This window comes from Nocardia altamirensis NBRC 108246, from assembly GCF_001612685.1.
Taxonomy (GTDB): domain Bacteria; phylum Actinomycetota; class Actinomycetes; order Mycobacteriales; family Mycobacteriaceae; genus Nocardia; species Nocardia altamirensis.
In genome coordinates, this window is the sequence record NZ_BDAY01000082.1 from 1 (window position 1) to 55567 (window position 55567).

General features: G+C 67.9%; 46 protein-coding genes. 26 read left to right on the top strand and 20 right to left on the bottom strand.

From position 1 onward, the window contains the following. The first annotated feature begins 478 nt into the window (after nucleotides 1-478). The 3 genes from NA11_RS34545 to NA11_RS34550 all read left to right on the top strand — a co-directional run bounded on the left by NA11_RS34545 (nucleotide 479) and on the right by NA11_RS34550 (nucleotide 2493). Nucleotides 479-1228, top strand: a complete 750-nt coding sequence (locus NA11_RS34545) for a L,D-transpeptidase (protein WP_069166273.1) — start codon at nucleotides 479-481, stop codon at nucleotides 1226-1228. 120 nt (nucleotides 1229-1348) lie between these two features. Then, nucleotides 1349-1531: a hypothetical protein gene (locus NA11_RS45165; protein WP_141718013.1), complete on the top strand. Its 183-nt coding sequence runs from the start codon at nucleotides 1349-1351 to the stop codon at nucleotides 1529-1531. Between the two features lie 53 nt (nucleotides 1532-1584). Next, nucleotides 1585-2493 carry an alpha/beta hydrolase gene (locus NA11_RS34550; RefSeq protein ID WP_245746398.1) on the top strand — a complete coding sequence of 303 codons (909 nt, stop codon included), beginning with the start codon at nucleotides 1585-1587 and terminating at the stop codon, nucleotides 2491-2493. A gap of 7 nt (nucleotides 2494-2500) precedes the next feature. On the opposite strand, the gene NA11_RS34555 is transcribed toward NA11_RS34550, so the two are convergent. After that, nucleotides 2501-4255 (bottom strand): ABC transporter ATP-binding protein, encoded by a 1755-nt coding sequence (locus NA11_RS34555; RefSeq protein WP_069166274.1) that lies wholly within the window; start codon nucleotides 4253-4255, stop codon nucleotides 2501-2503. A gap of 84 nt (nucleotides 4256-4339) precedes the next feature. Between NA11_RS34555 and NA11_RS34560 the strand changes: the two genes are divergently transcribed. Beyond that, nucleotides 4340-4765: a MarR family winged helix-turn-helix transcriptional regulator gene (locus NA11_RS34560; protein WP_069166309.1), complete on the top strand. Its 426-nt coding sequence runs from the start codon at nucleotides 4340-4342 to the stop codon at nucleotides 4763-4765. Between the two features lie 288 nt (nucleotides 4766-5053). Continuing rightward, nucleotides 5054-5740 (top strand): DUF8176 domain-containing protein, encoded by a 687-nt coding sequence (locus NA11_RS34565; protein WP_069166275.1) that lies wholly within the window; start codon nucleotides 5054-5056, stop codon nucleotides 5738-5740. A gap of 126 nt (nucleotides 5741-5866) precedes the next feature. Here the strand turns inward: NA11_RS34565 and NA11_RS34570 are convergent, their stop codons facing one another. Then, nucleotides 5867-6718, bottom strand: coding sequence for a bifunctional 5,10-methylenetetrahydrofolate dehydrogenase/5,10-methenyltetrahydrofolate cyclohydrolase (locus NA11_RS34570; RefSeq protein WP_069166276.1), 852 nt, complete (start codon nucleotides 6716-6718; stop codon nucleotides 5867-5869). Between the two features lie 226 nt (nucleotides 6719-6944). On the opposite strand from NA11_RS34570, the gene NA11_RS34575 reads away from it, so the two are divergent. Then, nucleotides 6945-7814, top strand: a complete 870-nt coding sequence (locus NA11_RS34575; RefSeq protein WP_069166277.1) for a YdcF family protein — start codon at nucleotides 6945-6947, stop codon at nucleotides 7812-7814. A 120-nt stretch (nucleotides 7815-7934) separates the two neighbouring features. After that, a complete protein-coding gene (locus NA11_RS34580; RefSeq protein ID WP_069166310.1) occupies nucleotides 7935-8768 on the top strand; it encodes a putative protein N(5)-glutamine methyltransferase in 834 nt (277 codons plus the stop codon). A 4-nt stretch (nucleotides 8769-8772) separates the two neighbouring features. Here NA11_RS34580 and NA11_RS34585 read toward each other — a convergent pair whose 3' ends face one another. Further along, complete coding sequence (locus NA11_RS34585) at nucleotides 8773-9603, bottom strand: SDR family NAD(P)-dependent oxidoreductase (RefSeq protein WP_069166278.1); 831 nt, start codon at nucleotides 9601-9603, stop codon at nucleotides 8773-8775. A gap of 30 nt (nucleotides 9604-9633) precedes the next feature. Continuing rightward, nucleotides 9634-11205, bottom strand: a complete 1572-nt coding sequence (locus NA11_RS34590) for a succinic semialdehyde dehydrogenase (protein WP_069166279.1) — start codon at nucleotides 11203-11205, stop codon at nucleotides 9634-9636. 254 nt (nucleotides 11206-11459) lie between these two features. Here NA11_RS34590 and NA11_RS34595 point away from each other — a divergent pair, with 254 nt between their 5' ends. After that, the gene (locus NA11_RS34595; protein ID WP_069166280.1) at nucleotides 11460-12134 is read left to right on the top strand and encodes a TetR/AcrR family transcriptional regulator; all 675 of its coding nucleotides are present in this window, start codon (nucleotides 11460-11462) and stop codon (nucleotides 12132-12134) included. A 42-nt stretch (nucleotides 12135-12176) separates the two neighbouring features. On the opposite strand, the gene NA11_RS34600 is transcribed toward NA11_RS34595, so the two are convergent. Further along, a complete protein-coding gene (locus tag NA11_RS34600) occupies nucleotides 12177-13670 on the bottom strand; it encodes a flavin-containing monooxygenase (protein WP_069166281.1) in 1494 nt (497 codons plus the stop codon). A 560-nt stretch (nucleotides 13671-14230) separates the two neighbouring features. On the opposite strand from NA11_RS34600, the gene NA11_RS34605 reads away from it, so the two are divergent. Genes NA11_RS34605 through NA11_RS34635 form a run of 7 tightly spaced genes read left to right on the top strand, consistent with a single transcriptional unit; the run spans nucleotide 14231 to nucleotide 22521 of the window. Then, nucleotides 14231-15280: a 3-oxoacyl-ACP synthase III family protein gene (locus NA11_RS34605; RefSeq protein WP_069166282.1), complete on the top strand. Its 1050-nt coding sequence runs from the start codon at nucleotides 14231-14233 to the stop codon at nucleotides 15278-15280. A gap of 8 nt (nucleotides 15281-15288) precedes the next feature. Then, the gene (locus tag NA11_RS34610; protein ID WP_069166283.1) at nucleotides 15289-16188 is read left to right on the top strand and encodes a beta-ketoacyl-[acyl-carrier-protein] synthase family protein; all 900 of its coding nucleotides are present in this window, start codon (nucleotides 15289-15291) and stop codon (nucleotides 16186-16188) included. Beyond that, the gene (locus NA11_RS34615; RefSeq protein ID WP_069166284.1) at nucleotides 16185-17864 is read left to right on the top strand and encodes a fatty acid CoA ligase family protein; all 1680 of its coding nucleotides are present in this window, start codon (nucleotides 16185-16187) and stop codon (nucleotides 17862-17864) included. The genes NA11_RS34610 and NA11_RS34615 overlap by 4 nt, the downstream gene beginning before the upstream one ends. After that, the gene (locus NA11_RS34620; RefSeq protein WP_069166311.1) at nucleotides 17861-18142 is read left to right on the top strand and encodes a hypothetical protein; all 282 of its coding nucleotides are present in this window, start codon (nucleotides 17861-17863) and stop codon (nucleotides 18140-18142) included. Before NA11_RS34615 ends, NA11_RS34620 begins: the two co-directional genes overlap by 4 nt. After that, the gene (locus NA11_RS34625) at nucleotides 18139-19185 is read left to right on the top strand and encodes an NAD-dependent epimerase/dehydratase family protein (RefSeq protein ID WP_141718014.1); all 1047 of its coding nucleotides are present in this window, start codon (nucleotides 18139-18141) and stop codon (nucleotides 19183-19185) included. The genes NA11_RS34620 and NA11_RS34625 overlap by 4 nt, the downstream gene beginning before the upstream one ends. A gap of 25 nt (nucleotides 19186-19210) precedes the next feature. Continuing rightward, nucleotides 19211-20410 carry a peptide synthetase gene (locus tag NA11_RS34630; RefSeq protein ID WP_069166286.1) on the top strand — a complete coding sequence of 400 codons (1200 nt, stop codon included), beginning with the start codon at nucleotides 19211-19213 and terminating at the stop codon, nucleotides 20408-20410. Further along, entirely contained in the window at nucleotides 20407-22521 is a 2115-nt protein-coding gene (locus NA11_RS34635; protein ID WP_069166287.1) for an MMPL family transporter, read from the top strand. Before NA11_RS34630 ends, NA11_RS34635 begins: the two co-directional genes overlap by 4 nt. A 420-nt stretch (nucleotides 22522-22941) precedes the next feature. Here the strand turns inward: NA11_RS34635 and NA11_RS34645 are convergent, their stop codons facing one another. After that, nucleotides 22942-23964, bottom strand: coding sequence for an NAD(P)/FAD-dependent oxidoreductase (locus tag NA11_RS34645; RefSeq protein ID WP_245746399.1), 1023 nt, complete (start codon nucleotides 23962-23964; stop codon nucleotides 22942-22944). Nucleotides 23965-24261: 297 nt separating this feature from the next. Here NA11_RS34645 and NA11_RS34650 point away from each other — a divergent pair, with 297 nt between their 5' ends. Then, a complete protein-coding gene (locus tag NA11_RS34650) occupies nucleotides 24262-25005 on the top strand; it encodes a nucleotidyltransferase domain-containing protein (RefSeq protein WP_069166289.1) in 744 nt (247 codons plus the stop codon). 17 nt (nucleotides 25006-25022) lie between these two features. On the opposite strand, the gene NA11_RS34655 is transcribed toward NA11_RS34650, so the two are convergent. The 4 genes from NA11_RS34655 to NA11_RS34670 all read right to left on the bottom strand — a co-directional run bounded on the left by NA11_RS34655 (nucleotide 25023) and on the right by NA11_RS34670 (nucleotide 28347). Beyond that, entirely contained in the window at nucleotides 25023-25250 is a 228-nt protein-coding gene (locus NA11_RS34655) for a ferredoxin (RefSeq protein ID WP_069166290.1), read from the bottom strand. After that, nucleotides 25243-26460, bottom strand: a complete 1218-nt coding sequence (locus NA11_RS34660; protein ID WP_069166291.1) for a cytochrome P450 — start codon at nucleotides 26458-26460, stop codon at nucleotides 25243-25245. The genes NA11_RS34655 and NA11_RS34660 overlap by 8 nt, the downstream gene beginning before the upstream one ends. Nucleotides 26461-26567: 107 nt before the next feature. After that, nucleotides 26568-27164, bottom strand: a complete 597-nt coding sequence (locus NA11_RS34665) for a TetR/AcrR family transcriptional regulator (RefSeq protein WP_069166292.1) — start codon at nucleotides 27162-27164, stop codon at nucleotides 26568-26570. A gap of 259 nt (nucleotides 27165-27423) precedes the next feature. Further along, nucleotides 27424-28347 carry an alpha/beta hydrolase gene (locus NA11_RS34670; protein ID WP_245746400.1) on the bottom strand — a complete coding sequence of 308 codons (924 nt, stop codon included), beginning with the start codon at nucleotides 28345-28347 and terminating at the stop codon, nucleotides 27424-27426. Nucleotides 28348-29045: 698 nt separating this feature from the next. Between NA11_RS34670 and NA11_RS34675 the strand changes: the two genes are divergently transcribed. Beyond that, nucleotides 29046-29249: a cold-shock protein gene (locus NA11_RS34675; RefSeq protein ID WP_069166293.1), complete on the top strand. Its 204-nt coding sequence runs from the start codon at nucleotides 29046-29048 to the stop codon at nucleotides 29247-29249. On the opposite strand, the gene NA11_RS34680 is transcribed toward NA11_RS34675, so the two are convergent. The 7 genes from NA11_RS34680 to recC form a co-directional block, all read right to left on the bottom strand. Then, on the bottom strand, nucleotides 29250-29510 hold the full coding sequence (locus NA11_RS34680; protein WP_084655306.1) for an Ada metal-binding domain-containing protein: 261 nt from the start codon (nucleotides 29508-29510) through the stop codon (nucleotides 29250-29252). A gap of 4 nt (nucleotides 29511-29514) precedes the next feature. Then, entirely contained in the window at nucleotides 29515-30234 is a 720-nt protein-coding gene (locus NA11_RS34685; RefSeq protein WP_069166295.1) for a 2OG-Fe(II) oxygenase, read from the bottom strand. Then, complete coding sequence (locus NA11_RS34690) at nucleotides 30231-30848, bottom strand: methylated-DNA--[protein]-cysteine S-methyltransferase (RefSeq protein ID WP_069166296.1); 618 nt, start codon at nucleotides 30846-30848, stop codon at nucleotides 30231-30233. The genes NA11_RS34685 and NA11_RS34690 overlap by 4 nt, the downstream gene beginning before the upstream one ends. Then, a complete protein-coding gene (locus NA11_RS34695) occupies nucleotides 30848-31321 on the bottom strand; it encodes an RNA polymerase sigma factor (RefSeq protein WP_069166314.1) in 474 nt (157 codons plus the stop codon). The genes NA11_RS34690 and NA11_RS34695 overlap by 1 nt, the downstream gene beginning before the upstream one ends. Nucleotides 31322-31370: 49 nt before the next feature. Further along, entirely contained in the window at nucleotides 31371-33284 is a 1914-nt protein-coding gene (recD, locus tag NA11_RS34700) for an exodeoxyribonuclease V subunit alpha (RefSeq protein WP_069166297.1), read from the bottom strand. After that, entirely contained in the window at nucleotides 33281-36709 is a 3429-nt protein-coding gene (locus tag NA11_RS34705) for a UvrD-helicase domain-containing protein (protein ID WP_069166315.1), read from the bottom strand. The genes recD and NA11_RS34705 overlap by 4 nt, the downstream gene beginning before the upstream one ends. A gap of 181 nt (nucleotides 36710-36890) precedes the next feature. Then, entirely contained in the window at nucleotides 36891-40283 is a 3393-nt protein-coding gene (gene recC, locus NA11_RS34710) for an exodeoxyribonuclease V subunit gamma (protein WP_069166298.1), read from the bottom strand. Nucleotides 40284-41053: 770 nt separating this feature from the next. Between recC and NA11_RS34720 the strand changes: the two genes are divergently transcribed. Beyond that, nucleotides 41054-41902 (top strand): serine hydrolase, encoded by an 849-nt coding sequence (locus NA11_RS34720; RefSeq protein WP_069166300.1) that lies wholly within the window; start codon nucleotides 41054-41056, stop codon nucleotides 41900-41902. Between the two features lie 89 nt (nucleotides 41903-41991). Here the strand turns inward: NA11_RS34720 and NA11_RS34725 are convergent, their stop codons facing one another. Beyond that, nucleotides 41992-43503, bottom strand: a complete 1512-nt coding sequence (locus NA11_RS34725) for a cytochrome P450 (RefSeq protein ID WP_069166301.1) — start codon at nucleotides 43501-43503, stop codon at nucleotides 41992-41994. A gap of 230 nt (nucleotides 43504-43733) precedes the next feature. Between NA11_RS34725 and NA11_RS34730 the strand changes: the two genes are divergently transcribed. The 6 genes from NA11_RS34730 to NA11_RS34755 all read left to right on the top strand — a co-directional run bounded on the left by NA11_RS34730 (nucleotide 43734) and on the right by NA11_RS34755 (nucleotide 49843). Continuing rightward, a complete protein-coding gene (locus NA11_RS34730) occupies nucleotides 43734-45224 on the top strand; it encodes an NAD(P)/FAD-dependent oxidoreductase (protein WP_245746401.1) in 1491 nt (496 codons plus the stop codon). Between the two features lie 302 nt (nucleotides 45225-45526). Next, nucleotides 45527-46246, top strand: coding sequence for a hypothetical protein (locus tag NA11_RS34735; RefSeq protein ID WP_069166317.1), 720 nt, complete (start codon nucleotides 45527-45529; stop codon nucleotides 46244-46246). A 456-nt stretch (nucleotides 46247-46702) separates the two neighbouring features. Further along, nucleotides 46703-47605, top strand: a complete 903-nt coding sequence (locus NA11_RS34740; RefSeq protein WP_069166302.1) for a PDDEXK-like endonuclease domain-containing protein — start codon at nucleotides 46703-46705, stop codon at nucleotides 47603-47605. 198 nt (nucleotides 47606-47803) lie between these two features. Continuing rightward, on the top strand, nucleotides 47804-48454 hold the full coding sequence (locus NA11_RS34745; protein WP_084655309.1) for an urease accessory protein UreF: 651 nt from the start codon (nucleotides 47804-47806) through the stop codon (nucleotides 48452-48454). Between the two features lie 26 nt (nucleotides 48455-48480). Then, a complete protein-coding gene (gene ureG, locus NA11_RS34750; RefSeq protein ID WP_069166303.1) occupies nucleotides 48481-49197 on the top strand; it encodes an urease accessory protein UreG in 717 nt (238 codons plus the stop codon). Continuing rightward, nucleotides 49187-49843, top strand: a complete 657-nt coding sequence (locus NA11_RS34755) for an urease accessory protein UreD (RefSeq protein WP_069166304.1) — start codon at nucleotides 49187-49189, stop codon at nucleotides 49841-49843. Before ureG ends, NA11_RS34755 begins: the two co-directional genes overlap by 11 nt. Before the next feature lie 550 nt (nucleotides 49844-50393). On the opposite strand, the gene NA11_RS34760 is transcribed toward NA11_RS34755, so the two are convergent. Both NA11_RS34760 and NA11_RS34765 read right to left on the bottom strand, forming a co-directional pair. Then, the gene (locus NA11_RS34760) at nucleotides 50394-51305 is read right to left on the bottom strand and encodes an SDR family NAD(P)-dependent oxidoreductase (protein ID WP_245746404.1); all 912 of its coding nucleotides are present in this window, start codon (nucleotides 51303-51305) and stop codon (nucleotides 50394-50396) included. Nucleotides 51306-51980: 675 nt separating this feature from the next. Continuing rightward, nucleotides 51981-53474 (bottom strand): MFS transporter, encoded by a 1494-nt coding sequence (locus NA11_RS34765; RefSeq protein ID WP_069166305.1) that lies wholly within the window; start codon nucleotides 53472-53474, stop codon nucleotides 51981-51983. 92 nt (nucleotides 53475-53566) lie between these two features. Here NA11_RS34765 and NA11_RS34770 point away from each other — a divergent pair, with 92 nt between their 5' ends. Further along, on the top strand, nucleotides 53567-54244 hold the full coding sequence (locus tag NA11_RS34770; RefSeq protein WP_069166306.1) for a TetR/AcrR family transcriptional regulator: 678 nt from the start codon (nucleotides 53567-53569) through the stop codon (nucleotides 54242-54244). Nucleotides 54245-54298: 54 nt separating this feature from the next. Continuing rightward, nucleotides 54299-55294 carry a zinc-binding dehydrogenase gene (locus tag NA11_RS34775; RefSeq protein WP_069166307.1) on the top strand — a complete coding sequence of 332 codons (996 nt, stop codon included), beginning with the start codon at nucleotides 54299-54301 and terminating at the stop codon, nucleotides 55292-55294. Nucleotides 55295-55567 lie beyond the last annotated feature (273 nt).

Here is a 55567-nt window from a genome sequence, read left to right on the forward strand (position 1 = left end):
TGCGGTGTGTTGCAACCATATGACTCCGCTCAACGGCGGTGAGCAACCATTTCTCTCCCGTCGATGGGTCAACAACCATTTCTCTCCCGTCGATTCGGGGTTGCCGTCAACTCGGGCTTCGCCGTCGGCTCGGGCTTCGCCGTCGGCTCGGGCTTCGCCGTTGATTCGGGCTTTGCCGTCGCGTTGGGATTCCTCGCACGCCTGTTGAGCACCTCGCACGCGTGTCCACTCTGTCGACACGCGTGCGAAGTCCCACGGCGCGTGGGAAGTCACGGTTCGGTGCGCTGACGGCGTCTGGAGTTCAGGGGAAAGGGCTGGTTGGGGGTTTGGGCGGGGTGGGGGCGGGTAGGCACCATAGGGAGGGGCATGGTGGTCGGTTACGACTACAGCACGGCCTTGGTCGACCCGTAGACCGAGTTGATCATGACGGCCTAGACTGAAATTCTGCCTACCCACACCATCTCGAAGGGGTGGAGCCATGAGGCGCTCAATACAGTTTCTCTTCTTTGTGATCTTGATCGGGGCGTTGGCCGCGTTCGGATCGGGAGCGGCGACCGCGACCATGATCGGGGCGCCGCCGGCCAATTCAGTGGAATCCATCGGACCGTCATCGGGTGCGCTTGTCGGCGTTGCCCATCCGGTGACCATCACGTTCGCCGCCGCGGTCACGGATCGCACGGCAGCCGAGCGGTCCGTCGACATTCGAGCAGGGCAACCGTTGCCGGGGACGTTCGCGTGGACGAATGACCGGGAGGCGGTGTGGACGCCGACCGGCTTCCTGCCCGCCAATGCGCGGATCTCCGTCGGCATCGGCCAGGTTCGCACCGAATTCAACACCAATGCAGGCGTTTTCGGTGACGGCGACATGTCGGCGCACACCTTCACGCTGACCGTCGGTGGTGAATCACGGACGATGCCCGCCTCGTACGGCAAGCCAGGCTGGGAAACCCCGTCCGGCACCTTCCCGGTGCTGGAGAAGGCCCGCAGGGTCGTGTTCGACTCGCGGACCATCGGCATCCCGCTGAGCTCCCCCGAGGGCTACGTGATCAACGGCGAGTTCGCCGAACGCCTCACTTGGGGAGGCGTTTACATCCATTCGGCCCCGTGGTCGGTGGAACAGCAGGGCAACTCGAACGTCAGCCACGGCTGCCTCAACCTCGCCCCGGACGACGCCGCCTGGGTCTACTACAACATCAACGTCGGCGACCCGGTCAGCCTGCACTGGTGAGCAGCGGTGGTGGGTACCGGACTGCACCCACCACTCGCCCTGTCCTCCACACCACCGAATGACACGAGCCGAGCGCATCCACTAGCGTGACACGCACAGACGTGCACGAGGGGATCACGAATGCCGCAGTTCCCGGTCCGAACTCCCTGCGACACAGCAGAAGTCGTTGCCGAACCGGCCAGGCCGAAGGACCGGGCCGACCTGGAACGGATCTGGCCTGCCCTTGACAACGCGCAGCGCACCGCGGTCCTGGAGTGTGTAGCCCGCCTACACCCGGGGCACGCACGGCTGCCGTTCATGTAATGATCACCTGATTGGGACATAAGTCGCTCTGATCGGATCCGGGAGTTGATGGGATGATGACCACCACACCAACGCGCGCCGACATCGAGTTCCAGTCGGCGGGCACCACGGTGCGTGGCTGGCTGTATAGGCCGTCGGCAACCGGAGCCGCCGCCCCTGTCGTGATCTTGGCGCACGGGCTCGGCGCGGTCAAAGAGATGCGACTAGACGCGTTCGCGGAACGCTTCGCCGCGGCCGGATTCGCCGCCCTGGTCTTCGACTACCGGCATTTCGGTGCGAGCGACGGCGCGCCTCGCCAACTGTTGAGCATCGGCCGTCAGCTCGACGACTGGTCGGCCGCGATCGACTACGCGACCTCACTCGACGGCATCGATCCGACTCGAATCGCCTTGTTCGGAACGTCTTTCAGCGGTGGCCACGTGTTGCGCGTTGCGGCCAACGACCGCCGCGTCGCCGCGGTCGTTTCGCAGTGCCCGTTCACCGACGGCCCCGCGTCCGCCCCAACGGTCGGCTTCCGGCCCTTGCTCGGCATCGCGGTGCGCGCGATCTTGGATGTCGCCGCTTCGATGCTGCGCAGGCCACCGGTCACCGTCCCACTGACCGGCGCCCCTGGCCAGGTCGCGCTGATGAACGCGCCGGACGCGGCACCCGGCTACAACGGGCTGGTGCCGCAGCAGTTCACCCATGTGAACGAGGTCGCCGCCCGGATCGGGCTGACCCTGCCGCTCTATCGTCCGGGCCGGAGTCTGCGGAAGATCGGCGTCCCGGTGTTCCTCGGCGTCTGCCTCGAGGACTCGGTGGCTCCGCCGCGCCGCACCCTGCGCTATGCGGCTCAGGCCGGAACCAATGTCGAGGTGCACGAATACCCAGCAGGCCACTTCGACATCTATGTTCCCCCGCACTTCGATGAGGTCGTCGGCGACGAGGCCGCCTTCCTCGTCCAGCACCTGCGACCGTTCTGACCTGTTCTCACGCCGCAAGCAGCGCATCGTCGCGGGTGACAAGCGCGGCGTAGCGGCCGTCTCTTTTCATGAGCTCGTCATGTGATCCGCGTTCCACGACGTGTCCGCGCTCGAGCACGACGATCTGATCCGCGTCCCGAATCGTGGACAACCGGTGCGCGATGGTGATCGTGGTGCGATTGACCGACAGCGCGTCGATCGCGTCCTGCACCTCCTGCTCGGTGTGCGTGTCCAGCGCACTGGTCGCCTCGTCGAGCACCAGGATCGGCGGGTTGCGCAGCACGACCCTGGCAACGGCCAGCCGCTGCTTCTCGCCGCCGGAGAAGCGATACCCACGCTCCCCGACCAGGGTGTCGTATCCGTCGGGCAGGCTCATGATGTGCTCGTGAATTTGCGCGGCACGCGCTGCGTCGTGCAGTTCCTGTTCTGTCGCATCGGGTTTCGCGAAACGCAGGTTCTCGGCAACGGTGGCATGGAACAGATATGTCTCCTGCGACACCACACCGACAGCGCTGGCGAGGTCCGCGAAAGATACGTCCCGCACGTCGATTCCGTCGATGGTGAGCGCACCTGAGCTCACGTCGTACAGCCGCGCCACCAAGTAACCGAGAGTGGTCTTACCGGAACCGGTTTCGCCGACAATCGCCAAGCTCGACCCGGCGGGCACAGTGATGTCGATGTCGCTCAACACATCCCGATTACCCGACCCGTAGGAGAACCCGACGTGGTCGAACCGCACCTCACCCGCGACATCGGCCAGCGCCACCGGCCGAGACGGTTCCTCGATATCGGGCCGCAGATCCAGATACTCGAAGATCCTGCCGAACAACGCCATCGAGGCCTGCATCTCCACTCCGGTGGACAGCAACTGCACCATCGGCCGCAGCAGTGTCGTCTGCAAGGTGGTGAACGCGACCAGTGTCCCGATCGACACCAGCGGCTGCCCGGCCGTCACGGTGAGCCCCGCCGCGAAGTAGATGACCGCGGGCATCGCCGACATGACGATCTGAATCGTCGACTGCCGCCACCGCCCCGCCATGCTCGCGCGAATCTCCAGATCGACCAGCCCGCGCGACTCCCGCGCGAAACTGTCGACCAGCGCGGGCGAGCGCCCCATCGTGCGGCCGAGCAGAATGCCGCTCACCGAGAGCGACTCCTCCACGATCGCCGACATGCCTGCCAGCTTCTGCTGGCGCTGCGCGGTGATCTTGCGGCGTTCGTCGCCGACCCGGCGGCTGATCCAGACGAAGAACGGCAGCATGATCAGCGAGACGATGGTGAGCCGCCAGTCCAGCACGATCATCGCGACCACCGCCGCGAAGACGGTGGTGAAGTTGGAGACCAGCGACGTCGCCGTCGACGTGACGGTCGACTGCATGCCGCCGATATCGTTCGCGATGCGCGACTGCACCTCGCCGGTGCGCGTCTTGGTGAAGAACGACAACGGCATTCGCTGCAGCTGGGTGTAGACCGCGGACCGCAGGTCGTGCATGACGTCCTGGCCGACGGTGGTCGAGATATAGGTCTGGAGCACGCCGAAGACGCTGGTCAGCACGGCGACGGTGACCATGCCCGCGGCGAGCATGGCGAGCAGTCCGGTGCGCCCGTGCGGGAGCGCGTCGTCGAGCACCGCGCGCAACAGGAACGGCGAGGCGAGCGCGACGATCGAGGACAGGAATACGAGTGCGGCCACGAGGGCCAGCCTGGCCCGATAGGGCCGGAACAGCCGGACGATCCGGCGCAGGTGATGTGGGGGCTGCATAGGCGCCTCCTTCCAAGGAAACTACGTCATGAAACTGAGCATGACTCATAATTGTTCCCAAAACAATGAGTTATGCTCAGAATCATGGAGTCCGCCGAGACCGACCTGCCCGAACTCTTCCTGCGCGCCGCCAAACGCATCCGGCGCAACCAGGTCGCGCGGCTCGCACCCCTCGGCCTGACTCCGGCACAGGCGCGCGCCCTGCGCATCATCGCCCATCAAGAGGAACCGCTGCGCATGACCGCGCTGGCCGAACACCTCGGCATCGTGCCGCGCTCGGCGACCACGGTCGTCGACGCCTTGGCCGCCGCCGACTTGGTGACCCGCGCGCCCGATCCGACCAACCGCCGTGTCACTCTGGTCGCGCCGACCGAATCCGGCCGCGCCGCCCTCGCCAGAATGGCGGCAGCCCGCCGCGCCGCCGCCGAGGAGCTCTTCGCCACCCTCTCCCCCGACCAGCGCGACATGCTGCGTGACCTGTTGGCAAAGCTGGATTCCGCTACCCCATAACGCAATCCGACCGATCGACCCTCGATCTCGACGATCGTCACGCTCCCGAATCACACCGAGCCGCTCCCTACGCGCCGGTACTCGCCGGGCGTGTACCTGCCGTCAGCAACCGGGCAGTATCCTCGCCCGGGGCGACGGTGGAAGTCGGCAGTACCGCCGCGTCCGCGCATGCTGCATTTCGAGATCGGTGCGGATAGCCTGGCGATATGACCTGATGAAGGTGGGGCGATGGATCGACCGGAGATGAGTGCACGACGACCTGCAAACGACTACGGGCGGGGGCTACAGATGACGAGACGCGGTGCGCAAGAACAACCCCACGCACCCGATGACCGATACCAGGGCGCCTACTCAGACTGGGTCGACGGGCCACCCGCCCGGGAACCCGAGCCGGCGCCGGAGTATTTCGAAGACCAGTTCAGCGGCCTGATCGATCGATCGCGGGGGCGACGATCGACCCGCAAGTGGCTGATACCGGTGCTCGGCGTTGTCGTAGTCGCCGCCGGTGCCGGAGCCGCGTTCGTCCTCCTCGGCGACTCGGAGCCGCCCTCGTCGGCAACCACTCCACCCCGGATCGGCGCGCCGGCCACCTCGCCCAGCGGGCAGTGCACCGCCGAGCGGGTCGGCAACCGGATCAAGGGCAACGACCCAGGCGGTTTCGACTCCGGCCCCGCCGCGATCTTCGCCTTCCAGCACGCGTACTACGTGGCCCGCTCCGGCGAAGAAGCCCGTGCCGCAACCACTCCCAATGCCGCGGTCGAGTCGGCCGACGCCATCCAGCAGGGCATCGACTCCATTCCGGCGGGCACCACCTACTGCGTCGCCATCACCCCTGGCGCGTTCGCAGGCCAGTACGTGGTCGTCGTCACCGAGAACCGCCCGGGCAAGCAGCCGATCACCTACAACCCGCAGCTGGTCACCACCGCCGAGGACGGTGGACGCACCCTCATCAGCGCCATCGGTCCAGGACAGTAGGAACAGCCCACCTAGTTCGCCACGGTTCCGGAAGGCACGAAACAACAACGGCCGGACCGGGATTCGCTAACGCACTGGCCCGGGCCGGCCGTGATCGGAAGAATCGGGCGACGGCGCCCGCGGGGCTCAGCTGTTGGCGTTCTCCGCGGCGACGACGACGTGGCGCATGAGCAGCGCGGTGGTGACCGGGCCGATGCCGCCGGGTACGGGGCTCAATGCCGCGGCCTTCCCGCGCACCGAGTCGGCGTCGACATCGCCGACGATGCTGCCGTCCGCGGCTTCGTTGGTGCCGACGTCGACGACGACCGCACCCTCGCGCACGTGTTTGCCGGTGACCAAACCGATTCGGCCCGCCGCCGCGACGACGATGTCGGCGGCCGAGGTGACTCCAGGCAGGTCGGTGGTCCGCGAATGACAGATGGTGACCGTGGCATTTTCGGCGAGCAGCAGCTGGGCGAGCGGCTTGCCGACGACATTCGAACGGCCGACCACCGCGACATGCCGACCGGACAGCGGGATCTCGTGGTGCTTCAACAGTTCGACCACCGCCTCGGAGGTGGCGGCGACGAACCCGTCGAGGCCGGAGGCGAGCAGGCCGAGCGACAGCGGGCTGACACCGTCGACGTCCTTGGTCGCCGCGATCGCGGAGCTGACATCCTCGAGGGTGATGCCAGCGGGCAGCGGCGTCTGCAGCATGATGCCGTCGGTCGCCGGGTCGGCGCTGCGCGCCGCGAGCTCGGCGCGGATCGTCTGCACCGACGCGTCGGCACCGAGATCGACCGTGTCGCAGGCGATTCCGAGACGCTCGGCGGCCTTGCGCAACGAATTCACGTACCAGGCGCTGGCCGGGTCGTCGTTCGCGACGATCAGGGCGAGCCGTGGCGCGGCACCCGCCTCGGTGCGCGCGGCGGCGCGCTGCTTGGTGTCGGCGTTGAGGGCGGCGGCGAGTTCCTTGCCGGTCAGCGAAACGGTATCCACGTTGTCACACCTTATCGGGGACGCGCCCGACCGCCACGACGCGCCCTGATCGCCGCGCCCGGTTTGTCCCACTACCGGAAAACCGGCCGCAGAATCCGTTCGGCTAATACGTGATTTCGAGATCACCCCGCCGTATCGTGAACCTGCTTGCCCACGGCTAACTGCCAGCACGTGCCCAACCCGTTGTATGCCCAACACAGCATTTCGCGGAAAGGTGTCGACTGTAGTGAAGATCTCGAGGCACTGGAAACATCTAGCCGCGACGCTGTTCGCGGCCATCACCCTGACCGGTCTAGCCGGCGTTCCCGCCCATGCCGGGGACACCGATGCCCTCTACAACTCCGCCCAGCGCAACTTCACCGACGGCAATGACGCCGCAGGCCGCGCCGACCTGCGCAACCTGATCGGCGCCGATCCCACCGACGCCGACGCCCTCTCACTGCAGGCGATCTGGTCGCATTACGCGGGCGACCTGCCCGCACTCGGCGACGCGATGGCGCGGCTCAACGCGATCGATCCCCCGATGGCGGCGGGCACAACGAACGTGCTCAATGCCATCAACTTGGCCGTCGGCACGCTGCCGAATCCGTTTCCGGCCCTCATCGGCCCGCAGACCGGCATCGTCGTGTGCGGCTACGGCCTGCTGCCCGACGGCGCGCTGCGTCCCGAGCTGGTGAACCGGCTCACCGCGGCCTGGCTGCAGTCCATCGCCGCGCCGCTGTCGCCGATCGTGGTTTCCGGCGGCAATCCGCAGAACGGCATCGCCGAGGCGGACGCCATGGCGGGCTGGCTGATCGGCCACGGCGTGCCTGCCGCCAGGATCCACGTGGAGAACCGGGCCGGATCGACGGTGCAGAACGCCCTGTTCAGCACCAGGATGCTGCGCGATATCGGCGCGACGAGCGCGGTGGTCGTCACCTCGCCCAATCACATCCGGCGCGCCGTCGCCGACTTCATCGTGGCGGGCACCCAGGTGGTCGGCGCGACGACGTCGCTGGAACAGCTGGTCTCCCAGCTGCCGCCGCCTTCGCGGCAATCGCAGCGCGGCATCTATCTGGATGCCACCCGCACCTTCGAGTTGGCCACCGCGCGCTGACGTGCTCGCCCGGAATCCGCGCGCTCGCCGAGCCTGCGGATTCCGGGCAGCGGTTGGTGCCGGACCTCACCCGAAAACCGGTGGCCCGCGCGGGGCAGGCCACGGCAGGATGTGCGGGTGATGGCAGGAAATATCGATACGGGGGGACGGCAGCCGGTGGTGCCGGCGGATGTCGTCGCGACCTTACGCGCGGCGGGCTGTGTGTTCGCCGAGGACGAGGCTCGCCTGCTGAACGCCGCGGCCGCGGAACACGGCGCCGACCTCGAAGCCCTGGTAACGCAACGGGTCGCAGGGACGCCCCTCGAATACCTGCTCGGCTGGGCCGAGTTCCACGGCATCCGGGTGACGGTCGCGCCGGGCGTTTTCGTTCCCCGCCAACGCACCGTCTTCCTCGTCGACGAGGCCGCCGCACTGGCCCGTGCCAACACCCGGCACTCGGTCGTGGTCGACATGTGTTGCGGCAGTGGAGCATTGGGCCTGGCGCTGGCGACCGTCCTGGCCGCCGAAGACCGGCCGGTCACCCTGGCCGCCGCCGATATCGATCCCGCCGCCGTCGACTGCGCTCGCCGCAACCTGACCACGCTCGGCGCACCGGTCTACGAGGGCGACCTGTTCGACCCGCTCCCCGAGGAACTACGCGGCTGCATCGACATCCTGCTCGCGAACACCCCGTACGTCCCGTCCGCGATGATCGCGCACCTGCCGCCGGAAGCCCGTGACCACGAGCCGCACAGCGCCCTCGACGGCGGTCCCGACGGCCTCGACGTCTTCCGCCGTGTCGTCACCGGCGCCAGCTCCTGGCTCGCGCCCGGCGGCCACCTGCTCGTCGAAGCCAGCGAACACCAAGCCGAGCAGGCGCTCGCGGAACTGCGCGCACACGGCCTGCGCGCCAGGCTCGCCGAATCCGACGAGCACTACGCGACGGTCGTCATCGGGACCAGATCCGCAGGCTGAGCCGCTACTTCGAGCGGCCGGTGAACTCTTCCATCGAGCGGTACACACCGACACCGTTGAGGAACATGTCGCGCAGCTTGATCGGCAGGATGCCGGACAGCGCCTTGTTGAGGCGGGAGGTCCACGGCAGGATCACCAGCGGGGTGCCGTTCTTCATCTCGCGCCACGAGGTGTCGACCACCTCGTCCTGCTCGAGAATCGGCGTGAACAGGAAACCCTTTGCGCCGTCGAACATTCCGGTGTTGATGTAGGTCGGGCAGACGGTGGTCACCCTGACGTGCTCGTGGCCTGCCTGCTCCAGTTCGATGCGCACCGAGTCGGACCAGCCGAGCGCCGCCCACTTGGAGGCCGCGTAGACGCTCATCCGCGGATTCGCGACAAGGCCTGCCGAGGAGGCGATCGTCAGCACCCGCGCCTCGGTCGCACCGGCGACCATCGCGGGCAGGAATTCGAGCGTGACGTACATCGGGGCGTGGGCGTTGATCGCCATCGTCTTCTCGATGTCGGCCTGGTTCTCGGTCTCCCAGAAGTAGCTGTTGCCCCGGACGATGCCCGCGTTGTTGACCAGGATGTCGATGTCGCCGACCTCGGCGCGCACCGACGCGGCGGCCTCGGCAATGGTCTCGGGCACCGACACATCGACCACGAAGTGGTGGATGGTGCCGCCCGCCGCGGTCAGCTCCGCGGCGGTGTCCTTCAGCGCGATCTCATTGATGTCCCACAGCACCACCGCGGCCGCGCCCTCGCGCACCGCGCGCTCGGCGAAGAGCTTGCCCAGCCCCATGGCGGCGCCCGTCACCAGCACCTTCTTGCCCGCAACCGTGTCGAGTTTCATCCGTTCCCCATCCTGTCGAGTCCGCGAAAGTTATTTCTGGCGCAGTGTTTTCATGAGACCGAAGTACAAGGTCATGGTCTTGGCCCACAGCTGCTCGGACATGCCGGGCAGCGGCGCGATCGGCAGCATCCGCTGCACCGCGATCGTCTGGGTGTCGATGTATTTCAGCAGGCCTTCGGGGCCGTGCCTGCGCCCGGTCCCCGAAATGCCGAGGCCGCCGGACGGCGCGTCGGCGCTACCCCATGCGGCGATGAAGCCCTCGTTGACGTTCACCGACCCGGCGTTGATCCGCGCCGCGACCGCGCGGCCGTGGTCGATGTCTTTCGTCCAGACGCTGGCGTTGAGGCCGTAGGCGGTGTCGTTGGCCTGTTCGACCGCCTCGTCGTCGCTGCCGACCCGGTAGATCGAGACGACCGGGCCGAAGGTCTCCTCGCGGTACACCGTCATTCCCGGCCGCACCCCGCTCAGCACCGTCGGCTCGTAGAAGTAGGGCCCGAGGTCGGGGCGGGCGCGACCGCCCGCGAGCACCGTGGCGCCCTTGGCCACCGCGTCCTCGACATGCGCTCGGACCGTGGCCAATTGGCGCGGGAAGGTCAGCGAGCCCATGTCGTTGTCGTAGGTCAGCCCGCCGCCGAGCGAGATTCCTTCGACGTGCGTGACGAATTCGGCGACGAACTGGTCATACACCTTGTCGTGCACATAGATTCGCTCCATCGCTTCGCACAGCTGCCCGGCCGAGGCGAAGCAGGCGCGGATGGCGATCTTGGCGGCCCGCGACACGTCGGCGTCGGCGAGCACCACGAGCGGGTTCTTGCCGCCGAGCTCGAGCGAGTAGCCGATGAGCCGCTCCCCCGCCTGCTGGGCAATGGTGCGTCCGGTGGCGCTCGACCCGGTGTAGTCGACGTAGTCCGCGCGCCCGATCACCTCACTGCCGATCACCGAGCCACGGCCGAGCACCGCCTGCCACAGCCCGCGCGGCAACCCGGCGCGCTCGGCGGCGTCGATCGCCCACAGCGCGGTGAGCGCGGTCTGGTTGTCCGGCCGCGCCACCACCGCGTTGCCTGCGACCAGGGCGGGCAGCGCGTCGGAGGCGGCGAGCGCGAGCGGATAGTTCCACGGCGAGATCACCGCGACGACGCCCTTCGGCCGGTGCCGCACGTCGACCTGGGTCAACACCGGAAGCACGCCGCGCGGCTTGCGGGTGGCGAGCAGTTTCGCGGCCACCTGCGCGTAATACCTGGCGTTGACCGCGACGTCGCCGACCTCGTCGAAGGCGTGCGCCCTGGACTTGCCGGTCTCGGTCTGCACGATGTCGAGGACGGTGTCCTGCTCGGCGAGCACGATGTCGTGGAACCGGCGCAGTACCGCGGCACGCTCGCGGATCGGTCGCCGCGCCCAATCCTGCTGTGCCGCACGGGCCGTCGCGAAGGCCGTCTCGATATCGGCGGTGCTCGACTGTGGCAGGTCGGCGATCTTGCGGCCGGTGGCAGGCGCGAGCACCTCGACCGAGGGCGCCCCGCCCGCGACGGCACGCGCGAGCAGCGGCTGCACCAGCGAGGTCGGCAGTGCGTCGGCAGCGGTGAGCGGGGAGGCGGTCGTCATGGTCGGCCCTCTCGATAGGACGGTCGGTCGCACAGCAGGGACGGCCGCCGGGCAGCAGTCATTAACTGAACAATAGTGTTAGATTAATGCTCGTGTCGCGGCGCGTGTCAAGCTCTTCGTCATGGAACACAGCCATGACGGGCTGCGCTCTGTGAGGCAACACCAGGTCTTGCAGGGGGCGTCGTGAGTGAGCGAGCAATGGGCACAGCCGAGCTCTCGCTCGTGACGGAGCCGAGCGCTAGCGAGGCGCAGTCATGAGTGAGGTTGCGCGGCGGGGCCGACCGCCGCAGACCCAGGAACAGGCCGACGAGGTCAGGGCGCGGATCGTGCTCGCGACCGCGGAGGTGTTCACCCGCAACGGTTCTCGCGGCATGAGCGTCGCGCAGATCATCGAACAGGCAGGCCTGGCGCGGCCGACCTTCTATCGCTACTTCGGCAATGCGCTCGAGCCGCTGCACGTCCTGCTCGACGCCTCCAACCACGGCCTGGTCGGCGGCATCCGAACCGCGCTGACCGGGACGGACGCGCCGGTCGAACTCGGCATCCGGCTGATCGACGCCTATCTCGGCTGGGCCGACGGCCACGGCGCCATGCTGCGCCCGCTCTTCGCCGAACTGCACGATCCGGCCTCGCCGGTGTCGGCCTACCGGGAACGCGCCTTCGACGATATTCGCGCGCTGGTCCGCGAGACGTTCACCGAGCTCGGCCGTCGCGTGCCGAGCGCGCTCGATCTCGATGCGGCACTGCACGTCTGCGAGTACGTCGTCTACCGCGTGTCGGCGGGCACCGCGCCCGGGGCCGAACCCGATGCGGAAACCGTTGCCGCGGCCCGGCTTACGATGATCCGGGTGCTGCTGACCACCCTCGGCACCCGCGCCGACGTCGAGTACGCGCTGGATCTGCCCGACCTCTTCCCGCCCGCGCCCTGACACGCTTCACCACCGGTGCGAGGCGCCCGAACGGCATGCGGGTCAGTCCCTGGCGCCCACCGGCTCGGTCTGCCCGGCCCGCGCGAAACTCAATGCGTCGTCGGCGATCGGCCGGTGCCGCAACGCCACCAGATCACGCAGATAGTTCATCCGCAGCCGCCACGGCGCGCGATCGCCCTGGATCGGGAACTGATTCGCGGCCCGCAGCACATACCCCGGCGTGAAGTTCAGGAACAACGATTCGGCGCCGACCGACGGATCACGGACCGGCAGGCACCGCGCATAGCCGTGCGTATCCATGTGCCGCAGCAGCCGAACCAGATACTCCGACACCAGATCTGCCTTCAACGTCCACGAGGCGTTGGTGTACCCGATGACGTAGACGAAGTTCGGCACGTCGGACAGCATCATCGCCTTGTAGGCCATGTGCTCCGCCAAGGTCACCGGCCGCCCGTCCACCTCCAGCTCGATGCCGCCGAATGCGAGCAGGTTCAAACCCGTTGCGGTGATAATGATGTCGGCGTCGAGGGTGGCGCCGGAGGCGAGTTGTACGCCGGTCTCGGCGAACGTCTCGACCTGGTCGGTCACCACGTCCAGCCTGCCCTTGCGGATGGCGCGGAAGAAGTCGCCGTTGGGCGCCAGGCACAGTCGCTGATCCCACGGGTTGTAGCTCGGCGTGAAGTGCGTGTCGATGTCGTATCCCGGCGGCAGCCAGCGTTCCTGCCAACCGCGGATCCGCTTGCGCATGTTCTCCGGATACCGTTGGCTGAGTTGATACATCACCGTGGCCAGCGCCACGTTCTTGGCGCGCGCGACCGCGTAGGCGGCGCGCGGCGACAGGAAACGGCGCACCCGCAGCGCAAGGCCGTCACGCTCGGGTGCGGAGATGATGTAGCTCGGGCTGCGCTGCAGCATGGTCACGTGTGCGCCCTGCGTGGTGAGCGCCGGGCCGAGTGTGACGGCGGTGGCGCCGCTGCCGATGAGCAGCACCTTCTTGTTCGCGTAATCCAGGTCCGCTGGCCAGAACTGCGGGTGCACAACGGGTCCGGTGAACCGGTCGACGCCGGGAAAGTCCGGGGTGTACGGCTCGTCGTAGCGGTAGTAGCCGCAGCAGGACAGCAGGAATCCGGCGCTGAAGGTGACGGCCGCGCCGGTGTCGGTGCGTTCGGCGTGCACGGTCCAGCGGTTCTGCGCCGAGGACCATTCGGCCCGAACCACCCGGTGCTGGAAGCGGATATGCCGGTCGATGCCGCTCTCGGTGGCGGTGTCGCGCACGTAGTCGAGGATGGACGCGCCGTCGGCGATCGCCTTGTCACCCAGCCACGGCTTGAACCGGTAGCCGAGGGTGTACATGTCCGAATCCGAGCGAATTCCGGGGTAGCGGAACAGATCCCAGGTCCCGCCGAGCGACTCGCGGCCCTCCAGGATCGCGTAGGTCCGCCCGGGGAACGCCCGCTGCACGTGATAGGCGGCGCCGATGCCGGACAAGCCGGCCCCGACGATGAGCACATCGATGTGCTCGGCGGCGGTGGTCATCGCGGTCTCCTTCGCTGGTAGACATGCTGGCCCCAGCCTATCGACCGAGGCGGTATTCCACCGCAGCTCGATACATCGCGCGCCGCGCCGGTCATGCCGAGCACGTGCGCGGCATTCGGGTTCCGCTCGGCCGCAACATAGTTGATTGTTGGACGAGAAGAAGTCTTGCGCGAGATACCAAGCGGTATCGAATTGCTTGGTTCGCAGTGAAGTCACTCACATTCGCTATAGAACGAGCCGCGCCGTCGCCCAAGTCGGGAAGTTAGCCAACTATTCGCCACAATGTGACGGCGACCATCGAAGCACTGTGCGCATATCGCACGGCGCACTCCACGAAAGGTGTTGGCACCCGCAATCTTCCGGCCGCAGACACCTCAGTGAGCAGGCTTAGCCAGTCGATCACCAGTTAGTGATACCTCACGAAACACCAACTTTTGGAATGGTGCACAAGGGCGTCTGTGCGACGTAGGCATTCCTAGTTACCGTCGGGTAGTGTCCGACGCACCGAAGATCAGAGACGATCCGGAACCGTATTCTTTCCACGCTTTCCAGGAGCGCGCGTGTCGCATTCTAGATTCGAATCCATCGGCGCCTATCTGCCTTCGAATATCGTCACAACCCAGGAGTTGCTCTCTCGGCTGAAAGAACCCCCGTCTTTCGATCTCGAAAAAATTACCGGAGTGAAGGAACGCCGGGTGCACGACACGAGGCCGGAGTCCTACGAAGACTCGTTCGCGATCGCCGTCAAGGCCGCGCAGGACTGTCTGTCCAGGTCGCGCTATGACGCAACGGAACTCGACGTGATCATCTCCACCTCGATCACCCGAAGCAACCACGCCACCCGCATGTACATGGAGCCGTCCTTCGCCGGGTCGATAAGCCGTCTTATCGGAGCGAAGAACGCCATTACCTTCGACGTGTCCAACGCGTGCGCCGGAATGCTCACCGGCACTTATATTCTGGACCGGATGATCCGATCGGGTGTCGTGCGCAACGGCATGGTGGTCAGCGGTGAGGCGATTACTCCCATCGCGGACACGGCCGTCGCGGAGATTTCCGAGAAATACGATCTGCAGTTCGCGTCGCTGTCCGTCGGCGACTCGGGCGCTGCGGTCGTGCTCGACCAGGCGGTCGACGACAACGACAAGATCCACTACATCGAGCTGATGACGGCCTCGGAGTACTCGCACCTGTGTCTCGGCATGCCGAGCGACAAGAGCCAGGGTGTTGCGCTGTACACCGACAACCGCAAAATGCACAACGAAGACCGGTTCCTGTTGGGCACCAACAGCCAGATCAACTATCTCGAGGCGCGGGGCCGCACCTTCGCCGACGAGAAGTTCGACTACGTCATCCACCACCAGTTCGGCGCCGCCGCGATCCCGTGGATGAATGCCATCTGCGAACGCGAATTCGGCACCCCGATGCCGCCGGATCTGCGGGTCATCGAGAAATACGGAAACACTTCGACCACTTCGCATTTCATCGTGCTGCACGATCAGCTCAGCGACCAGAACATCCCGGCGGGCTCGAAGCTGCTGATGATTCCGGCCGCCTCCGGCATCGTGACCGGCTTCCTGTCCACCACCATCTCGTCTCTGAAGGTCTGAGGTCAGCCATGGGCGTGTACATCAAGTCCACCGGAATCAGCCGTGCCACCGACACGTTCAGCAGTGTCGAGAACAGCGGCCGCGCCGCGAAGCAGAGCCTGGAGCGGGCCGGGGTCCACCCCGACCAGATCGGCGTGTTCATCAACGCGGGCGTCTTCCGCGACTCCAACACCGTGGAACCCGCGGTCTCCGCGCTGATCCAGAAGGCGGCGGGCATCGGCCTGGAATACGCCAAGGACGATCCGCGCACCTTCTCGTTCGACCTGATGAACGGCGCGACCGGCGTGCTCAACGCGGTCCAGGTCGCCGCGTCCATCCTGACCACCGGCAGTGCCGGGCACGTGCTCGTCGTCGCGGGCGACGGTCACCCCTCGATGACGCGGTCGGCCGCCACCGACGACTTCCCTTACGCCACTTCGGGAGCTGCGCTGCTGCTGGCGCACACCGACGGGCCGGAGGGCTTCGGCAAGGTGCACACGGTGAACGGCGAAGGCACTCCTGCGGTCGAGGCGTATGTCGACACCGCGACCATGGGGAGCGTCGGGCGCGGCCTGATGACGGTCGAGCGCGAGCCCGACTTCGAAGACCGGTTGCTGAGCGTGGCGACCGAGGCCGCGCGGGCCGCTCTGCCCGCGCACAGCGACCTGACCGGGATCGCGCTCATCGCCTCGACGCCGAGCGCGCAGTTCCCCAAGCAGCTCGCCGACGCCATCGGCATCGACCAGGACGCAGTCCGCACACCGGATCTGGTGGACGGCGACCCGCACACCGCCTCGCTCCCGCAGGCCTACGACCGGGCCGTCGCCGCGGGCACCCTGGCCGGGTTCACCGATGTGCTGTTCGTCGCGGCAGGCGCGGGGCCGTCGGCGGCGGCGGTGCTGTACCGGCTGCCCGGGGCCGCTGGGTGACCTCGCCGACCTACTGGGCGGCCATCGACCGGTTCCGTGCGTTCGCGCGCACGGAACCGGATCGGGAAGCGGTCATCTTCCCCGACGGGAAGACCGGCGCGGACCTGCCGTCCTATCGACACATCAGCTATCGCGAGCTCGACGACTGGTCCGAGACGATCGCCGAGCGGCTCACCGCGGCCGGGGTCGGGTCGGGCACCCGCACCATCGTGCTGGTGCTGCCGAGTCCTGAGCTCTACGCGATCCTGTTCGGGCTCTTGAAGATCGGCGCCGTGCCCGTGGTCATCGACCCGGGCATGGGCCTGCGCAAGATGGTGCACTGCCTGCGCGCGGTCGAGGCGGAGGCGTTCATCGGCATTCCGCCCGCGCACGCGGTGCGGGTGTTGTTCCGGCGCAGCTTCCGCAAGGTGCGGACCACGGTGACCGTTGGCAAGCGCTGGTTCTGGCGCGGCGAGCGGCTCGCGGCGTGGGGCACCACGCCGACCGGCACCGCGCCCGAGCGGGTGCCCGCCGATCCCGGCGATGTGCTCGTCATCGGATTCACCACCGGCAGTACCGGTCCCGCCAAGGCTGTGGAACTGACGCACGGCAATCTCGCGTCGATGGTCGAGCAGGTGCACACCGCCCGCGGCCGGGTCGCGCCGGACACCTCGCTGATCACGTTGCCGCTGGTCGGGATTCTCGACCTGCTGCTCGGATCGCGCTGTGTGCTACCGCCATTGATCCCGAGCAAGGTCGGCTCGACCGATCCCGCGCACGTCGCGGACGCGATCGACCGGTTCGGGGTCAAGACGATGTTCGGCTCACCCGCGCTGCTGATCCCGCTGCTGCGGCACCTCGAACAGCAGCCGACCGAACTGAAGACGTTGCACAGCATCTACTCCGGTGGCGCACCGGTGCCGGACTGGTGCATCGCCGGGCTACGTGCGGTGCTCAGCGAGGACGTGCAGATCTACGCCGGGTACGGGTCCACCGAGGCACTGCCCATGTCGCTCATCGAATCTCGGGAACTGTTCGGCGGGCTGGTGGAGCGGACGCATCGCGGCGAGGGCACCTGCATCGGTAAGCCAGCGGATCAGATCGAGGCCGGCGTGGTCGCCATCACCGACGATCCGCTGCCGACCTGGGCGCGGGTCGAGGAGCTTGCCGGCGAGCTCGACTCCTCGCGCGGGATCGGCGAACTCGTCGTCGCGGGGCCGAATGTCAGCACGCATTATTACTGGCCGGAGGAGGCGAACCGGCAGGGCAAGATCGTCGACGGTGACCGGATCTGGCATCGCACCGGCGATCTCGCCTGGATCGACGACGCGGGCCGAATCTGGTTCTGCGGACGCAAGAGCCAGCGGGTGGTCACGACCGCAGGGCCGATGTTCACCGTGCAGGTCGAGCAGATCTTCAACGTCGTCGCCGGTGTGGCGCGGACGGCGCTGGTCGGCGTCGGTGCGCGGGGCGCGCAACGGCCGGTGCTCTGTGTCGAGCTGAAACCCGATGCGGTGGCGGCGACGGTCAAAGCCGCACTGCGGGCCCGCGGAACCGAGTTCGAGCTCACCCGTGCGATCGACGATTTCCTGGTGCATCCCGGGTTCCCCGTCGACATCCGGCACAACGCCAAGATCGGGCGCGAGCAGTTGGCGCAGTGGGCGGCACCGCGGATCGGCGCGGAGGCGAAGCGATGAGAACGACAGCACTGCGGGCGATTCCCGTACTCGGCTGGATATACCTGGCGGCCGGTGTGGTCGCGATCGCGACGAATCGAGTGCCGGGCAACCGGCTGCTGCGCGCCGCGTGGTGGATCGATGCGTTCCTCAGCATCGTGGTGCACGCGGCCCAGATCCGGCCCGCGCTGCGGGCCGCCGAAGGATCGGGCCGCTCCCCCGTCGAGACGGCGGTGCTCACCCAGATCTTCGGAATGACCTGGTGGCGAACGCAACCCGAACAGGAGAAGGTCCGATGAGCAAGGTATTGGTCACCGGTGCGTCCGGCTTCCTCGGCGGCGCGATCGTGCGCAGGCTGGTGCGCGACGGCGCCAACGATGTGTCGATCCTGGTGCGGCGCACCAGCAATCTCGCGGATCTCGGTACGGATGTCGACCGGGTCCAGGTCGTCTACGGCGATCTCACCGACCAGGCGTCGCTGGTGCAGGCCACCAACGGTGTCGACATCGTGATCCACAGCGCCGCACGGGTGGACGAGCGCGGCACACGGGAACAGTTCTGGAACGAGAACGTGCGCGCGACAGAGCAGCTCCTCGATGCCGCGCGGCGCGGCGGCGCGTCCCGGTTCGTGTTCATCTCCAGCCCGAGTGCACTGATGGACTACGACGGTGGCGACCAGCTCGATATCGACGAGTCGGTGCCTTATCCACGCCGCTACCTGAACCTGTACTCGGAGACCAAGGCCGAGGCCGAGCGCGCCGTATTGGCCGCGAACACCACCGGATTCACCACCTGCGCGCTGCGGCCGCGGGCGATCTGGGGCGCGGGCGACCGGTCGGGGCCGATCGTGCGGCTGCTCGGGCGCACCGGCACCGGGAAGCTGCCGGACATCTCGTTCGGGCGCACCGTGTACGCGTCGCTGTGCCACGTCGACAACGTCGTCGAGGCCTGTGTGCGGGCCGCGACCTCGGATGCGGTGGGCGGCAAGGCCTATTTCCTCGCCGATGCCGAAAAGACCAACGTCTGGGAGTTCCTCGCGTCGGTCGCGACGGATCTCGGCTATCAGCCGCCGACCAGGAAACCGAACCCGAAGGTGATCAACGCGGTGGTCGCCGTGCTCGAAACCGTCTGGCGGATACCGGCTGTCGCCACCCGCTGGTCGCCGCCGCTGTCGCGCTACGCCGTCGCGCTGATGACCCGCAGCGCCACCTACGACACCAGCGCCGCCACTCGCGATTTCGGTTACCAGCCGATCGTCGACCGGGACAGCGGGCTGGCTTCCTTCCTCGCCTGGCTCGGCACGCAGGGCGGGGCCGTCGAACTCACTCGAAACCTGCGCTGAGCACACTGCAGTACCGGAGGCAATCATGTACCCCGACACCGTCTTCCGCAGGAAGATCTCGCCAACGGAGCGCCTGTACTTCTTCACCAGGGAGGTGACTCCGCCCTTTCTGATGCACATGGCCGTGCACGGCACGGGCAGCATCGACCCGGTCGCGTTGCAGCGGGCGGTCGAGGTGGCGTCCGAGGCCAATCCCGGTGCGCGCCTGGTGCGCGACGGCGACTACTGGGTGGACAGCGGCGTCGCGGCCACCGTGCGGGTGGTGCCGGACTGGACGCTGGACTACGCAACGCTGGAAAACGATGCGGTGCTGAACAGTCCGATGGGACCGACACCCGATCGGACCACCGAGGTGCTGCTGCTGACCGGTGCCGAGACCACCCTCGTGTTCCGGGTCTTCCACGGCGTGATGGACGGAATGGGCATGCGGATGTGGGCCGACGACGTGCTCCGCGCACTGCGCGGTGTGCCGCCGATCGGCGCGCCCGACGCGATCGCCGACACCGAGCTGGTGGCGCAGGTCGGCTCCCCCGGCAGGCAGACCCTGGTGCTCCCGACCTATCCCGCCCCGACCGGAACCGGCCGCCAGGATCCGCAGGCCGTGCGGTGGTTGTTGCGGCACCGCACCATTCACGCGACCGGAAAGGGCCTCGTCGCCCGGGTCTCCGCAATCCTGGCCGCCGCCAACGGGCGCAACTCCCGCTTCATGGTCCCGGTCGACCTGCGCAGGCACGACCCCGCCCTGCGCTCGACCGGAAATCTCGCGCTACCACTGTTTCTCGATGTGGCGCCTGGCGACAGCTGGGACACCATCAGCGCACAGATGCGCGCCGGATTGCAGGCCCGCACCGAACTCAACCAGCTCGACAACGGCGGCCTGTCGAAGTTCCCGCCCGCCGCGGTGCGCGCGGTGCTGCGGGTGAGCAACTGGCTCGGCGCCAGACTCAACCGGAACATGGTCTCGGCCACCGTGTCCCACATGGGCAAGGTCGACCTGGACGAGCTGGCCATCCCCGGCTGGACGCCGACAACGATGCGGGTGCTGCCGCAGCACACCGGGTCGATGCCGCTGCTGTTCGGCATGGTCGAGGTGCGCGGGAAGATCGAGCTGACGGTGTCGTGTCGCAACGGCGCCGGGATCGAAGCGCGTCTGGAGGCCCTGCTCGACACGATCGCCAGCACGCTGGAAGCCGATCTCGCGACCCACGATTCACCTGCCCGATGACTGCCATGGCCCGACTGATCATCGCAAGGCCGCGCACGGTGCTCGCCGTCGTGGTCGGCGTGATGCTGCTGCTCGGCCTGATCGGCGCGCACACCGCCGACAAGGTCAGCGCCGCCGGATTCACCGACCCGCACAGCGAGTCGGCGCTGGTCGATCGGCTGGTGCGCGAGCACTTCGGCCCGCAGACGCCCGACGCGGTCGCGCTGTACACCGCGCCGGAAGGGCAGACACTCGACGATATCGGCCCGCGGGTGCAGCAGTCGCTGGCCACCATCGATCCGAGCCTGTTGCAGCGCCCGATCGAAACCTATTGGAACAGTGCGCCGCCGCGGAAACAGTTCATGAAGTCGGCCGACAACCGGCAGGCCATCGCCGCCGTTTTCCTGGCGGGCGACGACAACCGACGGGTCGCGGCTTACCCCGATATCCAAGGGGCACTGGAAGTTCCTGGCGTCCCGACCAAACTGTCCGGCTACAGCGCGCTGGCCACCCAGATCAACACCCAGTCGCAGCACGACCTCGTCCGGGCCGAATCCCTCTCGCTGCCGCTGACATTGCTGATCCTGGTGCTGGTGTTCGGCGGCCTGGTCGCCGCCGCGCTGCCGGTGGCGGTCGGGGTGCTCGCGGTGCTCGGTGCGATGGGCGTCATCCGGGTGCTCACCGAATTCACCGAGGTGAGTACGTTCGCGGTGAACATCGCCTCGCTGATCGGGCTCGGCATGGCGATCGACTACGGGCTCTTCCTGGTGACCAGATTCCGGGAGGAGCTCGCCGGTGGGCACGCCATCGAGGCCGCGATCGCGCGCACCTGCGCCACCGCAGGCCGCACCGTCGCGTTCTCGGCGCTGCTGCTGATCTGTGCGTTCGCAGGCACTTTCGTCTTTCCGCAGGCGGTGCTTCGCTCGTTGGGTTTCGGTGCGATCGCCGCGGTGGCGCTGGCCGCGTTCCTCTCGCTGACGGTGCTGCCCGCCTTGCTTGCCCTGTTCGGCACGCGAATCGGCAAGGCGGGCCGCAAGGATCGGACCGAGCGTTTCTGGGGGCGGGTGGTGGACGCCGTGCTGCGGCGGCCCGGCGTCGTCACCGTCGTGGTCGGCGCGGTGCTGCTGGTCCTCGCCGCACCGCTCACCGGTGCGACACTCGGCGATATCGACCATCGGGCGTTGCCCGCGGGCAACGAGATGCGCACCACCGTCGAGGAACTCACGGCGCGCTTCCCCGCGGCGAGCAGCGGTGTCACCGCCGTCCTGCACGGCATCGACGGCCCGCCGCAATCGGCCACCGTCGACGCGGCGAGCACCGCGCTGAGCCACGTCGATGGCGTGAAACAGGTGCTACCCGTCGGCCGCGCCGACGATTTCGTGGTGTTCCACGCCTTCCTGGATGCCACCGATCGCAGCGAACGCGCGACGGCCACCGTCAAAGACATTCGGGCGCTGACTCCCCCGGACGGCACTGAGCTTCGCATCGGCGGCGACACCGCGGCGACTGCGGACAGCGTCGATTCGATCGTGCGGGCCATGCCGTGGATGATCCTCGCGATGGTGACCGCCACCGTGCTGCTGCTGTGGGCGGCGTTCCGGTCGATCGTGTTGCCGCTCAAGGCCGTTGTCATGGCGTTCCTCAGCCTTGCCGCCACGTTCGGCGTGCTCACCTGGATCTTCGACGACGGTCACCTGGCCGGTGTGCTCGGCGTCAGCCCCGGTCCGCTGGCCGCGGGCATGCTCGTACTGATCATTGCGGTCGTATTCGGGTTGTCCACCGACTACGAGGTTTTCCTGCTGTCGCGGATGGTCGAGGCGCACAGCGCGGGCGCCGATACCGCAAGCGCGGTGCGCACCGGCACGCTCAAAACCGCGCGGGTGATCACCGCTGCCGCGACGCTGCTCATCATCGTCACCGGCGCCTTCACGCTTTCCCCGTTGACCCCCATGCGTTTTCTGGGTCTCGGCATGATCATCGCGCTGCTCATCGACGCGACGCTGGTCCGCATGCTGCTGGTCCCTGCGCTGGTCAAGTTGATGGGCCCGGCCAACTGGTGGACGCCGGGTCGCCGACGTCGCCTCGTCCCGGCCACGGTGGAGCAGGTGACAGAGCCGGCCCCGATTCCCTGAATCTCCGCATCCGGCAACGCTGCTCGGCCGGTTCGGCACACCTGCCGCCCGAAACGCCCGATTCTTCCCGACCGAATCGACCGAGTTGTCCGCGAATGTCCACTTTGTGAACCAATCTTCGTACAGTTCGTCGCCACGCCGCCGCGAAGATTGCAATACATCCGATCTATCCCCAGGCTTAGCTCCCATGTCTGCCCCCTGCCCCTCGTGCTCCTGGCCATCGCCGATGCTCGTCTCGACGCATGGTTCGGTGCGGTATCTGCGCTGCGTATGCGGCAGATGGTTGGTGGCGCACGGTGGCGGGGTCACCCTCGTGACCGGTCGACGGGCCTGCACCACCGCGGTGGTGCAGGCCGAGCATCTGGAGTTGATCCCGCGCCCTGAGAGCTGATCGGCGCATACGCCAGGCGCTTTCGTCGATCAGAGGCCGTGGCGACGATCGTTGCCCACCAATTCGCTGACCAGCGACTCGCTCTCGGCCGAGAACGGGTCGCGCCACACGGCCACCGCCTGGCGGGTGTCCTCGGCGACCAGATCGGCGTTGATCTGTGCCGCCGCGAAGGCTCCCGCCGCTGCCGCGCCGCCGACCTGCGCGGAAAGATCGGTGACGTTGCCTGCCGCCCAGATGCCTGGTGCTTCGGTGCGGCCGGTCGCGTCGACGGGAATGTGCTCGCCGAGACCCGACGGATGCGCAACGGGCCGAAGTCCCAGTGCGGCAAGGAAGTCGGTGCGTGCGCGCATCCACGACATGACCGTCACTGCCTCGCGGGCAACTACGGTACCGTCGGACAGCCGCACGCCGGTGAGGCGATCATCGACCACCTCGAGGGACGCCACCTCGCCGTCGACCACCCGAATGCCGCGGGCGGCAAGCTGTTCCGCGTCGGCAACGGTCAGCGAGGGCATGACGTGCGTGAAGAGCGTGACATCGGAGCTCCACTGCCGGAACAGCAATGCTTGATGTACCGACATCGGTCCGACGCCGAGCACACCGATCGCTTGGTCCCTGACCTCCCAGCCGTGGCAGTACGGGCAGTGCACGACGTCACGACCCCAGCGCTCCCGCAGCCCGGGGATGTCCGGTAGCTCATCGACGAGGCCGGTGGTCACCAGCAGCCGACGCGCACGGACCACGCGTCCGTCCGTCGTCCGCACCTCGAAACCGTCGGCCACCCGCGTCGCCCCCTCGACCTGGCCGTGCACCACGTCGCCACCGTACTCACGCAGTTGTGCGCGGCCGCGTGCCAGCAGCTCGCTCGGCGGGATTCCGTCCAGAGCGAACAGCCCGTGGACTCCCGAAGCCGGGGCGTTGCGCGGCTCGCCCGCATCGAGCACCACCACCGAGCGGCGCGCGCGGGCCAGCATCAGCGCCCCGCCCAACCCGGCCGCGCCGCCACCGATAACCACCACGTCGTAGCCGTCTTTCCGCTGTTCAGTCACCATGACCACCTCCACGACCACCATGCGCGCGCATCGGATCGGGTGGCAATATTTGTTGCCGAATCGGCAAGTTGTCGAGATGAGGTACCCGACCAGGGCGAGCGCACCCTGCCCAAGAAGCCGAATGACCGTTCGGTTGTGCGGAAAATCAGTCGAGCTCATACCTGCTGGTCGATAGACTCAGTGTCGTGGAGTGACGACCCGATGGCTAGTGCACCCGCCGAATGACGCTGCCCCCGAAGGGGTTTCAGCGGTGATGCGGGCCGCAGTTTCTTACCCACCTTCTGCAGGGACTACACGATGACCGACACAACCTTCCTTTCGCATGTCGCCGACCAGCTCACGGTGCTACCCGGTGTGCGCGCCGTCACGCTCGGCGGATCACGGGCGCAAGGCACCCATACGCCGGACAGCGACTGGGATCTCGCCGTCTACTACCGCGGCGATTTCGACCCCGGGCATCTCAGGGAGATCGGCTGGCCCGGCGAGGTGTCCGACCTCGGCGGCTGGGGCGGCGGGGTGTTCAACGGCGGCGCCTGGCTCACCATCGAGGGCCGGAAGGTCGACGTGCACTACCGCGATCTCGACGTGGTCGAGCACGAGCTCGCCGAGGCCAGGGCAGGCCGATTCCATTGGGAGCCACTGATGTTCCATCTCGCAGGCATCCCGAGTTATCTGGTCGTCGCCGAACTCGCCGTCAACCAGGTGTTGCGCGGGCGACTGCCACAACCCGAATATCCCGAGGCGTTACGGCTTGCGGCACCGCCGATCTGGCGGAATCGGGCCTCGCTGACCCTCCGATACGCGACGGCCGCCTACGCCCGCCGTGGCCAAGCCACCGAGGTCGCAGGCGCACTCGCGGTCGCGGCCATGCAGACCGCGCACGCGATCCTCGCGGAACGTGGCGAATGGACCACCAACGAGAAGCGCTTGCTGGAGCGCGCCGGGCTGCGCGACATCGACATGATTCTCGCCGACCTCCATCCGAACCCCCCAGCCCTGACCCGAGCGATAGCCGAAACCGAAGCGCTACTGAACCGCTGACCTCCCGACCGAAGTCGTCACTGCTCGGGGGCGAGGATTTTTCCCGTGTCGGCTACTCGGACCAGGATTGCCTCGATGGGGCAGGAATCGGCGGCGTCGATGACTACGTCGTCAGGGTCGATGGTTTCGGCTCGTGGGCTGGAGCGGCCGTCGACGAGGGTGAAGTGGTCGGGGGCCATGCCGACGCAGACACCTGAGCCGAGGCAGGTGTCCCGGTCGACTTCGATACTCCACTGTTCAGGCATGCGAGTTCCATTTCACTGGAAGGGCTTTCGGGCCGCGTACCAGCAGGCCCGTCTTCCACGGTACGTCCTCGGCCGGTACCGCCAAACGCAATTCCGGGAAGCGTCGCAGCAGTGTGCCGAGCGCTACCTGCAGCTCGAGCCTGGCCAGTTGGGCGCCGAGGCAGTGGTGGATGCCGTGGCCGAAGGCCATGTGCGGGTTGTGTTCTCTGGTGAGATCCAGTTCCTCGGGACGGTCGAACACCGCCTCGTCGCGGTTGGCAGCCTGGGTGTTGACGACCACCGATTCGCCGGCGCGCACGGTGATGCCGCCGCTCAATGCGACATCCTCGGTGGCGACGCGGGCGAATCCGCCGCCCGAGCCGAGTTGCACGAAACGCAGCAGTTCCTCGACGGCGCCGGGCACCAGGTCCGGCTGATCGCGCAGCAGCGCCCAGTTATCCGGTTGGGCGAGCAGCACATACGTGAAATTGGCGATCTGGTTCGCGGTGGTTTCGTGGCCTGCGATCAGCAGGCCGATGCCCAAGTTGACCAGTTCGTCCTCGCTGAGCCGGTCCTCGTTGTCGCGAGCGGCGACCAGCGCGCCGAGCAGGTCGTCCGCCGGTTCGGCCCTGCGCTGCGCCACCACCTCGGCGAGGTAGGCCTCGAGAGCGGTACGCGCGTCGGCGATCTCGGCACGGGTGTGCGCGGTGGTGGTCAGCACGGTGTCGGAGAAATCCCGGAACCGGTGCTGGTCTTGCGTTGGGACGCCGAGTAATTCGCAGATCACGGTGACCGGAAGTGGCAGCGCGAGGCCCTGTACCAGATCCGCCACTGGGCCTGCGGATTCGATCTCGGCGAGCTGTTCATCCACGATTTCCTGTGCGCGCGGGCGCAATTGCTCGACCCGGCGGGTGGTGAATGCCTTCGCGACCAGCTTGCGGAGTCGGCTGTGCTCGGGCGCGTCCATGCTGAGGAGCGAGTTGCGGCGGGAGGGTTCCGGTGACGTGCGGGGAATGTCCTCGCGGTCAACCGTGGCCGCGCGGCTGAACCTCGGGTCGGCGAGCACCAGCTTGGCATCCTGGTAGCGGGTGACCAGCCAGGCTTCGCCGCCGTAGGGCAGTCGAACGCGGGAAACCGGCTCCTCCTGGCGCAGTTGCGCGTAGAGCGGGTGCATGTCCAGACGGACTGGTGCACCGAAAGGGTATTGGCGCACCTCGGTATTCACGGTCATGCGGTCTCCCTTCCCCGACGCAGACAGGGGCATTGATTCGATGTAAGCACGTGCTTACATCATCGATGTTAGGGAGCTCACAATGGCCCGTCAACGCTCGGATTGCATTACGGCGGTGGGAAATTCACGTCCGTACCGGCCAGCAAAACCTGCGCGGCGCGTAGCACATGACCGGCAACCACCGCCGGATCGGCGCTGGCCAAGGGTTCTCGGCGGTGCACCGAGCGCATCAGCCCGATGCCGAGCAGCCAGGCGAGCAACAGGTCCGCACACAACTCGCTATCCGGCCCCTCCGTCAGCGACGACAGCGCGCGCACATACTCGTCGCCCAACTCGCGCCGAATCGCCGACGCTCCCTCGTCGTGCCCGCTCGACCGCAACGCCGCCTGCAACCAATACCCCTGCGCCACCGACCCTTCCGGTGCCAGCGCCCGCGCAAGCAGCCGTCCGAACAGCCCGTCGACCGGCCCTTCCTCCAGCACCCGCCGCCCCTGATCCGCAATGGCAGCCCGGAACAACTCGTCCTTGCTCCCGAAATACCGGAACAGCAGCGCCTGATTCACCCCCGCCCGCCCCGCGATCTCCCGCACCGTAGCCCGCTCGAACCCCTTCTCCGCGAACAACTCCTGCGCCGCCCCCAACAACGCCGCCCGCGTCCCCGCCGAATCCCGCCTCCGACTCCCCGTTCCCTGCACACTCTCCATAAATCCTCCGGTCGCCGATCCCCCGGACCAGCAGCGTAAGCCAGGACAAACCGGACACGCGATCACTGACCCAACTACGTGGGGGTCGAGGATCTGCTGCCGCCACTGCTCGAGAAGCCCGCGTCGCCGCTCGAGGTGCAGTGGCGGCAGCAGAGTCTCGGGCACTGCGCCTGATCGAACTTCGAGAATCGGTCGAATCGATCGCGCCTGGTCCCGCTGTCAGCTGTTTGCCCTCGGTGTCAGGGCACCGAGGGTCAGCTCAGGCGCCGAGGGCGGCGGCCAGGTGGGGCCAGGAGTCGTAGAGGTCGGTTTCGAATTGGCCCCAGGTGTGGGCGCCTTCGGGGCGGTTGACGTGGATGGGGGGCAGGCCTAGGGCGGTGAGGCGGCCTGCGAAGGCCGCGGTGCAGGCGCTGGCGATCGCTTCGACCGGCGGGAAACCCAGACCGCCCTGGTCGATGGCGCCGTAGGTGCCGGTGGCCGCGGAGAGGTAGACGGTCTTTCCGGCGAGGGCGCCGGCATTGGCGAAGGCGTCGTGGGCGCGCCAGACGGCATCGCCTGCCGCGCCCCACATGTTGGCGGTGTTGCCGCCGCCGCGACTCACCTGGGCGCTGACCATCGCGACACCGAACGGGTCTGAGCTCCACGGGCAGCCGCTGTAGGCGGCGACCGCGCTGTAGATGCTGCCCGCCTGGATCGCGAGATCGATCGCGGAGGCTGCGCTCATCGAGACTCCGGCGATGGCGCTGCGTCCGGTGGTGCCGAGTTGCGCGTCGAGCACGGGCCGCAGTTCGTGGGTGAGGTAGGTCTGCCACTTCGCGCGGCCGACGCGCGGGTCGTCGGCGAGCCAGTCGGTGTACATGCTGTACGCGCCACCGACCGGCATCACCACGTTGACGTGCTTGTCGGCGAAGAACTCGCGGACATTGGTGTTGTCCCACCACGAGATGCCGTCTTCGCCGCCGCCGATGCCGGTGAGCAGGTACAGGGTGGGCGCGGGGCCGCCCGCGGCGCGAATCACCCTGTTGCTCACCACCTTGTCCATCGATGGCGAGTACACGTCGATCCGCGACACCGACCCGCCGAGCGAGGCTTCCTCGACCACGTGCGCGCCGCCCGGCGCCGCGCCGGCAGGCCCGACGAACAGGACGGACGCCGCGACAGCGACCACCAAGGTACTGACCAAAACACCCAAACTCTTTGCAGCCGCCACTATTCCGTTATACCGCCGCAGCACCGCCAGCAAACGCGAAGCGAAGCCCCAAATCCCATGGGCACCACCGCTGCCCCCGAAACCAGGGGCACCGCCGCCCCTCCCGAAGACGAACCGAAACCTCTGACGGTCGACAAATCATGCGATTTTTCCCGCAGGTCAGACAATTTTCCGAGAAGCCAAGCACGACAGCGTCATCGGACCAGCAAGTGCCCATTTCGGCAGGTCCAGGTGTTTTCACCACCACGGTCGACCGCAAATCTCCACAGAAATTTCGACCCGAATCGGCGAAAAATCGACACGCCGCCCCAAAAATTTCGCCTCGAAATCCCACACCACCGCGCCGCTGCCAACCGAAAAAACGCTGAGCCCGGCACGCCGAAGCCCCCTTGCACCGCGTTCCCGCAGGACGGCGCGCCGAAGGCTGTTCATCAGCTGTGCACCAACCCAGTGCCCTCGGCCCTATCCGAAATCGATTCGGAAAGGTAGGCTAGCGCGGCGCCAGCGCTGTCGGCGGTAAGTTAGCCGAGCAGCGCGCGGAGAATGCTTCGGTAGTCGACCGCGCGTCCGCGGTAACCAAGTGGGCCTTGCGCATGGAATGCTGTCCACCGAGTCCTTTATCTACATCAAATTCCGTGGACTGAAATCATCACCGAGTAAGAGGAGAAAATATGACACAGGGCGTCGTCAAGTGGTTCAACGCGGAGAAGGGGTTCGGCTTCATCGCGCAGGACGGCGGCGGACCCGACGTCTTCGTCCACTACTCGGCTCTCGGCGGGTCCGGGTTCAAGTCCCTCGATGAGGGTCAGCGTGTGGAGTTCGAGGTCGGCCAGGGCCAGAAGGGTCCGCAGGCCACGGACGTCCGCGCCATCTGATCAAGCCGGATCGGTACGCGCCGCTTTCCAGGCCGCGTACCGATCAGGCAGGCACACCGCGCACGGCCGGTAGCCCGCGCTGACAGCGGTGGGTTCGTCGACGAAGAAGACCCGGTGCGCACGATAGGCGCCGCGCGAGAGAGCACGCAGCGCGGACGGACAGTCGAGGCGGCCGTAGATTTTGCCGCGCCGATGGCCGCCGTACCGACCGGGAGTCTCGCTCAGGTACGGGCGGCCAGCGGCGTCGAGCAATGTGTACACGTGATTATTGAGCGTCGTGTAGCACAAGCCCGAGGGTGTGCCGGATGCCGCCGCGGATCCGGCTGACACCGTGCCGGACCGGGGCACGTGACCAACCGCGGCTCGACGGTGTCGGGCGATCGCGGGTGGTGAAGATCAAGCCGTGGCCCTGCTGCAGCACGGTGACCGTGGCTTTGGACTGTGCGCGCGGGCGTTGTTCGACGAGCAGGAACTCACCGCCCGTGTGGTCGATGCCCGGCCGATCCAAGCCGATCACCACCTGGAGCGGAAACACCAGATCTCCGTAGAGGTCGCGGTGCAGGGCGTTCCAATCCCCCGTGGTGTAGCGCAATAGGATCGGCGTCGGCTTCGACTGCCCGGCGGCATGGCATGCGTCGAGCCAGTCCGCGAAGTCATCGGGCCACGGTGCCGGGTCACCGAGCCGTTCGGCCCAGGAACGGGCCACCGGCAACAGCTTTCGATAGAACGCGCCACGCAGTGCCATGATCAGCTCAGGCACCGGCTCGGCGAAGTATCGATAGGTGCCTTGACCGAACCGATAGCGCGCCATGTCGATGGTGGAGCGGAATCGCGCTGTGTCGTCCCACATTTCGGCGAACTCGGCGCATTCGTCGGGTGTCAGGAGCGGGCCGGTTTGCGCGCAACCGTACGCGTCGATCTCCTCCATCAGATCGGGCCAGCGCTCCGCATCCACTCGATCCGTCACTGCGGCAAGGGTATTCATGCCGCCTCCAGCGTCAGCAGCGTGGTTTTCGCTTCGATGCCGCCCACGTACTGCCCGATCGATCCGTCACTGCGCACCACTCGGTGGCACGGAATCACCACGGGCAGTGGGTTGTGCGCGCACGCCGACCCGACCGCGCGCACGGCACGCGGATTGCCGACCGCGGCGGCCACCGCGGCATAGCTGGCACGGCGCCCGTACCCGATATCGGAAAGCTGCTCGATGACCTGACGACGGAATCCGCCGGTCAGCTGCAGATCGAGCGGCAGGTCGAAACGTGTTCGGGCACCGGCGAAGTACTCGTCGATCTCCCTGGCCACGGCATCGAGGCGGGCGGGCGCGGCAAGCACCCGCGGGCTGACCCGCTCGGCGAGCGTGGTCAACACGGTGTCGTGGTTCTCGTTGGGGTACGCGACCCGCACCAATCCGGCCGGGGTCGCCGCGAGCAGCAGCGTGCCGACGGGGGTATCCAGTGTGCGGTAAGCGATGTCGAGCAGGCCGGCAGCCTGCGCGTCGGCAGCCAACCGGCGGTGCAGTGCGGCGAGTTGCTCGGCGCTGTCGGCGGCCAGGCCCTCGAACAGCCCGTTCGCATCGCCACGATCGATGGTAGCCATCATGTCTCATCCTTCGGGTAGAGCTTGCGCAGCGTCTTGAGGCCGTCGGCGGCGGCACGACGCGCGGCGTCGGTGGAATTGCCGAGTAGTTCGGCGATTTCGGCGTGCGGCAGGCCCGCCAGGTAGTGGTAGGCGACGGCCTGACGTTGCTTGGGCGGCAACGCTTGCAGCGCCGCCCACAGGTCGGGGTCGTAGTCGGCCGGATCCCGGCCGGTGGCCGGGCGGTCGGGCAGTGTCTCGGCCGGGACGGGGGCGCGGGTGAGCGCGCGGCCGACGTCGATCGCGCGGCGGTGCGCGATGGTGACCAACCATGCCTCGATGTTCGCGTCGGGGTCGAGGTCGGGATAGGCGCGCAGCGCGGACAGGAACGTCTCCGACCACGCGTCGGCCGCATCCGTCGGACCGAGCACGGCCCGGCAGACACGCAATACCATCGGGCCGTATTCGGCCACCACTTCCTCGAACGGAGGCAATCTCACACTGGGTAGACGCGCGGGCCGCCGGAAACGTGAGATGCGCTGGTCATCGGCCGTCCGCGACGGGCCGGGACAACCCGCTGGCGCGCAGCACGCGACGCGCGATACCGGCCCTGATGGATTCGTCGGTGCCGATGATGCGGACGTGGCGGCGAGCGCGGGTGATCGCCGTGTAGAGCAGTTCCCTGGTGAGCAGCGTCGATTCCGGTTCGGGCAGCACCACCGAGACGGTGTCGTACTGACTGCCCTGACTGCGGTGGATCGTCATCGCGAATACCGTGACAACGGCAGGGAATTGGGTGGGGTGCACGAGATACGGCTCGCTGCCACGTTGCAGCGCCGCGCGCAGCGAACCGTCGGGCATGCGCACCACAACGCCGGTGTCGCCGTTGTAGATGCGGGCCTCGTGATCGTTGGCGGTGACGAGCAGCGGTTGACCGGGATACCAAGGTGCGGAATGCGATTCGGCACCGGCGCCTGCCGCGGCCGCCCATTCGCCAGCCATCCGGTCCCAGCGTTCGACGCCGAACGGTCCCTGGCGGTGCGCGCACAGCAGGCGGTGCGATTCGAGTGCGGTGAGCGCGCCGGTCGCGTCACCGTCGAGGGCAGCGGCGGTCACCTCGCGGGCGGCGCGCACGACATCCGCACGCACCGCGGCCATCTCGTCGGGTGCGCTCAGCGACAGTTCGTCGCCGCCCGCACGCAGCAGTTCGAGTGCGGTGTCGGCATCGCCCGCGCGGACCGCGACCGCGAGATCGGCGATCCGGCCGCCGAAGCGACGACCCCTGGTCAATCGAACGATGCCGCCGCGCAGGCGGGTTCGTTCCAGTGTGGTCAGTGCCGCCGGATGTTGTTCCTGGGTGGCGGATTCCGGCGAGTCCGCGCCGAGGATCTCGTCGAGCATCGGATTCGGTATGCCGGCAACGGGTCCCGCGACGAGGTCGGCGAGCACCGCGCCCGCATCGACCGAGGCGAGCTGATCCGGGTCGCCGACGAGGACGAGCCTGGTGTCCGGGCGCAGCGCGGCGAACAGCCTGCTCATCATGGTCAGCGACACCATGGACGTCTCGTCGACGACGATCACGTCGTAGGGCAGTCGGTTGAACTCGTGGTACTTGAACCGGGTGGTGCGGCCGCGTTGCCAGCCCAGCAGGCGATGCAGCGTGGCGGCGGTGAGATCGGGCAAGCCGAGTGCGTCGGCTTGTTCGCGGACCGCCTCCTGCAGGCGGGCCGCCGCCTTGCCGGTCGGCGCGGCCAATGCGATACGCAGTGCGGGCAGTTTGGGATTCGCTTTGCGGTGCGCGTCGAGCAGTCCGATGATGCGCGCGATGGTGTGCGTCTTGCCGGTGCCTGGCCCGCCTGCGACGACCGTGGTCCAGTGCGTCGCGGCGAGTGCGGCCGCGAGACGCTGCCGGTCCGGTGTGCCGGGGGTCGGCGCGTCGAACAGCCGATCCAGTTCGCGGCGAATGATATTCGGGTCGACCACCGGGTGCTGCCCGGATCGCTCGGTCAATACCCGGCGGACCGTCTGCTCCTGCTGGTAGTACCGGTCCAGGTAGAGCAGCGGACCCGAGTCGTCACGATGCTGCGACTCGACCAACCGCAGCGGGCACAACGGCCCCGCCTGCCCGCCGGTCACCAGCGGACTCACCCGCAGTGCGGCCACCACCGCCTCGATATCGGGCCACGGCAGCGTCGCCGGATCGATCCGCTCACCCGTATCCCAGGTTTCGTCCGCATCGATGCCGATCTCCCGCATCCGGTGCAGCTCGAGGCAGACCGATCCGGACCGCACCGCGCGCACCGCGAGCGCCGCCGCGAACAGCACCTCCTCGGTCTCTTCGCGGCCGAGCCTGCCCAACCGCACCGCGACATGCACGTCCGCGGCGGACAGCACACCGGCCTCGTTGAACGTCCGCAACAACCCGGTCCCCCGCTGCGCCAATTGAATCGACGTCACCGCGCTACCTCACCGGCAAGCAGCGCCGAGAGGGCGATGATCAGCGCTGCGGGCGGGTTCCACTCGAAAACGCCGTGTCCTGCCGGGGTCTCGGGGCCGACCATGCCGCGGACGAACAGGTAGCGGGCGCCGCCGAGGTGGCGGGCCGGGTCATAGGTCGGCATGCGCCAGCGCAGGTAGCGGTGCAGGGCAACCGAATACAGCAGGGCCTGCAGGGGATAGTGCGAGCGCAGCATCTCGGCGGCCATGCGGCCGCGGGTGTAGTGCTCGACGGTGAGGTCGCCGGTGCCGAGGCGGTTGGTCTTGTAGTCGACGATCACGAAGCGCGGGTCGGCGCCGTCGGTGACGCGCAGCACGGCGTCGATGCTGCCGGTCAGGTAGCCGCGCAGCGGGATGTCGTCGAGGGTGTCCAGGTGCTCGGCGTAGACGAAAAGGTCGTCGCCGGCGGGCAAGTGGGCGCGGAGCAGGTTCGCGATCTGCCGCAGGGTCGCCGAATCCGCGCTTGGCGTATCGCCGCCGGCGAGTGGCAGCTCGAACTCCAACTCGTTCAGTCGATCTCGGTTCGCGATGTCGGCGAGCGAACCGTGGCCGAGCGGGGTGCGCAGCACGGCGAGCAGGGCGGTGCCGAGCACCGAGGGGTCGATGTCGACGAGCAGCTCGTCGATCGCCGCCTGGCAGCGTCGGTGCACTTCGGCGGCGAGATCCGGTGCGTCCGTGTCGATCAGCTCGAGCACGCCGTGCACGAGGGTGCCGAACTCCGCACCGTAGGGCAGGGCGTTCATCAGCGACGGCGCGCCCGCGAACACCTCCTCGACCTCCGCGATGGCAGGCGTGCCCGGTTCGTCCGCGGGACCGCGGGCGTCGTCGGGTTCGATGTCCAACTCGGGCGTGACCGGTCCGTGGGCCGACGCGGTCAACGCCGAGTACGAGGTGCGCCGCCACTGGTGGTCGAGCGTGCGCGCGAAGTGTGCGGCGGCGAGCTCGCCGGTGACCGGTTCGACACGGACCCGCTGGATCGCGACCTCGTCGGTGCCCGCGACCGCCGTCACCGAGATCGCCCCGGCCGCCGCGCCGCCCGCCCAGGCCGAAAGCAGTCCCGGCGCAACGGCATCCGCGGGCACCGCCGCCCGCGCAGGCACGATGTCGCCACCGTCGGGGCGACCGAGGACCATCCGATGCAACGGTGCCGCGGCAGTCGTGATGGCGGGCGCCCACCATGCGACGACCTGACACATGGCGCGGGTCAACGCGACGTACAGCAGGCGCAGTTCCTCACCCGCCTCCTCGGTTTCACTGCGCAGCTTGCGTTCCGCGTATCCGGACGCGTCCTGGCCACCGACATCGAGCACGCGAGCCCCGGTGTCGTCGTGGAAGAGCAGCGTCGCCGGGTACGGGTTCTTCGCGTTGTCCCAGGCGAACGGCAGGTAGACGATCGGGAATTCGAGCCCCTTGCTGGCATGGACGGTGGCGATCTGCACGGCTGCCGCGTCGCGGTCGAGCCTGCGGCTGCGGTCGGCGACGGAGCCGGACGCAGGATCGCGCACCCGGTCGCCGAGCCACCGGGTCAACGCGGTCAATCCGAGCGATTCGGTGAGCGCCACCTGATCCAGCAGCTGCGCGATGTGCCGCAGATCGGTCAGCTGCCGCTCACCGTTCTCGATGGCGAGCAGCCGGTGCGCCAGATCGGCTTCGGCGGAAATCTTCTCGAAGACGGCGGCGAATCCGGCACGGGCGAACAGCCGAGCGGCCTCCCGCAGTTGCGCACTGATCCGGCCGACCAGATCCGCACCGCCACTGTCGATCTCGGCGGCGGTGATGCCGAGCAACGGGGTGCACGCGGCCAAGCGCACCCGGTCGGCCCGGTGCGGCTGCTCCAGCGCCCGCAGCAGCCAGAGCCAGTCGGTGGCGCTGCTTGTCGCGAATACGCTGGTGCCGCCTGCGAGTACCGAGGCGACACCGACCCGGTCCAACGCCGCACGCACCACGTCGACCTGCGACCTGGTCCGCACCAGGACCGCGATGTCGCCGGGACTGATCGGCCTACGCGACGCATCGTCGAACGAGATGCCATCGGCCACTGGAGAATCCGGCCCCGGGCTGGACGATCCCGGTTCGGTGGCGCGTGGCACTGCCTGCGAACCGACCGTGCTGCCCGACTCGAGCAGCGCGACGATGTCCGCGGCGAGATCGGCGGCAACCTTCGCCCGCATGCGACCGACGGCGGGGAAACCGGACTTGTTCAACGGCCCGGCGCCGGTGCGCGGCAGGCAGCGCATCCGCAGTGGGGTGACCAGCTCCTCGGGTCCGGACAGGCGTGACCACGCCCTGGTCGCCGCGACCGGATAGACGGTGATCTCCTTGTGCCCCAACGCCGCACCACCTTGCAGGTGATCCAGCGCGGCGAGCAGACCGGCGTCGCTGCGCCAGTTGGTGGTGAGTTCCTTGCGAGTCTCGGCCTGCGCGACCGCGTCCAGGTAGCTGAGCACCTCGGCGCCGCGGAAGGCGTAGATCGCCTGCTTCGGATCGCCGACCAGCACCATCGTGGTGTGGCCGTGGAACGCGCGGCGCAGGATGTCCCACTGCAGCGGGTCGGTGTCCTGGAATTCGTCGACCAGCGCGACCCGATACCGCTCCCGAATCCGGCGGCAGGCGCGCGGGCCGTGCTCAGGGTCGGCGAGCACGTCGTGCAACAGCACCAGCAGATCGTCGAAGTCGCGCAGTCCGGCCAGCCGCTTGCGGCGCTCGGTCTCCGCACGCACCGCGGTCGCGAACGCCGCCCGCTCGCCCGCCGCGGAATCGCCGGTCGGCGTCAGCACCGCATGCCGGTCGTGCACCGCGGCCAGTGCAAGGGTGTGCGCCTCCTTCACCGAAAAAGGCGGTTCCACACGGGCATAGCGATTCAAGTAGAGATCATCGGCGACGGTGCCGACCAGGTCGTCGGCGGTCTCGACCAGCCGCGACCCCGGATCGTGCTCGCCGGCGAGCCCGAGTTCGTCGAGCATGCGCTGGCAGAAGCTGTGGGTGGTGGCGATGGTGCCCGCGTCGAAATCCGAAAGGGCCGCGAGCAATCGAGCCCTTCGCTGCCGCACCTCATCCGAATCCGCTTGCGCCAGATAGCGAATCAACTCATCGGCGTGCGCGCGAGCCAGCTCCGGGTCCGCGAGTCCCGCCGCGACCGCGACGAATCGGTCCCTGGTCCGTTCCCGCAATTCCTGGGTGGCGGCCCGGCTGAACGTCACCAGCAGCAGCTCCGACACGTCGATCCCGGCCTCGGCCACGTACCGCACCGCAAGCCCGACGATCGCGTGCGTCTTACCGGTCCCCGCGCTGGCCTCCAACACCGTGGTGCCTGTCGGCAGCGGACCGTACGGCTCGAACCGGTCGGCGGCCGCGAGCTCCGCGAACGAGGTGTCCTGCACAGTCACCCGCACACCTCCCATTCGCCATGCCGAAACCGCCATTCTTCCCGCCGAGCAGGTGCAGTGGTGGCACCGACACGCGTGACGCCGCCGACGATCACGCCTTCGCGCAGCTCGGCCGGGCCCGACTGCGCACGGTGTCTCGGCTCACCCGCGCAGCCGACAACGCGACGTGTTGCTGGTCCGCTCACGGTTGCCCTTGGCTTTCGGCGCCGAGCAACGGGGCCCACATGCGCCGGGCCAATGCGCCGAAGCGGGTGGTCTCGCCGGGTTCGCCGGGTGGGGCGGGGAGCTCCATGAGGTGCTCGAGGCGCGGTGCGGGGCCCCAGACGTAGCGGAGGTGGCGGTCGGTGTGGTCGCCGAACGGGCCTGGGCCGTTGGGCCCGCCGTTGAACTCGCGCTCAGCGGCGACCACGGCCTCGTCGACGGTGGCGCCGCGGAAGCGGCGTTCGGCGTAGGCGGCGGTGGCGCCCGGTGTGATCGGCAGCGGTTCGGCCAGCCCGGCATCGCGCAGCGCGACCAGTTCACGCAGGATGGTGCGTGCCGCAGGCATATCCGGCGCGGTGAGCTCGGAACGCCATGCGGGACGACCGAATTGGCCGCGGCCGGTGGTGACGGCGTGCCAGGAGCGGTCCTCGGTGACGGCGAGGGCGAGCAGCGAGACCCATGCCCCGATCCGGTGTTTCGGGGCGAGCCGGGAGAACGTGGTGCGGACCAGGGTTTCCCCGCGCACCTCAGGCACGGTTCCGGTGAGCCTGCGACCGTTGCCGAGATCCACCGCGACGTCGACGGCCCTGGCGGCGCCCGCATAGTCTGCCTGCGACGCGCGGACCAGCTTGTCAACGGTGTGCTCGACCTCGTCGAGCACCGCGGCCCCGAAACCGAAGGGCGGCAACGTGCCACGTCGCCACTCGGCGGCGCGAAGCCCGGCCGCGTCGGCACCGGTCAGCCGGGCGGCGAGCAGGCGTTCGCCCAGTTCCCATTTCGCCAGGCCGTCGAGTTCGATGGGCAGCCGGTCGGCGATGTCTTCCTCGTGTTCGGGCACGCGCAGGCCGAGTCGCTGCCAGAGGAAGGCGCGAATCGGGTGCTCGACGAACGAAATCAGGTCGGCCAGTGCGACATCCCCGAGTTCGGGCACCGGAAGCGGTTCCGGCAGGAACGCGGGCTTCGGCTGCGCGGGCTGTCCCGCGGCGACGGCGCCCGCCAGTGCGACGGTGTCGAAGCTGAACGGCCGCTCGGCGCGGAAGTTGCGACGGTCGAAGGCCTGCAAGGGATGTCGGATGTGCACTGCGCCCAACTGTTCGGCGCCGACATGCGCGCGCAGCACATCGAGCAACTCGGCGACCGGAACGGCGGCCGGACGGTGCGCACCGGTCACCGGATCGGCGCCGGTGTGCAACACCAGCAGTGTCTCGGTGGCCGCGAGCATCGCGTCGAGCAGCAGCTGCCGGTCCTCGCTGCGCGGATCCCGTTCGCCGAGCAGCGGATTGCGGGCGAGCACGTCGTCGCCGTCCACCCCACCCTGGCGGGGAAACACGTCGTCGTCGAGACCGAGCAGCACCACCACCCGATGCGGCACCGACCGCATCGGCACCATCGTGCACACCGTGAGCTCGCCGGTGCGGAAGTTGGCGCGGGTCGGCCCGGCGGCGAGCCGCGAATGCAGCAGCACCCCGACGTCGGCGAGCCGCAACGGCACCTGGCCCGCGTGTTCGGTGGCGGCGGCCAGCTCCTGGCGCGCCTCGGTCCGCACCCAGGCCTGCGAATCCGGCACGTCCGTCAGCAGATCCAGCGCCCGGCCCAGCACCGCGGCCCACTCCGGCGCGGGGCGTGGCCCGCGCAGATCACGCAGGCAGACCGCGAGGCGGTCGATGAATTCCGCGAACCGGCCTGCCAGGTCGACGTCGTTGCTGTCCACGTCGTCCAGCGGCAGCGCGAGATCAAGCCAATCGTCGGAGGTTTCGCCAGCGGTGACGCCGAGCAGAATCCGGTCCACCGCGCTGTTCAGCGTGTTCTGTGCGAAGTCGGCCAGCCCGAAGGCCTGCCGCTGCCGCTGCCCGATCCCCCACCGCGCGCCGGACTCGGCGGCCCATTCGCGCAGTCGCTCGATATCGTCGTCGTCGAATCCGCAGCGCCGCCTGACCGTTTCGGCCGCGGCCAGGTCGAGCACCTGCGTCACGGTGACCCGCCCATCGGCCAGCTCGAGCAGCACCCCGATCACCGCGAGCAACGGATTGGTGATGCCGCGCCCGCGATCGGCGAGCCGCACCCGCAGCCGATGTGCGGGATGCCCCGAATCCGGTGCGGGCTCTGCCGATCCCGGCGCACGCTGGCCGAACGCGGCGCGCACGAGCGGCGCGTAGGTCTCCACCTCGGGGCACATGACCAGCACGTCCCTCGGCTCCAATGTCGGGTCGGCGCTGAACAATCCGAGCAGGCAGTCGCGCAGCACCTCGACCTGCCGCGCGGGCCCGTGGCACGCATGCACCTGCACGGTGCCGTCGGCGGGCAGGTACGCGGCGGCACCGGCGACCGGCGGCCACCGATCGTCACGCACGCCGGACTGCAATGCTGTGAGCAGCGTCACCCCGCGCGGATCGGCCTCCGGCGCACGCCCTTCCGTCGCGGTATCGATCGGATGATAGGTATCTGACGCGGCCTCGGCCATGCGCTGCTGAAGTTCCCTGACATCACGGGCGAGACCCGTCAGCAACGGGTGATGCAGCACAGCCGCACTGAGATCCGCGGCGCGAGAGCGATGATCCACGTCACCCGCCGGGGGTGTACGTGCCAATTCGATCCACATCACCGGGCTCGGATGCGGGAGCCACAGATGAATCTCGCGAGTCGCCGCCAAGGCCGTCAACACCGCGAGTTGATCGGTCGCCATCCGCGTCGCGCCGAACAACGAGAAGCGCGCCGGAAATGGAACGAGTTCGGGCGCATCCCGGAGCCGGGCACACGCCGCGTCGAGACGCTCCGCCGGACTCGGCGCACCCACCTCGGCACGCAGCCGCCGCCACAGCTCGGGCTGCCACAACAGATCGTCGGGCACCCGATTGCCCGCACCGTCGGTGTCGGAGCCTGCGGCCCACTCGGTGATGAGCCGAGGCCGCTGTGCGGCGTAACTGTCGAACAGTCCCGCGAGGTGCGCGGCGGTGGCATAGCGCCGCCCGATCCGATGGTCACGACCGGTCGGTTCGTTCGCGCCCAGATGTCGGCCGAGCACCGCACACCACGGCTCCCCCACCGACGCGTCGATCACCCGCAGCAGGGTCCACACGACCCGCTCGGACGCCCACGGATCATCCTCGGGCGTCACCCCGCTCGCCGCCGCCAGCGCCGCGCTGACCAGCGCGGCAGGCGAAGGGAACTGGATGTTCGCCGCGACCCCGTCCGCATTTGCCCCCGATACGCCGAGCACCGACGACAACCGCTGCGTCAACCACCGCTCCACACCCTTCGCGGGCACCGCAACCACCTCCGCCGCGAACGGATCGGGCAGCGGCGTGGCCAGCAGCCCGGCCAGCGCGTCCGCCAGCACGTCGGCGCGCTCGGCACGGTGGATGTGCAGCGGCATCTGCGCCCTCTCGATCGGTCTGCGGTGTCGAACTGCGGTAGGTTTCGCGGCTCCTGGTGTGTTCCGGCGTTGACGGGACGCCCTGGGGTTCGTGCACGTTTATACTCCAGGCCGCCCCTGCCGGGGACGGCTCCCCACTGAGGAATCGACAACGATCGCTACGGAATGAGACAAACACCGTGACGGCAGCGATCCTTGGCCGTGCAACCCAGTTAGGCCCCAGCGGCCTTGACGCTACTTCGCTGCCCCGGAACCGGGTTTGCGCAGCGCCGTACGGACTCCCGATTGACGGAGAGTGAATTAAGCCACACGCGAACAGGTTCCTCCGCCGTGTCCGCTCAGTTCCGCGCGTTGAATGTGCAACAGTGCTGAACCGGGGAGGAACGAGAGAGCTGCACCGAAAGGCTGGTTCACGTTCATGGATGCGATGGTGATTCCCCTTATGCCAAGAGGCGGGTTCACGGTCCGCCGAGTCGGAGACCGTTGGGAGCTCGTCAATTCCCGTGGCTACGGCCGCACTGTCGTCCTACACTCCTGGCCCCGAGACCAGCACAGCGAAGCGTTCGAGCACTGCTATCGCCTCAACGGACGCACCGTCGAGGAACTGCGCGCCGCGTTCCGCTGAACAACCCAGATGGCCGAAACCCGCTGGGACGCAAGCGCTGATAGCACATGCCGCGATCGAGCTCAAGACGTGCATCCTGACCGCCGATGTGCGATCGTGTTGCCTCGTGCGTCATCCCTCGACCGCCACCCGCTCCATTCCACGTGTGGCCGCATCCGCCTATGTCCTCGCCGCCGCGGCGATCCTCATCCCGAGCGCACCGATCTTGGCTCCGAGCGCGGCCGCTGTGCCCCTCGCCCATACCAGCGGGTGCCTGTCCGGTTTCGACTGCGATATGAGCAGCCGGATCACCAGGGTCGACGCGTATCTGAAGAATCGCCCCGGCGTCACCGGTTACGTTGTGCGCGACCGGGTTTCCGGCGGCGTGCACGCGAACGCCAACGCGGAGAACGCGGTATGGACCGCCTCCACGATCAAGCTGGCGATCGCCGAGGATCTGCTGAACCGGGCCAGGATCGGCGCCATCCCGCCGCTCTCGCCGGAGGATCGCGGGCTGATGGAGGGCATGCTGGCCACCTCCAACGACGGCGCGACCAACATCCTGTGGACCAAGTACTCGGGCATCGACCGGATGGCGTTCAACAATGCCTTCCGCGCCAACGGCATGACCACGCTGGTCCCCCAGCCGACCACCACCGCGCTGTTCCCGGATTGGTCGTTCCAGAAGTGCACCGCCGCCGATCTGGACCGGCTGATGGACAACGTCCTCACCCGCATGCACCCCGACGATCGCAACTACCTCGTCGAGCGGATGCGCGCGGTGGACAGCAACCAGCATTGGGGCGTGTGGGGTGCCGGCCCCGCGATGCGGCCCGGGCTGAAGAATGGCTGGTCCGCCGAACAGGGTGGCTGGGTGGTGAATTCGGTCGGCTTCGCGGGACCGGGCGAGCGCTACACGCTGGCGATCATGACCTCACTCGGCGATCAGGGCGGATACACCGAGGGCGCCGACACCGACACCAAGGTCGCCGAGATGCTGTTCGCGGGTCGCTAGAGAGTTGATCTCACAGACCGTTCATACGGTTCACAGGGGTTTCGAGGTCTGTGAACCGTTCGGGCGGTCTGTGGTTCTCTGTTGACGAGCTACGCGGAGCGTCGGCGCAGCACCATCGGGGCGCCGTCCCTCGGGAACGGAATCGTGGTGAAACCCCACGGCATTCGGTAACTTTCGGGTATCTGCCATGCGTACGAACGGACCAGGGCGGCAATGACCGTCTTCACCTCGAACGTGCCGAAATGCATGCCGATGCACTTGTGCGCGCCCGCACCGAACGGCAACCAGGCCAGGCGATGCGACTTGTCCTCGTGCCGTTCCGCACTGAACCGTTCCGGATCGAACAACTCTGGATGCGTCCACAATTCGGGCAGCAGATGGTTCACCTGGTACGCCAGATCGACCGAGGTGCCCGCCGGAATGTAGTGGCCCGCGATCTCGGTGTCGCGCACCGCACGACGCGCGAGGCCTGGCACCGGCGGCATCAGCCGCAGGCTCTCCTTCACCACCAGATCCAGCTCGTGCAGGCGCTCCAGATCGGTGATAGTCGGTGCGCCACCGTCGATTTCGGCGTCGAGCGCGAGCACCTCGGCGCGCACCCGCTCCTGCCACTCGGGATGCTTGCCCAGGTAGTAGGCGACCGCGGTGGCCGTCGTCGTCGTGGTGTCGTGCGCGGCCATGATCAGAAAGATCATGTGGTTCACCACATCCGCGTCGCCGAACACGCCGCCGTCCTCGCTGCGCGCGTGACACAGGCCGGAGAAGAAGTCCGGTGATTCGCTGCGCCGCTTCTCGGGCAGCATCGAACGGAAGTAGTCCTCGAGCACTTTGCGGCCGCGCAGTCCGGAGCGCCAATTGCCGCCGGGCACCGAGTGCCGGATGATCGCCAAACCCGCATGCGTGCAGTCGACGAACGCGTTGATGAGTTCGCGCCGCCGCGAACCGACATCGACGCCCATGAACGATTCGCCGGCGATGTCCAGGGTCAGTTCCTTGATCGTCGGATACAGGCGCACCGTGCGTTCCGCGCTCCCGTCCTTGGGCACCCACCGTTCGATGCTCGCGCGCACCGCCGGTGTCAGCGCCGCCAAATGCGCTTCCAGTCGCTCCCTGGTGAACGCCTGCTGCATGATCCGGCGATGGAATTTGTGCTCGTCGAATTCGAGCAGCAGCAGGCCGCGGCGGAAGAACGGTCCGATGAAATAGTCCCAGCCCTGGCCGAAGTCGCGGCGCCTGCGGCCGAGCACCTCGTCGAGCGCCTCCGGTCCCGCGACGAGCACGCGGTCGACGCCGAGCGAGGTACTCATCGAAACCGGTCCGTAGGCGCGGTAACGCCCCATCATCTCGGCGGGACCCCAACGCATGTACTGCAATGCCCGCCCGAGATACGGCAGGCCCGCGTCGCCGTGCACGGCGGTGGTCGCACTGCCCGGTGGCGGCATGGCGAGGACGTGATGGCGTTCCGGAAGCAGGCCGAGCGCGCGGTCTATCAAATGGTCGTGCGGGATATCGATCAGCGCGGTGTTCTCGGTATCGGCAGTATCGTCGGAATGCCCACGCACGCTGGACTTTCGGCCGACAACACGGTCACCGGCGACCATGGCAAACCTCCCTGAAAGACCTAGTTAATCGTATTCTCTTTTGCATATTCGTTCGGTCGGTTCGCCGTATTGAACCTCCATCGCGGTCATCCGGCGGCGTCGCAACGCGGCGCGCGCAACACACCAGGAATGGGGATCTCGGCGCGACCACGGAATCCGAGCCGACTACGGTTGGTAGTTGTCAACCAACCGTTCGGGGGACGAAACCCCAGGACTGTCGAGGAGCAACGATGAATACAGCATCGCGCAGCGATTCGGTGCGGGGCGACGGGTGGGCGACGGGTGGGCGCACTGAGACTGTCGAGAAGCGTCGTCACCGGGTGGTGGTGATCGGCTCGGGCTTCGGCGGCTTGTTCGGCACCAAGCACCTCAAGCATGCCGACGTGGACATCACGTTGATCTCCAAGACCACGTCGCACCTGTTCCAGCCGTTGCTCTACCAGGTGGCCACCGGCATCCTCTCCGTCGGCGAGATCGCGCCGGCGACCCGGTTGGTGCTGCGTAAGCAGAAGAACGCGCAGGTGCTGCTCGGCGATGTCATCGACATCGACCTCGAAGCCAAGACGGTCACCTCGCGCCTGCTCAACTCGAACACGGTCACCCCGTTCGACAGCCTGATCGTGGCCACCGGCGCGCAGCAGTCGTACTTCGGCAACAACCAGTTCGCCACCTACGCGCCAGGCATGAAGACCATCGACGACGCGCTCGAACTACGCGGCCGCATCCTCGGTTCGTTCGAGGGTGCGGAGCTGGCCACCAGCCAGGAGATGCGGGACCGGCTGCTCACCTTCGTTGTGGTCGGCGCGGGCGCCACCGGTGTCGAATTGGCCGGGCAGATCGCCGAACTCGCCGATCGCACACTCGAAGGCACCTTTCACAACATCGACCCGCGCGACGCGCGCGTTGTGCTGCTCGAGGGGGCGGACGCGGTGCTCGCGCCGATGGGACCGAAGCTCGGCCTCAAGGCCAAGAAGCGGCTGGAGAAGATGGGCGTCGAGATCCAGCTCAACGCCATGGTCACCGACATCGACGCGCTCGGCGTGACGGTCAAGGACGCCGACGGGACCATCCGCCGTATCGAATCGTCCTGCAAGGTGTGGTCGGCCGGTGTGCAGGCAGGCCCGCTCGGCAAGATGCTCGCCGAACGGTCCGACGGCACCCAGGTCGACCGTGCGGGCCGGGTCATCGTCGAGCCGGACCTCACCATCAAGGGCCACCCGAACGTCTTCGTGGTCGGCGACCTGATGTCGGTGCCCGGTGTGCCCGGGCAGGCGCAGGGCGCGATCCAGGGCGCAACGTATGCGGCCAAGCAGATCAAGGCAGGACTGAAAGGCCAAGCGCCGCAGGACCGTAAGCCGTTCAAGTACTTCAACAAGGGCAGCATGGCGACCGTGTCGCGGTTCAATGCCGTCTGCCAGGTCGGCAAGCTGGAGTTCAGCGGATTCATCGCGTGGCTGGCCTGGCTGGCGCTGCACCTGTACTACCTGATCGGGTATCGCAGCCGGATCATCACCGTCATCCAGTGGTTCGTCACCTTCCTCGGGCGCAGCCGCGGTCAGATGGCAGCCACCGAGCAGTGGGTGTTCGCGCGGCTCGCGCTCGAGCAGGTGAACTCCGATGAGGAAGAGGCGGACGAGCTCGCGGCCGCGCTCGGTGCACCGCCTGCCAACGGCAAGCTCGCGGAGAAGGCGAAGGCGGCGGTCGATCGCCGGGTGGGCTGAGCTCGCTCGCACCAATCCGACAGACCTTTCGGTCCGAATACCGATGTGTTCATCGGTATTCGGACCGAAGTCTTTTCACGCCAGTCACTTCCGTATCAGACCGGCGAATCGACCCGTCAGTAGCTAATTGTCGGCAATGCCAAAGGTGTTGTGTCGCCCGAAATCTGACCCATCCATGTGCCCGGTGGATCCGAATGTGGGACGTCGCAAAGTGACATCTTTTCCTCCTGACGAAAGGCGATCTACCTATGGGCACAGGCAAGCACAGAGCCCCCAACCCGCAGCGCCAAAAGGTGGGCTCGATGGTCGCGGCAGGTGCGGTACCGCTGGTCCTCGCACTGGTCGGAACCGGCACCGCCAACGCCGAGCCTGCACAACCCAACGCAGCGTCCCAGCCCGACCATCCTGCGCAGTGGCCCGCGGCCGAACCGCCCAACGCGATGCCGTACGAGGGCCTCAACATCCCCGACAACACCCGCAGCTCGCTGCAGTGGTCGCGGCCGATGCCGGACAAGAAGTACCTGGCCCCCGTCGGTGTGCTGCACGCGCCGGTGCCGGTTGCGCCGGTGCCGCCGATCGCACCGCCGCCCGGCATGTTCCGCTTCGGCGACGTGCAGGTGCCCGCGCCGGACTGGATCGACCAGGAACAGGCCATCCAGATCAACGACAACTCGGCCATGGCCGAGGCCAACCTGGCGACCTTCCTCGACTCGATCGGCATGGAACGCAGCAGGTCGGACCGGATCGCCGGGCAGACCGTCGGCACCGCGGCGATGGGCGCGCTCGCCGGCGCGGCCTCCGCAGCGCCGTTCGCGGCCACCTCCGCGCTCGTCGGCGGCGTGGTCGGCTTGGTCGTCGGCCTGCCGTTCGTTCCGGTCGGCGTTGTCGCCGGGCCCATGCTCGGTGCTGGCTTCGGTGCGGCCATCATCACGGTGCCCGCGGCCGCCATCGGCGCGGCAGCCGGCGCGGCCGTCGGCGCGGTCAACTCGTTCAACGCGCCCTCGCGGGTAATCGGTGACTGATGTAGCGCACCATGGCTCGTAGCGAAAGCAACAAGGGTGGGAATCCGACGACACTGTCGGGTTCCCACCCTTTCTTTTTCACCCCCTGAGCGCCCCCTAACCCTCTCTCTCCCATCCAGAATCACCCCCGGCGAGTCGCCAACGGCGAGTCGCCACCCCACCAAGATCAGCGCAACCCAACAGCAATTACCAACCCCGCCGACCTCCTAGGACTGGTGGCGCCGTCGCCCCACTCCGCCACACAAAGTGGGAACTGGTGGCGGCATCGCCCGAGTACCCTCCGCCACCAGTTCCCACTTTGCGGCGGCGAACCATAGATACGCGCGCCGAATGGTCAACGAGCGCCGCGGCCGTGCTGATCACGCAAAGGGGAACTGGCGGCGGCATCGGTTGAGGCCTCTACATCAGGTCCCACGCGGCAGAACTTGTCGCACCCTGGGTGCATAGTGCCTGGGCATGGGGGCACTGGATGAACCGTTTCCCGGGTCGTGGGCGATGGCGGCTGGGCTGATTTCGCGATGGGAACTGCGGCACAATTTCGTGCGGGTGTTCCCCGATGTCTACATGCGTAGCGGGTGTTCGCTCGATGCGGAAGGGCGCGCCCGCGCCGCGGCGCACTGGGCGAAGGGGGATGGTGTCCTGATCGGATACTCGGCGGCGGCATTGCACGGCACTCGGTGGCTGGATCCGGAGGCGCCCGCACACATCGCCCGAATGGGACACTGCAAGCCGCCCAGCGGGATTCGGGTACTGCGAGCCGTCGTCGATCCCGCCGAATGCTGCGAGGTCGATGGATTTCGCGTGACGACACCTGCCAGAACAGCCTTCGACCTGGGCCGTCAACTGCCCCGCAACGAAGCCGTGCCCGTCCTCGACGCGCTGTGCGCGGCAACCGGGCTGGTTCCCTCGGAGATCGCGACCGTGGCCCGCGCTCATCCTGGCATGCGTGGAGTGGGCCGTCTGTCGACCATTGTCGACCTGATCGACGGTGGTGCGGAGTCACCACCGGAATCACATACCCGGCTGCTGCTGGTCGACGCCGGACTACCCAAGCCCACAACGCAACTGGTAGTTCGCGATGCATACGGCGCATTTGTCGCCCGCGTCGACATGGGTTGGGAGCCCTGGCGCGTGGCTGTCGAATACGACGGCGCCCAACACTGGACCGACCCCGCCCAGCGCACCAAGGACATCGACCGCATCGCCACCCTGGAATCCCTGGGCTGGCGCATAATCCGCGTCAACGCCACCCTCCTCCGCCACCGCCCCCACGTCATCCTCGATCGCGTCCGCACAGCCCTGTCCGCACAGGGCTGGACGGCTGATCAGTGGGAACTGTCGGCGGCATCCCCCAAGTAGAGTCCGCCACCAGTTCCCACTCTGCGGCCCCGAACCATCGACACGCCCACCCAACAGTCGCCGTGCCGGACCACCGGCACTGATCACGCAAAGTGGGAACTGGTGGCGGCATCGGCCGAGTAGGCTCCGCCACCAGTTCCCACTCGGCGCGACGAACCATCGACACGCCCGCAACACGCCGGGGCATAGGATCGGCGGGTGGGTGAGATCGGGTCGACGAGGCTGGCGACGCTGCTTGCGTTGGCGGATTCGCGGTTGCCGATTGGTGGGCACGTGCATTCCGGGGGTGTCGAGGAGGCGATCGGCTCGGGGCTGGTGCGTGATGTTGTGACCGTCGAGTTGTACTTGCGTCGGCGCATCCGGACTTCGGGGCTGGTCGCGGCATCGTTGGCCGCCGCGGTGTGTGCGGGTGCGCTCGAACCGGCGCGGGCCGAGGCAGAGGCCGACGCGCGGACACCCTCGCCCGGCGCGCGAACGGCGTCGCGTGCTCAAGGGCGGGGTCTGCTGCGATTGGCCAAACAGCTATGGCCTCAAGAGGATTGGGGCGCTGTCGGTCCGCGGCCGCACCTATCCACCGTGTTCGGTATGGTCGGCGCCGCCTGCGCGGTGACCCCGCTGGAGATCGCGGGCGTCGTCATCTACACCACCCTCACCGGTGCCGCGACCGCCGCGCAGCGCCTGCTTGCGCTCGACCCGGCTGCCGTCGCGGGCTGCACGATCCGCCTCGCCGACCTGTGTGACCGCACCGCTGCCGAGGCGGTCGACGGCCTCGCCTGCCTGTCCGACCCGCTGCAGGATGTGCTCGCCGAGCGCCATCTGCACCGCGATATGCCGTTGTTCGCCAGCTGAGTCCCCGAAAGAAGGAGTCACCAACCATGCCCCCGCATCTGATCGACGGTGAACCGCACGACCACACCCACGATCGGCCCAAGCGTCAGCGCACGCCGGGCGAGGCGCTGCGCATCGGCATCGGCGGCCCGGTCGGGTCGGGCAAGACGGCGCTGGTGGCCGCGCTGTGCAGGCAGCTGCGCAACGAGCTGTCGCTCGCGGTGCTGACCAACGACATCTACACCACCGAGGACGCCGACTTCCTGCGCCGCAACGCGGTGCTGCCCGACGAGCGGATCACCGCCGTGCAGACCGGCGGCTGCCCGCACACCGCGATTCGCGACGACATCACCGCCAACCTCGACGCCATCGACGACCTGATCGCCGCCAATCCACCGCTGGACCTGATCCTGGTCGAGTCCGGCGGCGACAATCTGACCGCCACCTTCTCCTCCGGCCTGATCGACGTGCAGATCTTCGTGGTCGACGTCGCGGGCGGCGACAAGGTGCCGCGCAAAGGTGGTCCCGGCGTGACGTTCTCGGATCTGCTCGTGGTCAACAAGACCGACCTCGCCCCGCTCGTCGGCGCCGATCTGGGTGTGATGGAGCGCGACGCCGCGAAGGTGCGCGAGGGCCGCCCGACCGCGTTGATCTCGCTGACCGACGACCCGGCCGCCACCCCGGTGCTCGCCTGGGTGCGCGAGCAGCTGCGCGTCATCGCCGAACAGGACCGCACCGGCACCGAATCCACTGTTGCGCACTGAATTACGGATCATCGCGATCGCGACGGCGGTCCCCGAGATCCACGCGAGCGGCGGGCTTTCGGCCCGCCGCACCGGCGCGCATGCGGTGCACATGATCGGCACTGCGGCCACTCCACTCGGCGGCGACGAACTCGACATCATCATCGTGGTCGGCCCGAACGCGCGGCTCACGGTGCGTTCGGTCGCGGCCACCATCGCCTTGCCGAGCGCGGCGACGCCATTGTCGTTGGCGCACTGGCATTTCGAGGTGGCGGACGGAGGCGAGCTCGACTTCGACCCTGAGCCGACGATCGTTGCGGGCGGCGCGCATCACCACACCACCACTTCGATCGCGCTGGCGCCGAACGCCAAACTGCGCCTGCGCGAACGCATCCAGATCGGCCGCTCCGGCGAGGACCACGGCGGCTGGCGCGGCGACCTGATCGCCGATATCGGCTCAACCCCGTTGCTGCGCCACCGACTGGAACTCGGCGCGGGCACCTCCACGGACGACGCGCTCACCGCCCCCCGCGCCTTGTCCTCCGAACTGCGCTATCCCGACGACCGCCCAGCGAAAACTGTCGGCCTGACCGAGACCCGACTTCCGCTAGCCGCTGGTGGCACCCTGCTCACTCGCACGAGTGCACTGCTCACCACCGCCCACTGAAACTGTGAGCCGAGTCCCGGTTTCCATCCGCCATCGGCGGCAGGCCTACTTGCCCGCACGGGCGCACACCTCGCCACCGCCCGCTGAGCTGTAGGCCAAGTCCTGGCGCCCATCGACGGCAGCTCAGCCTGCCCGCACGGGCACACTCCTCGCCACCGCCCGCTGAACTGTGAGCCGAGTCCCGGTTTCCATCCGCCATCGGCGGCAGGCCTACTTGCCCGCATGGGCGCACAGCTCGCCACCGCCCGCTGAGCTGTAGGCCAAGTCCTGGCGCCCAGCGGCAGCGCCACTTACCCGCCCGGGGTGCACTCCTCGCCACCGCCCGCTGAACCGTGGGCCGAGTCCTAGCTTCCATCGGCATCGGCATCGGCATCGGCATCGGCATCGGCATCGGCGGCAGCTTACTTACCTGCACGGGCGCACTCCTCGACGCTCGTTGCCCCATTGGGCGGGCGTACCGATGACTCGCCGCGCCGAGTGGGAACTGGTGGCGGACGCTACTCGGGCGATGCCGCCACCAGTTCCCACTCGGCGTGATCGGTGCGGTTGGTTAGCGGCCGGGGCGGCGGCGGAGTCGGGATTGGAAGCCGGGGGCGGCGGAGAGGCTGCGTTCGAAGAAGCGTTGGACTTGGTTGCGGGTGATGTTGGTCCAGGCTTGGACTGGGGCTGACCACCAGGGGGCGATCTCGCGGGGTTTGGCGGTGACCGCGTGGCAGACCAGGTCGGAGGCTTCGTCGACGGTGAGGCCGGGGACGCGGCTGAAGTCGGTGGGGGCGCTCATTCTGGTGTGCACCAAGGGCATGTAGATGGAGGTGGTGGTGACGCCGTCGCTGGAGACTTCCGCGGCGACGCTGCGTAGCCAGACGTCGAAGGCCGATTTCGAGGCGCCGTAGGCCGCCCACTGTGGAGCGGGCGGCATGAGGACGCCCCAGGTGGAGATGTTGACGATGTGGCCCTGTTTGCGGGCGCGCATGTCCGGAATCAGGGTGAGCAGCAGGCGGACCGGGCCGAGGTAGTTGATGTCGATGGTGCGGGTGAAATCGTGGAATCGGTCGTAGGACTTGTTGATCGACCGACGAATCGACTTGCCCGCGTTGTTGATCACCACATCGAGGTGACCGTGTTCGTCGAGGAGTTGCAGAGCGAGTTGCTCGACCGCGTCCATATCGGTGAGGTCGGTCGGGTAGACGTGCGCCGTGCCACCGTCGGCTTTGATCTCGGCGGCAACCTGATGCAGGTCGTCTGCGGACCTGGCGACCAGCAACACGATCGCTCCTGCCGCGCCGAGCTTGCGCGCGCTCGCCTTGCCGATGCCGTGCGACGCGCCGGTCACCAGCACGACTTTCCCATCGACGGCCTCGCGCAACGACTTCTCGCGCGGACGGGACGTCGGATACAGCAGCCGGCTCGCCACTCGCTCGGCCATCGGCCGCCCATTGCTCTGCGCGGAAGTGTCAGTCACCCTCTCGACTGTATTAGCAGAGCGCCAACTTCACCCCCGGTATCGACGGCACCTGTCGGCTTTCCCGACCCGGACCTGTGCCCCGCCGCACCTTGTCCCGCGCGGTCGGAGTCGAACGGCGGTCGGAGTCGAACGGCGGCGCACGCACGACGGGACAACCCAGAAGCCGAGATACGCAGTCGTCGCCGACCATGGCCTCGTCCGCTTACCTTGCGCGGTGGAACGCCTCCCGCGTCCGCTCACATCGCGGCGGAACGCCTCCCACGTCCGCTCACATCGCGGCGGAACGCCTCCCACGTCCGCTCACATCGCGGCGGAACGCCTCCCACGTCCGCTCACATCGCGGCGGAACGCCTCCCACGTCCGCTCACATCGCGGCGGAACGCCTCCCGCAGCCCGCACCCGATTCGCTGGCCGGGTGCGACTAGGAGTCCGGCAGCCTCGTGCGGCACGTCGCTGGTGGCGAGCTTCGAGAAGGCGAACGTGCCGCCGGCGGACGTTGGCTGTGTCTGTTTCCACCCGGAGCAGTGCACGACAGGGCCGACCCGGATCACGGAGTCGCCACGCCATGCCCCCAGGGCCTCGTCCGCTCACATTGCGGCGGATCGCCTCCCGTGTCCGCTTACGTTGCTGCCGAACGCCTCCCAGCTCGCGCCCGGTTCGCTGGCCGGGCTTCTAGTGGACGTTGGCTGTGCTCGGTTCCAGTCGACGGGGTGAGGCGAACAGCGCGATCAACGCCATCGTCAGGAGGAGGGTTGCGCCTACTGCGGTGGCGATATGCATTCCGGAGACGAAGGATTCGCGGGCCGAGTCGACGAGGGCGGTGTTGGCGCCCGCGTGCTGGATGGTTTCGCCGAGGGTCGCGGCGTAGTCCCCGCCGGAGCGGAAGATCAGGGCGGCAAGGGAGCCGAGCAGGGCGAGACCGAGCGCGTTGCCGAGCTCGAAGCTGGTTTCGGAGATGCCGACGGCCGAGCCTGCTCGTTCGGCGGGCACCGAGGAGACCGCAACGTCCGACACCAGGGTGAACGCGATGCCGTAGCCGATGCCCGCGATGGTGGAACCGGCCAGGTACCACCAGATTCCGCCGTGCACGCCGACACCGAGCAGCATCAGGTTGCCGACGGCCGAGGCCGCCAGTGCGAACGCGAAACTGTTGCGCGCGCCGAAACGCTGGCCGACCCTGGCGCCGCCCATCGAGAAGATGAACACCGCGACCGCCATCGGAATCCCGAGCACCGCGGCCGCGAGCGGGTCGCGTCCGGTGACCGACTGCAGGTAGATGCTGGTGAGGTAGCTCAACGCGGCCAACGACATCATGCCGACGAGGCTGGAACCGATCGCCACCGAGAACCCGGCGCGGGAGAACAATCGCAGGTCGAGCAGCGGCTCGTCGAGGTGGCGCTGCCTGCGCACGAACGCGGTCAGGATCACGGCGCCGACGAGCGAGATCACGATCGCTTCGACGTCGAGCCCTTCGGCCGCAATGTGTTTGATCCCGTACACCAGCGGCAGGATGCCGCCGATGGACAGCGCGACGCTGGGCAGGTCCAGCGGTCCGAGCACCCCGGCGCGATGCTCGGGCAGCACGAACGGACCGAGCGCGAGCAGGATCAGCAGCACCGGGATGTTGATGAGAAACACCGAGCCCCACCAGAATTGGTGCAGCAGCAGGCCGCCGATGATCGGGCCGACGGCGGAGCCGCCCGCGAAGAACGCGGTCCACACGCCGATGGCGGCGGCGCGTTCGCGGGCGTCGGGGAACAGGCTGGAGATCAGCGCGAGGCTCGACGGCAGCAGGGTCGCGCCGCCGACACCCATCAACGCCCGCGCGATGATCAGCACCTCGGCGGTGGGCGCGAAGGCGGCGACGACCGATGCGATGCCGAAGATGGTGGCGCCGACGAGCAGGATGTTGCGCCGCCCGATCCGATCACCGAGGTTGCCCATGGTGATCAGCAGGCCCGCGATCAGGAAGCCGTAGATGTCGAGGATCCACAGCTGCTGGGCTGCGGACGGGTCGAGGTCGACGGTGAGGGTCGGCATGGCCAGGAACAGCACCGAGATGTCCATCGACACCAGCAGCACCGGCAGCAGCAACACTGCGAGGCCGAGCCAGGCACGGCGCGAGCCGACAGCAGGCGCCGCGCGCACCGCCTCCACGTCTGTCATCCTAAAACTTCCTCTCCAACTCGCGTACGCCGTACGCACGAACTCGGGTACAGTGTACGCAACCTCCCCCGGAAGTGAAAGTGAGTCATGGGATGTCTGAGCTCAAGCTCAACCGAGCCGCCATCATCGACACCGCGATAACGCTTGCCGACGAGGAGGGCCTGGACGCCCTGTCCATGCGACGCATCGCCGACGCGATGGGCGTCGGCGCGATGTCGCTGTACCGGCACGTCGCGAACAAGGACGAACTGCTCGCCGCGATGACCGACGAGGTGGCGCGCCGCAATCCCTACCCGTCGCCGGAGGGCCAGCAGTGGACCTGGCGCGACCGGGTCCGCATCGCCGCCGAGATCGATTGGACGCTCTACCTGCAACATCCGTGGGTGCTGCTCACCTTCGCCACACCGCGCTACAGCTTCGGGCCACAAAGTCTGGCCTGCCTGGCGTGGATGGTCGAGGGCTTCGCCGAGCTGAATGTGTCCACCCGCGAGGCGACGACGATGTCGTTCACCGTGTGGAACTACATCTCCGGCGCGACCCTGCCGCACATCAGTGCGTCGCTGATGGCGCGCAAGGGCATGAACCCCGAAGGCGACAACGGGCTGCGCACCATGCTGAAAGGAGAATCACAGTTTCCGGTGCCGCCTGCGCTCGCCGATCTCGAAGGCACGGGCGTCAGCGACCTGACCCAGGAGGAGCTGCTCTACATCGGCCTATCCGCGCTGTGCGACGGCTTCGAGATCCGGGCGAAGCAACGCGAGTTGACCTGAACTTAGGTTGATGTTGCACGGTGGTGGTCGACCGCACCACCACTAGGAGTCACTGTGCACGCGATTCGCCTCCACGCCTTCGGCCCCGCCGAAAATCTGCGCTACGAAACGGTTCCCGACCCCGCGCCCAATCCCGAGCAGGTCCGAATCACGGTGGCGGCGGCGGGAGTTCACCTCATCGATACCGCGATTCGCAACGGCCAGCCCGGGCCGTTCCCGCTGCCCGAGTTGCCGACCGTGCCAGGCCGTGAAGTCGCCGGGACCGTCGATGCGGTGGGCGCCGAGGTCGACCCGAGCTGGATCGGCAAGCGCGTGGTGGCACACCTCGGCATGGTGCCGGGCGGGTATGCCGAACTGGCAGTGACCGAAGCGGCTCGGCTGCATGAGATTCCGGCGAACCTCGACGCGGCCGAGGCCGTTGCGATGATCGGCACCGGTCGAACCACGTTGGGCGTGCTGCAATTCACCGAGTTGAGCCGAGACAGCATCGCGATCGTCACGGCCGCAGCGGGCGGAATCGGCACGCTGCTGGTGCAATACGCGAAGAACGCCGGGGCAACCGTCATCGGGCTGGCCGGTGGGCCCGCGAAAGTGGCGCTGGTGCAACAGAATGGCGCTGACCTCGCCATCGACTACCGGCAGCCAGGCTGGCCGCAGCAGGTCCGCGACTTCCTAGGCGACCGCACCGCGACCGTCCTGTTCGACTCGGTCGGCGGTGAAATCGCCTACGCAGGTATCGATCTGCTCGGTAAGGGCGGGCAACACCTCATCTACGGCGGTTCCGGCACAGATCCGAAGGCCGTAGGGACGCCGACCTACTCCGCCGAAGAGCTGGCCGCCCGCGGCGTGACCTCCGAGCTGGTCGTCGGTCAGGCGATGATGCAACGGGCCGGTGGTGATCTGCGCGGACTGGAAGACCGTGCGATGGCCGAGGCTACCGCCGGGCGGCTTCGCCCTGCGGTGCACCGATTCCCGCTCGCCGAGGCTGCGACCGCGCATCACGCGCTGGAGACCCGTGGGACCACCGGCAAGGTTGTGCTGATTCCCTAGAGGGCGAATCATTCCGCAGCAGCCGAATCATGCGGCGCGCGCTGAATGATGCCGCGCCGACTGCATCATCCCGCGTCCGCTGAATGATGCGGCGCCTGCCGAACTACGCGGCGCCGGCTGAATCATGCCGCGCCGACTGATCGGACCGCTCCAGCCGAATGATGCGGCACCAGCTGAATGATGCCCCGCCGACTGAATCGTGCCCGCCAACCGAATCACGCGGCACCGACTGAATCACGCCCCGCCAACCGAATCACGCGGCACCGACCGAAT

What these genes read in the sequence shown, in the direction of transcription:
- NA11_RS34545 (WP_069166273.1), top strand. Translation starts at nt 479, where the DNA reads ATGAGGCGCTCAATACAGTTTCTCTTCTTTGTGATCTTGATCGGGGCG.
- NA11_RS45165 (WP_141718013.1), top strand. Translation starts at nt 1,349, where the DNA reads ATGCCGCAGTTCCCGGTCCGAACTCCCTGCGACACAGCAGAAGTCGTT.
- NA11_RS34550 (WP_245746398.1), top strand. Translation starts at nt 1,585, where the DNA reads ATGATGACCACCACACCAACGCGCGCCGACATCGAGTTCCAGTCGGCG.
- NA11_RS34555 (WP_069166274.1), bottom strand. Translation starts at nt 4,255, where the DNA reads ATGCAGCCCCCACATCACCTGCGCCGGATCGTCCGGCTGTTCCGGCCC.
- NA11_RS34560 (WP_069166309.1), top strand. Translation starts at nt 4,340, where the DNA reads ATGGAGTCCGCCGAGACCGACCTGCCCGAACTCTTCCTGCGCGCCGCC.
- NA11_RS34565 (WP_069166275.1), top strand. Translation starts at nt 5,054, where the DNA reads ATGACGAGACGCGGTGCGCAAGAACAACCCCACGCACCCGATGACCGA.
- NA11_RS34580 (WP_069166310.1), top strand. Translation starts at nt 7,935, where the DNA reads ATGGCAGGAAATATCGATACGGGGGGACGGCAGCCGGTGGTGCCGGCG.
- NA11_RS34585 (WP_069166278.1), bottom strand. Translation starts at nt 9,603, where the DNA reads ATGAAACTCGACACGGTTGCGGGCAAGAAGGTGCTGGTGACGGGCGCC.
- NA11_RS34590 (WP_069166279.1), bottom strand. Translation starts at nt 11,205, where the DNA reads ATGACGACCGCCTCCCCGCTCACCGCTGCCGACGCACTGCCGACCTCG.
- NA11_RS34595 (WP_069166280.1), top strand. Translation starts at nt 11,460, where the DNA reads ATGAGTGAGGTTGCGCGGCGGGGCCGACCGCCGCAGACCCAGGAACAG.
- NA11_RS34600 (WP_069166281.1), bottom strand. Translation starts at nt 13,670, where the DNA reads ATGACCACCGCCGCCGAGCACATCGATGTGCTCATCGTCGGGGCCGGC.
- NA11_RS34610 (WP_069166283.1), top strand. Translation starts at nt 15,289, where the DNA reads ATGGGCGTGTACATCAAGTCCACCGGAATCAGCCGTGCCACCGACACG.
- NA11_RS34620 (WP_069166311.1), top strand. Translation starts at nt 17,861, where the DNA reads ATGAGAACGACAGCACTGCGGGCGATTCCCGTACTCGGCTGGATATAC.
- NA11_RS34625 (WP_141718014.1), top strand. Translation starts at nt 18,139, where the DNA reads ATGAGCAAGGTATTGGTCACCGGTGCGTCCGGCTTCCTCGGCGGCGCG.
- NA11_RS34630 (WP_069166286.1), top strand. Translation starts at nt 19,211, where the DNA reads ATGTACCCCGACACCGTCTTCCGCAGGAAGATCTCGCCAACGGAGCGC.
- NA11_RS34635 (WP_069166287.1), top strand. Translation starts at nt 20,407, where the DNA reads ATGACTGCCATGGCCCGACTGATCATCGCAAGGCCGCGCACGGTGCTC.
- NA11_RS34645 (WP_245746399.1), bottom strand. Translation starts at nt 23,964, where the DNA reads ATGGTGACTGAACAGCGGAAAGACGGCTACGACGTGGTGGTTATCGGT.
- NA11_RS34650 (WP_069166289.1), top strand. Translation starts at nt 24,262, where the DNA reads ATGACCGACACAACCTTCCTTTCGCATGTCGCCGACCAGCTCACGGTG.
- NA11_RS34655 (WP_069166290.1), bottom strand. Translation starts at nt 25,250, where the DNA reads ATGCCTGAACAGTGGAGTATCGAAGTCGACCGGGACACCTGCCTCGGC.
- NA11_RS34660 (WP_069166291.1), bottom strand. Translation starts at nt 26,460, where the DNA reads ATGACCGTGAATACCGAGGTGCGCCAATACCCTTTCGGTGCACCAGTC.
- NA11_RS34665 (WP_069166292.1), bottom strand. Translation starts at nt 27,164, where the DNA reads ATGGAGAGTGTGCAGGGAACGGGGAGTCGGAGGCGGGATTCGGCGGGG.
- NA11_RS34675 (WP_069166293.1), top strand. Translation starts at nt 29,046, where the DNA reads ATGACACAGGGCGTCGTCAAGTGGTTCAACGCGGAGAAGGGGTTCGGC.
- NA11_RS34685 (WP_069166295.1), bottom strand. Translation starts at nt 30,234, where the DNA reads ATGAATACCCTTGCCGCAGTGACGGATCGAGTGGATGCGGAGCGCTGG.
- NA11_RS34690 (WP_069166296.1), bottom strand. Translation starts at nt 30,848, where the DNA reads ATGGCTACCATCGATCGTGGCGATGCGAACGGGCTGTTCGAGGGCCTG.
- recC (WP_069166298.1), bottom strand. Translation starts at nt 40,283, where the DNA reads ATGCCGCTGCACATCCACCGTGCCGAGCGCGCCGACGTGCTGGCGGAC.
- NA11_RS34725 (WP_069166301.1), bottom strand. Translation starts at nt 43,503, where the DNA reads ATGGTCGCCGGTGACCGTGTTGTCGGCCGAAAGTCCAGCGTGCGTGGG.
- NA11_RS34730 (WP_245746401.1), top strand. Translation starts at nt 43,734, where the DNA reads ATGAATACAGCATCGCGCAGCGATTCGGTGCGGGGCGACGGGTGGGCG.
- NA11_RS34735 (WP_069166317.1), top strand. Translation starts at nt 45,527, where the DNA reads ATGGTCGCGGCAGGTGCGGTACCGCTGGTCCTCGCACTGGTCGGAACC.
- NA11_RS34740 (WP_069166302.1), top strand. Translation starts at nt 46,703, where the DNA reads ATGGGGGCACTGGATGAACCGTTTCCCGGGTCGTGGGCGATGGCGGCT.
- ureG (WP_069166303.1), top strand. Translation starts at nt 48,481, where the DNA reads ATGCCCCCGCATCTGATCGACGGTGAACCGCACGACCACACCCACGAT.
- NA11_RS34765 (WP_069166305.1), bottom strand. Translation starts at nt 53,474, where the DNA reads ATGACAGACGTGGAGGCGGTGCGCGCGGCGCCTGCTGTCGGCTCGCGC.
- NA11_RS34770 (WP_069166306.1), top strand. Translation starts at nt 53,567, where the DNA reads ATGTCTGAGCTCAAGCTCAACCGAGCCGCCATCATCGACACCGCGATA.